At 44.1% G+C, this 56878-nt stretch carries 58 protein-coding genes, 1 tRNA gene and 3 pseudogenes (1 of these 62 cut by a window edge); 14 read left to right on the top strand and 48 right to left on the bottom strand.

Annotated features, from left to right (window positions below; all coding sequences use genetic code 11):
• Window positions 1-1342, top strand: the 3' portion of a protein-coding gene (gdhA, locus tag Xvie_RS11355; protein ID WP_086109435.1) for an NADP-specific glutamate dehydrogenase. Its footprint begins 2 nt before the window's first position; only the last 1342 of its 1344 coding nucleotides appear in the window; only part of the start codon is in view: it crosses the left edge, with 1 base visible at window position 1; it ends in the stop codon at window positions 1340-1342.
• A gap of 164 nt (window positions 1343-1506) precedes the next feature.
• On the opposite strand, the gene rsmJ is transcribed toward gdhA, so the two are convergent.
• On the bottom strand, window positions 1507-2250 hold the full coding sequence (rsmJ, locus tag Xvie_RS11350) for a 16S rRNA (guanine(1516)-N(2))-methyltransferase RsmJ (protein ID WP_086109434.1): 744 nt from the start codon (window positions 2248-2250) through the stop codon (window positions 1507-1509).
• Between the two features lie 6 nt (window positions 2251-2256).
• Entirely contained in the window at window positions 2257-4299 is a 2043-nt protein-coding gene (prlC, locus tag Xvie_RS11345) for an oligopeptidase A (protein ID WP_086109433.1), read from the bottom strand.
• Between the two features lie 224 nt (window positions 4300-4523).
• On the opposite strand from prlC, the gene Xvie_RS11340 reads away from it, so the two are divergent.
• Window positions 4524-4618 (top strand) — tRNA-Sec (locus Xvie_RS11340).
• A gap of 119 nt (window positions 4619-4737) precedes the next feature.
• On the opposite strand, the gene Xvie_RS11335 is transcribed toward Xvie_RS11340, so the two are convergent.
• Complete coding sequence (locus Xvie_RS11335) at window positions 4738-5304, bottom strand: TetR/AcrR family transcriptional regulator (RefSeq protein WP_086109432.1); 567 nt, start codon at window positions 5302-5304, stop codon at window positions 4738-4740.
• Window positions 5305-5412: 108 nt separating this feature from the next.
• Between Xvie_RS11335 and Xvie_RS11330 the strand changes: the two genes are divergently transcribed.
• Both Xvie_RS11330 and Xvie_RS11325 read left to right on the top strand, forming a co-directional pair.
• Window positions 5413-5880, top strand: coding sequence for a nuclear transport factor 2 family protein (locus Xvie_RS11330; protein WP_086109431.1), 468 nt, complete (start codon window positions 5413-5415; stop codon window positions 5878-5880).
• Window positions 5881-6041: 161 nt separating this feature from the next.
• The gene (locus Xvie_RS11325; RefSeq protein ID WP_086109496.1) at window positions 6042-6491 is read left to right on the top strand and encodes a GNAT family N-acetyltransferase; all 450 of its coding nucleotides are present in this window, start codon (window positions 6042-6044) and stop codon (window positions 6489-6491) included.
• A gap of 261 nt (window positions 6492-6752) precedes the next feature.
• On the opposite strand, the gene Xvie_RS11320 is transcribed toward Xvie_RS11325, so the two are convergent.
• From Xvie_RS11320 to Xvie_RS11250, 15 genes and pseudogenes are all read right to left on the bottom strand, one after another.
• Complete coding sequence (locus Xvie_RS11320; protein WP_086109430.1) at window positions 6753-7079, bottom strand: lysozyme inhibitor LprI family protein; 327 nt, start codon at window positions 7077-7079, stop codon at window positions 6753-6755.
• Window positions 7080-7559 (bottom strand): hypothetical protein, encoded by a 480-nt coding sequence (locus tag Xvie_RS11315; protein ID WP_086109429.1) that lies wholly within the window; start codon window positions 7557-7559, stop codon window positions 7080-7082.
• Between the two features lie 119 nt (window positions 7560-7678).
• Complete coding sequence (locus Xvie_RS11310) at window positions 7679-9013, bottom strand: PI-PLC domain-containing protein (protein ID WP_086109428.1); 1335 nt, start codon at window positions 9011-9013, stop codon at window positions 7679-7681.
• 266 nt (window positions 9014-9279) lie between these two features.
• Window positions 9280-10944, bottom strand: a complete 1665-nt coding sequence (treC, locus tag Xvie_RS11305) for an alpha,alpha-phosphotrehalase (protein WP_086109427.1) — start codon at window positions 10942-10944, stop codon at window positions 9280-9282.
• Window positions 10945-10962: 18 nt separating this feature from the next.
• Window positions 10963-12396, bottom strand: coding sequence for a PTS trehalose transporter subunit IIBC (gene treB / locus Xvie_RS11300; protein ID WP_086109426.1), 1434 nt, complete (start codon window positions 12394-12396; stop codon window positions 10963-10965).
• 277 nt (window positions 12397-12673) lie between these two features.
• Window positions 12674-12991 (bottom strand): hypothetical protein, encoded by a 318-nt coding sequence (locus Xvie_RS11295; RefSeq protein WP_139838851.1) that lies wholly within the window; start codon window positions 12989-12991, stop codon window positions 12674-12676.
• A gap of 296 nt (window positions 12992-13287) precedes the next feature.
• A complete protein-coding gene (locus Xvie_RS11290; RefSeq protein WP_086109424.1) occupies window positions 13288-14403 on the bottom strand; it encodes a DgaE family pyridoxal phosphate-dependent ammonia lyase in 1116 nt (371 codons plus the stop codon).
• On the bottom strand, window positions 14387-15571 hold the full coding sequence (locus Xvie_RS11285; RefSeq protein WP_086109423.1) for an amidohydrolase/deacetylase family metallohydrolase: 1185 nt from the start codon (window positions 15569-15571) through the stop codon (window positions 14387-14389). The genes Xvie_RS11290 and Xvie_RS11285 overlap by 17 nt, the downstream gene beginning before the upstream one ends.
• Window positions 15572-15590: 19 nt before the next feature.
• A complete protein-coding gene (locus Xvie_RS11280) occupies window positions 15591-16241 on the bottom strand; it encodes a DUF4310 family protein (protein ID WP_086109422.1) in 651 nt (216 codons plus the stop codon).
• A gap of 2 nt (window positions 16242-16243) precedes the next feature.
• Entirely contained in the window at window positions 16244-17035 is a 792-nt protein-coding gene (locus Xvie_RS11275) for a DUF4311 domain-containing protein (protein WP_086109421.1), read from the bottom strand.
• Between the two features lie 108 nt (window positions 17036-17143).
• Window positions 17144-17428: pseudogene (locus Xvie_RS11270) on the bottom strand (DUF4312 family protein); the annotation flags it as partial.
• Window positions 17425-17799 (bottom strand): glycine-rich SFCGS family protein, encoded by a 375-nt coding sequence (locus Xvie_RS11265; RefSeq protein WP_086109419.1) that lies wholly within the window; start codon window positions 17797-17799, stop codon window positions 17425-17427. The pseudogene Xvie_RS11270 and the gene Xvie_RS11265, both read right to left, overlap by 4 nt.
• 19 nt (window positions 17800-17818) lie before the next feature.
• Entirely contained in the window at window positions 17819-18157 is a 339-nt protein-coding gene (locus Xvie_RS11260) for a PRD domain-containing protein (RefSeq protein WP_086109495.1), read from the bottom strand.
• A gap of 297 nt (window positions 18158-18454) precedes the next feature.
• Entirely contained in the window at window positions 18455-20506 is a 2052-nt protein-coding gene (locus Xvie_RS11255; protein ID WP_086109418.1) for a BglG family transcription antiterminator, read from the bottom strand.
• Window positions 20507-20527: 21 nt separating this feature from the next.
• A complete protein-coding gene (locus Xvie_RS11250; RefSeq protein ID WP_086109417.1) occupies window positions 20528-21070 on the bottom strand; it encodes a dihydrofolate reductase family protein in 543 nt (180 codons plus the stop codon).
• Window positions 21071-21529: 459 nt separating this feature from the next.
• Here Xvie_RS11250 and Xvie_RS11245 point away from each other — a divergent pair, with 459 nt between their 5' ends.
• Window positions 21530-22372 carry a hypothetical protein gene (locus Xvie_RS11245; RefSeq protein WP_086109416.1) on the top strand — a complete coding sequence of 281 codons (843 nt, stop codon included), beginning with the start codon at window positions 21530-21532 and terminating at the stop codon, window positions 22370-22372.
• Between the two features lie 34 nt (window positions 22373-22406).
• The gene (locus tag Xvie_RS11240; protein ID WP_086109415.1) at window positions 22407-22922 is read left to right on the top strand and encodes a hypothetical protein; all 516 of its coding nucleotides are present in this window, start codon (window positions 22407-22409) and stop codon (window positions 22920-22922) included.
• A gap of 116 nt (window positions 22923-23038) precedes the next feature.
• On the opposite strand, the gene paaX is transcribed toward Xvie_RS11240, so the two are convergent.
• The 12 genes from paaX to paaA all read right to left on the bottom strand — a co-directional run bounded on the left by paaX (window position 23039) and on the right by paaA (window position 34437).
• Complete coding sequence (paaX, locus tag Xvie_RS11235; RefSeq protein ID WP_086109414.1) at window positions 23039-23977, bottom strand: phenylacetic acid degradation operon negative regulatory protein PaaX; 939 nt, start codon at window positions 23975-23977, stop codon at window positions 23039-23041.
• 183 nt (window positions 23978-24160) lie between these two features.
• Window positions 24161-25492: a phenylacetate--CoA ligase PaaK gene (paaK, locus tag Xvie_RS11230; protein WP_086109413.1), complete on the bottom strand. Its 1332-nt coding sequence runs from the start codon at window positions 25490-25492 to the stop codon at window positions 24161-24163.
• Between the two features lie 156 nt (window positions 25493-25648).
• A complete protein-coding gene (gene pcaF, locus Xvie_RS11225; protein ID WP_086109412.1) occupies window positions 25649-26863 on the bottom strand; it encodes a 3-oxoadipyl-CoA thiolase in 1215 nt (404 codons plus the stop codon).
• 11 nt (window positions 26864-26874) lie between these two features.
• Window positions 26875-27306, bottom strand: a complete 432-nt coding sequence (gene paaI / locus Xvie_RS11220; protein ID WP_086109411.1) for a hydroxyphenylacetyl-CoA thioesterase PaaI — start codon at window positions 27304-27306, stop codon at window positions 26875-26877.
• Window positions 27296-28897 (bottom strand): 3-hydroxyacyl-CoA dehydrogenase, encoded by a 1602-nt coding sequence (locus tag Xvie_RS11215; protein ID WP_086109410.1) that lies wholly within the window; start codon window positions 28895-28897, stop codon window positions 27296-27298. The genes paaI and Xvie_RS11215 overlap by 11 nt, the downstream gene beginning before the upstream one ends.
• Before the next feature lie 2 nt (window positions 28898-28899).
• The gene (gene paaG, locus Xvie_RS11210) at window positions 28900-29697 is read right to left on the bottom strand and encodes a 2-(1,2-epoxy-1,2-dihydrophenyl)acetyl-CoA isomerase PaaG (RefSeq protein ID WP_086109409.1); all 798 of its coding nucleotides are present in this window, start codon (window positions 29695-29697) and stop codon (window positions 28900-28902) included.
• Between the two features lie 3 nt (window positions 29698-29700).
• Window positions 29701-30474 carry a 2,3-dehydroadipyl-CoA hydratase PaaF gene (gene paaF / locus Xvie_RS11205; protein ID WP_086109408.1) on the bottom strand — a complete coding sequence of 258 codons (774 nt, stop codon included), beginning with the start codon at window positions 30472-30474 and terminating at the stop codon, window positions 29701-29703.
• A gap of 60 nt (window positions 30475-30534) precedes the next feature.
• Window positions 30535-31629, bottom strand: a complete 1095-nt coding sequence (gene paaE / locus Xvie_RS11200; RefSeq protein WP_086109407.1) for a 1,2-phenylacetyl-CoA epoxidase subunit PaaE — start codon at window positions 31627-31629, stop codon at window positions 30535-30537.
• 26 nt (window positions 31630-31655) lie between these two features.
• Window positions 31656-32174: a 1,2-phenylacetyl-CoA epoxidase subunit PaaD gene (gene paaD, locus Xvie_RS11195; protein ID WP_086109406.1), complete on the bottom strand. Its 519-nt coding sequence runs from the start codon at window positions 32172-32174 to the stop codon at window positions 31656-31658.
• Between the two features lie 66 nt (window positions 32175-32240).
• The gene (paaC, locus tag Xvie_RS11190) at window positions 32241-33017 is read right to left on the bottom strand and encodes a 1,2-phenylacetyl-CoA epoxidase subunit PaaC (protein WP_086109405.1); all 777 of its coding nucleotides are present in this window, start codon (window positions 33015-33017) and stop codon (window positions 32241-32243) included.
• An 11-nt stretch (window positions 33018-33028) separates the two neighbouring features.
• Entirely contained in the window at window positions 33029-33316 is a 288-nt protein-coding gene (gene paaB, locus Xvie_RS11185) for a 1,2-phenylacetyl-CoA epoxidase subunit PaaB (RefSeq protein ID WP_086109404.1), read from the bottom strand.
• 197 nt (window positions 33317-33513) lie between these two features.
• Complete coding sequence (gene paaA / locus Xvie_RS11180) at window positions 33514-34437, bottom strand: 1,2-phenylacetyl-CoA epoxidase subunit PaaA (protein ID WP_086109403.1); 924 nt, start codon at window positions 34435-34437, stop codon at window positions 33514-33516.
• Between the two features lie 327 nt (window positions 34438-34764).
• Between paaA and paaZ the strand changes: the two genes are divergently transcribed.
• Window positions 34765-36837, top strand: a complete 2073-nt coding sequence (gene paaZ, locus Xvie_RS11175) for a phenylacetic acid degradation bifunctional protein PaaZ (RefSeq protein ID WP_086109402.1) — start codon at window positions 34765-34767, stop codon at window positions 36835-36837.
• A 24-nt stretch (window positions 36838-36861) separates the two neighbouring features.
• Here the strand turns inward: paaZ and Xvie_RS11170 are convergent.
• The 8 genes and pseudogenes from Xvie_RS11170 to yhfZ form a co-directional block, all read right to left on the bottom strand.
• Window positions 36862-37026: pseudogene (locus Xvie_RS11170) on the bottom strand (IS5/IS1182 family transposase); the annotation flags it as partial.
• A gap of 655 nt (window positions 37027-37681) precedes the next feature.
• Window positions 37682-38776 (bottom strand): aminotransferase class V-fold PLP-dependent enzyme, encoded by a 1095-nt coding sequence (locus Xvie_RS11165; RefSeq protein ID WP_086109401.1) that lies wholly within the window; start codon window positions 38774-38776, stop codon window positions 37682-37684.
• 3 nt (window positions 38777-38779) lie between these two features.
• Window positions 38780-40129, bottom strand: a complete 1350-nt coding sequence (locus Xvie_RS11160) for a YhfT family protein (protein WP_086109400.1) — start codon at window positions 40127-40129, stop codon at window positions 38780-38782.
• Between the two features lie 10 nt (window positions 40130-40139).
• Complete coding sequence (locus Xvie_RS11155) at window positions 40140-40502, bottom strand: DUF2620 domain-containing protein (protein ID WP_086109399.1); 363 nt, start codon at window positions 40500-40502, stop codon at window positions 40140-40142.
• A gap of 101 nt (window positions 40503-40603) precedes the next feature.
• Complete coding sequence (locus tag Xvie_RS11150; RefSeq protein WP_422645928.1) at window positions 40604-41512, bottom strand: phosphotriesterase-related protein; 909 nt, start codon at window positions 41510-41512, stop codon at window positions 40604-40606.
• Window positions 41513-41919: 407 nt separating this feature from the next.
• Entirely contained in the window at window positions 41920-43095 is a 1176-nt protein-coding gene (locus Xvie_RS11145; protein WP_086109398.1) for a YhfX family PLP-dependent enzyme, read from the bottom strand.
• A 103-nt stretch (window positions 43096-43198) separates the two neighbouring features.
• A complete protein-coding gene (locus tag Xvie_RS11140) occupies window positions 43199-43561 on the bottom strand; it encodes a PRD domain-containing protein (RefSeq protein WP_086109397.1) in 363 nt (120 codons plus the stop codon).
• A 54-nt stretch (window positions 43562-43615) separates the two neighbouring features.
• Window positions 43616-44524 (bottom strand): GntR family transcriptional regulator YhfZ, encoded by a 909-nt coding sequence (gene yhfZ / locus Xvie_RS11135; RefSeq protein WP_086109396.1) that lies wholly within the window; start codon window positions 44522-44524, stop codon window positions 43616-43618.
• A 971-nt stretch (window positions 44525-45495) separates the two neighbouring features.
• Between yhfZ and Xvie_RS11130 the strand changes: the two genes are divergently transcribed.
• The 4 genes from Xvie_RS11130 (at window position 45496) to Xvie_RS11115 (ending at window position 47499) form a co-directional block, all read left to right on the top strand.
• Window positions 45496-45894, top strand: coding sequence for a hypothetical protein (locus tag Xvie_RS11130; protein ID WP_086109395.1), 399 nt, complete (start codon window positions 45496-45498; stop codon window positions 45892-45894).
• A gap of 170 nt (window positions 45895-46064) precedes the next feature.
• Entirely contained in the window at window positions 46065-46376 is a 312-nt protein-coding gene (locus tag Xvie_RS23145) for a DUF769 domain-containing protein (protein WP_244175590.1), read from the top strand.
• 5 nt (window positions 46377-46381) lie between these two features.
• On the top strand, window positions 46382-46747 hold the full coding sequence (locus tag Xvie_RS11120; protein ID WP_086109393.1) for a DUF596 domain-containing protein: 366 nt from the start codon (window positions 46382-46384) through the stop codon (window positions 46745-46747).
• Window positions 46748-47169: 422 nt separating this feature from the next.
• Window positions 47170-47499, top strand: a complete 330-nt coding sequence (locus tag Xvie_RS11115; RefSeq protein WP_086109392.1) for a low molecular weight protein tyrosine phosphatase family protein — start codon at window positions 47170-47172, stop codon at window positions 47497-47499.
• An 87-nt stretch (window positions 47500-47586) separates the two neighbouring features.
• Here Xvie_RS11115 and Xvie_RS25745 read toward each other — a convergent pair.
• Window positions 47587-47658, bottom strand: a pseudogene (locus tag Xvie_RS25745) (hypothetical protein); the annotation flags it as partial.
• Between the two features lie 82 nt (window positions 47659-47740).
• On the opposite strand from Xvie_RS25745, the gene Xvie_RS11110 reads away from it, so the two are divergent.
• Window positions 47741-47935, top strand: coding sequence for a hypothetical protein (locus Xvie_RS11110; protein ID WP_086109391.1), 195 nt, complete (start codon window positions 47741-47743; stop codon window positions 47933-47935).
• A gap of 75 nt (window positions 47936-48010) precedes the next feature.
• Here the strand turns inward: Xvie_RS11110 and Xvie_RS11105 are convergent, their stop codons facing one another.
• The 7 genes from Xvie_RS11105 to gntX form a co-directional block, all read right to left on the bottom strand.
• Entirely contained in the window at window positions 48011-48556 is a 546-nt protein-coding gene (locus tag Xvie_RS11105; RefSeq protein ID WP_086109390.1) for a GNAT family N-acetyltransferase, read from the bottom strand.
• A 307-nt stretch (window positions 48557-48863) separates the two neighbouring features.
• Complete coding sequence (gene glpD, locus Xvie_RS11100) at window positions 48864-50357, bottom strand: glycerol-3-phosphate dehydrogenase (protein ID WP_086109389.1); 1494 nt, start codon at window positions 50355-50357, stop codon at window positions 48864-48866.
• Window positions 50358-50630: 273 nt separating this feature from the next.
• Complete coding sequence (locus Xvie_RS11095) at window positions 50631-51389, bottom strand: DeoR/GlpR family transcriptional regulator (RefSeq protein WP_086109388.1); 759 nt, start codon at window positions 51387-51389, stop codon at window positions 50631-50633.
• A 103-nt stretch (window positions 51390-51492) separates the two neighbouring features.
• The gene (gene glpG, locus Xvie_RS11090; protein WP_086109387.1) at window positions 51493-52338 is read right to left on the bottom strand and encodes a rhomboid family intramembrane serine protease GlpG; all 846 of its coding nucleotides are present in this window, start codon (window positions 52336-52338) and stop codon (window positions 51493-51495) included.
• Between the two features lie 77 nt (window positions 52339-52415).
• A complete protein-coding gene (gene glpE, locus Xvie_RS11085) occupies window positions 52416-52739 on the bottom strand; it encodes a thiosulfate sulfurtransferase GlpE (protein WP_086109386.1) in 324 nt (107 codons plus the stop codon).
• Between the two features lie 326 nt (window positions 52740-53065).
• Window positions 53066-53641 (bottom strand): Fe-S biogenesis protein NfuA, encoded by a 576-nt coding sequence (gene nfuA / locus Xvie_RS11080; RefSeq protein ID WP_086109385.1) that lies wholly within the window; start codon window positions 53639-53641, stop codon window positions 53066-53068.
• Between the two features lie 59 nt (window positions 53642-53700).
• Window positions 53701-54384 (bottom strand): DNA utilization protein GntX, encoded by a 684-nt coding sequence (gene gntX / locus Xvie_RS11075; RefSeq protein WP_086109384.1) that lies wholly within the window; start codon window positions 54382-54384, stop codon window positions 53701-53703.
• Between the two features lie 38 nt (window positions 54385-54422).
• On the opposite strand from gntX, the gene bioH reads away from it, so the two are divergent.
• On the top strand, window positions 54423-55199 hold the full coding sequence (gene bioH / locus Xvie_RS11070) for a pimeloyl-ACP methyl ester esterase BioH (protein WP_086109383.1): 777 nt from the start codon (window positions 54423-54425) through the stop codon (window positions 55197-55199).
• Window positions 55200-55255: 56 nt separating this feature from the next.
• Here bioH and Xvie_RS11065 read toward each other — a convergent pair whose 3' ends face one another.
• Window positions 55256-55699, bottom strand: coding sequence for an OsmC family protein (locus tag Xvie_RS11065; protein ID WP_086109382.1), 444 nt, complete (start codon window positions 55697-55699; stop codon window positions 55256-55258).
• A 477-nt stretch (window positions 55700-56176) separates the two neighbouring features.
• Here Xvie_RS11065 and Xvie_RS21575 point away from each other — a divergent pair, with 477 nt between their 5' ends.
• Window positions 56177-56347 (top strand): hypothetical protein, encoded by a 171-nt coding sequence (locus tag Xvie_RS21575; protein ID WP_167376266.1) that lies wholly within the window; start codon window positions 56177-56179, stop codon window positions 56345-56347.
• On the opposite strand, the gene Xvie_RS11060 is transcribed toward Xvie_RS21575, so the two are convergent.
• A partial coding sequence (locus Xvie_RS11060; RefSeq protein WP_139838850.1) for a Fic/DOC family protein occupies window positions 56344-56878 on the bottom strand: 535 nt, incomplete at its 5' end. The two genes, Xvie_RS21575 and Xvie_RS11060, sit on opposite strands and share 4 nt — an antisense overlap.

Genomic DNA, 56878 nt, shown 5'->3' with positions numbered 1-56878 from the left:
GAATGTTTCATCATCTTTAGTCTCATTTCTTGATTCGATTCAGTACCATAATCCACATCAACCAGAATACTTACAGGCAGTACGAGAAGTGTTGACCTCTCTTTGGCCTTTTCTTGAACAAAATCCGAAATATCGTGAGCAAGGATTATTGGAGCGTCTGGTAGAGCCGGAAAGAGTCATTCAATTCCGTGTCTGCTGGGTTGATGATCAAGGCAAAGTGCAGGTAAACCGTGCGTGGCGAGTGCAGTTCAGTTCTGCCATTGGGCCATTTAAAGGAGGGATGCGTTTCCACCCTTCTGTTAACCTTTCTATCCTGAAATTTTTGGGTTTTGAGCAGACATTGAAGAACGCGTTGACAACACTGCCAATGGGAGGTGGAAAAGGAGGCTCTGATTTCGATCCCAAAGGGAAAAGCCACGGAGAAATCATGCGATTCTGTCAGGCATTGATGACAGAACTTTACCGTCATTTGGGGCCTGATACTGATGTGCCTGCCGGGGATATTGGCGTGGGTGGACGTGAAGTCGGTTTTATGGCGGGCATGATGAAAAAATTGTCCAACAATACGGCGTGCGTTTTTACGGGCAAAGGTCTTTCTTTTGGTGGCAGCCTGATCCGCCCCGAAGCTACCGGCTATGGGCTGGTTTATTTCACCCATGAAATGCTTAAACGTCATGGCATGGGGATTGAAGGTATGCGGGTGTCTGTGTCTGGGGCAGGGAATGTCGCTCAATATTCCATTGAAAAATGTATGGAACTGGGGGCAAAAGTTGTTACTGCATCGGATTCTGGCGGTACAGTTTTGGATGAAGAAGGTTTTACGCCGGAGAAACTGGCTCACCTTGAAGAGATTAAAAATCAGCGTTACGGTCGTGTGGAAGAGTATGCCAAAGAGCGCAGGCTGACTTTCCTTAAGGGGCAAGATCCGTGGGCCATTCCTGTGGATATAGCCCTGCCTTGTGCGACTCAGAACGAGCTGGATTTGGAAGCGGCGAAGACGTTGATTAAAAATGGTGTGAAAGCGGTTGCGGAAGGAGCCAACATGCCAGCAACGATTGCGGCTACTGATGCTTTCCGTGAAGCAGGCGTTTTGTTTGCACCGGGTAAAGCTGCCAATGCGGGCGGAGTGGCAACTTCAGGGCTGGAGATGGCACAGAACGCAGCGCGCCTGAGTTGGAAGGCAGAGAAAGTGGATATTCGCTTACACCACATCATGCTCGATATCCATCACGCTTGCGTAGAATATGGTGGAGAAGGGAAACAGATCAATTATGTACAGGGCGCTAATATCGCTGGTTTTGTCAAAGTGGCAGATGCGATGTTGTCACAGGGCATTGTGTAGATTGGTTACGTAAAGGTAATTTCCTCGACAATAGAATATTATGATGAAAAATTAAGTTAAACGACCTGAGCCCGGTACAATATCGGGTTCAGACCGTATAACCGCCATATAAAGTGTCCAATATAAGGAGTTCACTTCATAAGGCAGGCTTTCCTGATATGTGATCAGCAAGGATAAATATCAAACCGATGGTTTTTGGTGGTAATTGCAGCGGATGCTTTAACCCCTGCCAACGGCTCTGCATAATCAGGCCGTTTCACGACAACCCGACGTTTCGCCAGCGCCAGAGCAGGTTCAAGCAAATTGTCTGCATCCTCATCAGCCCCGACCAGAGATTGGAAAACCCGCATCTCTTTTTTGACCAGTGCGCTTTTTTGCTTGTGTGGATACATTGGATCGAGATAAACCACATCCGGCGGTGGTGTGATATCTGTCAATGCCGTAATGCTTGAGGCGTGGATCAGCGTCATACGCTCTTTCAGCCAGTCGCCAATCTCTTCATCCTTATAACCACGTTGTAGGCCATCATCCAACAATGCAGCTACCACGGGGTGGCGCTCCAACATGCTGACGTGACAGCCGATAGAAGCCAGTACAAAAGCATCACGCCCCAATCCGGCGGTGGCATCCACGACATTCGGTAAATAATCTTTCTTGATGCCGATGGCCTTAGCGACAGCTTCGCCACGACCACCACCAAAGCGGCGACGGTGTGCCATTGTTCCGCCAACAAAATCGACATAAATCCCGCCCAGCTTTGGCTCATCACGCTTGCGCAGTTCCAGCCGTTCGGGAGTTAATACCAGAGCCATGACTGATTCTTCATCGTGGATCAGATCCCAGCGTTCAGCCAACAGCGATAAGGCGCTGCGATCAGCGCCTTCTTCACAAATCAAACAAATCTTCACAGGTTATTATCCACCGATGCCGTAGCTTTTCAGCATTGCATCCAGTTTTGGTTCACGGCCACGGAAACGGACAAACAGTGTCATTGGATCTTCTGAACCGCCACGGGCCAGGATATTGTCGAGGAATGACTGGCCGGTCGTGCGATTGAAAATTCCCTCTTCCGAGAAGCGAGAATAAGCATCTGCTGCCAGAACATCCGCCCATAGATAACTGTAATAACCCGCTGCATAACCACCATTAAAGATATGGCTGAAGGAGTGCGGGAAGCGTCCCCAATCAGGTGATGGTACAACAGAAACTTGTTTCTTCACTGATCGCAGCGTTTCCAGAATTTGTGCCCCTTTAGCTGGGTCATATTCCACATGCAGACGGAAGTCGAACAGACCAAACTCAAGCTGGCGCAGGATTTTCATCGCAGCCTGATAATTTTTGGCTGCCAGCATATTATCCAGCATCTCTTGCGGCAGTGGTTCATTCGTTTGATAGTGGCCGGAGATAAATGCTAGTGCTTCCGGTTCCCAGCACCAGTTTTCCATAAACTGGCTTGGGCACTCGACTGCATCCCATGGCACACCATCAATGCCGGCAACATCCAGGGCTTCAATCTGAGTCAGCATATGGTGCAGGCCATGTCCAAACTCATGGAACAGCGTTGTGACTTCACTGTGCGTGAACAGCGCTGGCTGATCACCGATTGGCTTATTGAAGTTACAAGTCAGATAAGCGACAGGATTTTGCAATTCTCCAGACGAACGACGCATTCTGCCGACATAACTGTTCATCCACGCACCACCGCGTTTATGCTCACGTGCATAGAGATCTAAATAAAAACTGCCGCGCAATACTTGCTTGTCATCGTACAGATCAAAGAAACGTACATCAGGATGCCATGTATCTACATCGTGTCGTTCTTTGGCGGTGATACCATAAATGCGACGAATGACTTCAAACAGCCCTTCCAGTACGCGTTGTTCAGGGAAATAAGGGCGGAGCTGCTCATCATCAATGGAGAAGTCATGCTGTTTTTGCTTCTCGCTATAATATGGCAGATCCCATGCTTCCAGCTCATCAACCCAATAGTGAGACTCGGCGAAATCGGCAAGAGCTTCCAACTCTTCCTTACCTTGTTGGCGGGCACGTTTAGCGAGATCGTTCAGGAAATCGAGCACTTGCTGAGGAGTTTTGGCCATTTTGGTGGCGAGAGAATCTTCAGCATAGTTCTTGAATCCTAACAATTGGGCGAGTTCATGACGCAACGAAAGTATTTCCGCCATGACTTTACTGTTATCCCATTTTCCGGCATCAGGTCCTTGGTCAGAAGCCCGGGTTGTATAGGCGTAATACATTTCTTCGCGCAGTTCACTATCATCGGCATAGGTCATGACCGGCAGATAACTGGGCATATTCAGCGTCAGCAACCATCCTTCCTGCCCCTTGGCTTCAGCAGCGGCTTTGGCGGCGGCCTTGGCACTTTCAGGCATACCGTCCAGATCGCACTCATCGGTAATCAGCTTGGTCCATCCCATGGTGGCATCCAGCACATTATTACCGAACTTTGCACCCAGCTCAGATAAACGGGCAGTAATTTCACCGTAACGTTTCTGCTTTTCTTCTGGCAAGCCGACACCAGTTAATTCAAAATCACGCAAAGTATCTTCAACAACCTTGCGCTGTGGCTGGGAAAGAGCCTTGAAAGCGTCACTCTCTTTCAGAGACTTATATGCTTGATATAACCCTTTGTGTTGCCCCAGCCAAGTATAGAACTCAGAACGCTGGGTCAGGCTTTGCTCATAGGCCTCACGAAGCTCTGGACTATTTTTGACAGCATTCAGATGGTCAACAGGAGACCACACGCGGGAAAGTTTATCTTTCTCTTCTGAAATGGGTTGGCACAGATTATCCCAAGTAAAGGCGGAGTTTCCGGATAAAATTTTCTCAATTACTTGACGGTAGTTGGCTAACGTCTCTTTCACAGCAGGCACGACATGTTTTGGTTCAATTGCAGAGAACTTAGGCAATGCAGAAGGTGTCAGTAACGGATTAGTCATAATGAGCGCCTTATATGTGTAGTTGAGTATATAGGCCGAAACCTGCCCTATATCCCAATGGGTTGTTGACGATAGATGGGGATAAGATACCGTGAGTTCAATGCTAATGCCGCACTTTTCTGCGAGTAAATAGGCTCTATTTCTATCAGAGATCTGAGAAGTCATAGAGAAGTTTAGATATGACTAGAGACGCGCTATAATCCCCGCTCATCAATTTATTTAATGGAAAATCATCGTCCCCGGTGGGGCGGCTGGACTTCAAATCCAGATGGGGTTGCCAGCGACCCTTGGCAGGTTCGACTCCTGTGATTTTCCGCCACGCATTGTCCGAATATATCCACATTAAGCCTAAAAATTCCTTATTTTCAAATGAATTAATCAATCAAATGAATGAGCTGTAAGCGATGAATTCGGTACGATTTTTACTGACAGTGTTCACTAATTCTGAAGCTCCGAATTCGATGACAACCATTTCTCCACTAGAGATGTAACTTGATTACCCTCTTCACCATATTGCGCCATGACAATGGCTCCATCGATGAGCAATGTAATTTGTTTAGCTAGTGCCAATTTTTCAGATGTGGCGGGCAGGAATTCAGCGAGAATTTCTGTCATTTCCTGCTTATGAGATTGCACGACAGGCTGTATTTCAGGTAATGCCTGAGAAAATTCAACCACAGAATTGATAAAAGCACAGCCGCGGAATTCTGTGCTTATAAACCATTTCTTCAGTACTGCCGGAAGCGCTTTTATGAGGGTTCCATAGACAGACATTTCAGCAGATAACGTCGTACTGAACCAATTAATCCAGCGCTGATGTCTGTATTCGAGAAAAGCCATAATCAAATCATTTTTAGAGGGGAAATGCCGATAGAAGGTGACTTTGGTGACACAGGCTTCTTTGATGATACGGTCTATCCCTGTTGCTCTAATCCCTTCCTGATAAAAGAGATCATGGGAAACTTGGAGAATACGTTCACGTGCAGTTGAGATTTTTTTTGGCATGGTGGCTCCTTTAATAAAATTATCGGACAAGTAGACAGAGTTGTCTACTTGTATTACGATAAAAATGAGTAGACAACTCTGTCTACTTAACTAACAAGGAGTAACATTATGCAAATCCGTCCTCCATTACCTCCTTTCAACAAGGAAACAGCGACTGAAAAAGTACGTCTGGCTGAAGATGCATGGAACAGTTGTGACCCTGAGAGAGTTTCAGGTGTATATGCTCCGGATACTCATTGGCGCAATCGTGCAGAGTTTGTTGATGGGCGTGAAGCTGTAGTGGAATTTTTACGCCGAAAATGGTCAAGAGAGCTAGAATATCGATTGATTAAAGAGTTGTGGGCCTATGATGCGAACCGCATTGCTGTCAGGTTCGCCTATGAATGGCATGATGATTTAGGAAACTGGTATCGTAGTTATGGCAATGAAAACTGGGAGTTTAACGAACAAGGACTTATGATCAACAGATATGCCTGTATTAATGATATGCCGATCAGGGAAGAAGAACGCTTCTTCTTGTGGCCGCTGGGACGCAGGCCTGATGATCACCCCGGACTTTCCGAATACGGGCTTTAATGGTCTTTTTTGTAGACAAATACAATTATCTATAAGAAAGGATATTTCTGGGTTCTGGTGGTCAGCTAAGACTGGCCACAGTTAAACACATTTTAATAACCATTTCTCCGGTTCATATGAATTTCAATATACTGAATGGTGCTATATTGGAGAATAAAAATATGGAACAACACTTCCATTGGCAAAAAGAAAGCTATCAAGTTTCAACAGACAAATCGCTATTAGATATCACTGCTGTTCACCAATTTCTTACACGCTCCCGTTGGGCAGAAGGAATTGATTTCGAAACAGTACAGCACTCTATTGAAAACAGTCTGACGTTTGGGTTGTATAAAAGTAAAGTCCAAATAGGATTTGCCAGACTCGTGACAGATTTTGCAACTTTTGGCTATTTATGTGATGTTTACGTATTAGAAGAATACCAGAAACAACAACTAGGTCGATGGTTGATGATGTGTTGCCAATCTCATCCTGTTATACAACGGTTACGGAGAATTATGCTCGTGACGTCAACGGCACCTTGGTTATATGAAAAATTCGGCTATTCTCCCGTTAATCGTGAAAATGGTGTTTGGCAAATAGTTCGCCCTGACATTTATAAGAAAGAGTAGTTGCGTTTATTGCTTGGCAATAATTCTGGTTGATGTTGAAAAAGATGTTGTTTCAAGTCTATTTCCGGTATTGGCGGGCAAATATACGATAAACTTGGTTTAGATGCACAATCTGTCTGGTTTTTTCGATAATAGTAATATGTCTTTAAGAGCGTTTTGCTTCGTTAAGAGGTAAACCTTCATGCTTCAGTACTGTTACATCATTTCTTATAAAAAACTCAGGGAAAGATAATCTTTCCCTGAGTTCCTGAATATTGACTATCAAAGTGGTTTCTCTATTAAATCATACAGTTTATCAAGTTGATTAATGCGTTGATGGTAACTTTGCAATAAACAGGCAGTATTACCCTTACATTTTTGGCGCTGTTTCAGCCATGCAGTTTGGCTATCATACATCTCGCCTGATACTCCCATGGCGAACAACCCCCGCAGAAAATGATATTTCACGCTCATTTCCACATCCAGATCATTCAGTTTTAAATTTGAACAAATTACTTTTTCATCCGGCGTTTTGGCATTTGTACAGTCAAAACTGGCAGCAAAATTCAGGGGAGTGAAGGTAAGTAACATAAACCAGAGATATTTCATTTACTTCTCCTTGTGGGGAGGAACGACAGGCCCCGGTCCAGTCTGCAATTTTGGTGTCACAATTTTTTCAAACTTGAATGACTGGGCTTTGCCGGCTGCATTTAATTTGCAGGAGAATCGAATATCGTGCCAGCCATCATCTGTCCTATACATACCTATACCGTTCAACTCAGAAGAGTGTTCTAGTCTCATGCTATCCGGTGACACGTCACCAAGGAAAACTTTATCAGCATCTTTGTAATGTTGCTTAATGATGGGCAAAGCAAAAGGGCGACAAATAAACTCGGCCACTTTTTTGGCATCTGACCAATCCTTTACCATTGGCAGAGCAGATTTATCTGTCGTTTGTTCATTAATTTGTTGTTGCAGGTATTGCTTCTGACTTGGGGATAATTGTTGAGATGGTGCTTGCGCTTGTGCAAAGGCTGATAATAGTAAACAGCTTGCCCCCAAATAAGTTAAGTATTTTGAGTAAAGCATAATGGCATACTCCTTGTTTGAGACTAAAAAAGTATGGCACAGATTTTGTATAGGTGCCATTGCATGAAAATATAGCTACATATCAACAAGAGCAATGTTAAAGGACATATTTTCTATTCTTATTTAGAAGAAGATATTCTCCAATTGATAGCTAGAGAAAAAGTTGCGGCTACAGTATCTCTCACATTATCAATAAGAATGATATTAGGATACACCGTGTCTGTAATATGCTGGTGAAGATATGTAACTAATTTATCATTTGCTTCATTTGCCAAATGCTTAATATCAGAGGTGAGTGTTGTAGCACACGTCGTTGCTTGCGCAGGACTTTGAGTTAGTATCCATGATAATTCAAAATATTGTTTTGGAGAATAGTCATTCATCTTTTTAATTTGGTCTGAACCCATTTGAAATACGCTATTTGTATTAGAGTAAAGATGATACATGCCTAACTCACTAAGATAAAAAAAACCTGCGTTTTTATACTTACCAAGATCAACAACGGCTTTTTTATTTTCTATAAAGAATAAAACGGCAGGACGAGTTCCATCATTGGTCAAGGTATTTAAAGTTGATTCAGAAATATCTTTCTTACCATTATGATAGTATAAGTGTTTAATGTTAGCTAATTGATCGAATAAAACAAACCAATCCTTTTGGTTAAAAGGACGATATTTTTTAAGTAAACCTACATCTAAATTGAGGGAATGATCAAGCCTTATTATTATCAGCTCATTATGAGACTCCGTAAACAAATTAATTCCATCAATAATAGATTTAATTGATTCACCATTTGCACCTTCCCATATGGCTATATTTCTATAGTGACCAGTAAAGAATTCTCCATCACTAAGGACAGGCCTAATATCAAAGTATCTTATACCGAGTTTCAATTGCCCTAAGACATTATTAGATTGAGTGAGAGTATTGCATTTAGCAGCCAAAAAGGTTTTCCATGTCACTGCACTCATTCCTGCATCATGGGAACCCGGAATACAAAGTTTATTTATAGGAAGTTCTCCCAGTATATTGCGATGGTCTTGCATCCAAGATTCGGTATTTATATCAGGACCTATATAATTACCAGCATCACCAATAAGAAAGAAATGAACCAATTCATTTGGTTTCCACGCAAGGCTGACTATAGAGTCTTTCTTATGGTTTCTTGTTTCTAAATTATCTAGGTAAATTTCTAAATCGAATCTTCCAATTTCTATTTTATACCTTCCTCGTATTATAAAACTATTATTTTGAGAATCCATTATTTGATATTTTATTTCAAAATTACAATCAGTTATATTGTTATCATCATATGAAATAGAGAAGTAACGATCTTTTTTAGATTTGATGGATTCTGGGAAGTTTGAAACATCCACATTCTGATAGTTTTTTAACGTTTTTTTCCAAACGGAATTTGTGCTGTTAACTAGAATTAGATTTATGATTTTATTCATGATTAGCTCTCCTTGTTAAAAGGAAATTGCATCTTTCTGCTTATATATCACTTTTAAAGTGTGGCGTAAATTATAAAATATCATATATGATCTAATGTGTATTTTTTATTTGTTATTAATTTCAATAAAACATGATGTTTACTTATGTTTTATTTGACCTGCGATTAGCACTATTAATGTTTTCTATAGATTATACTCTACCTCGCTTTATTCTTAGCGAGGTAGAGTATCTAAAATATCTTATGACAAATTATATGACATAAAAATTATTGTGTAGAAAGTAAGTATATTGACTCATAAGGTTTAATTTTTATTTCATGATCTATCTTTGCAGAAGATGAATAATTACTTATTAGTACCTGCCATTCTTTGTTTGAAAGAGACGGTTCTGGAGACCAAAGTTGCGTTTCATCACTTAGATTTGCAATGACCAGCAGGGTTTGATCCTGCCAACGACGCAGATAACACCACAGAGAGGGGTGCTCTGGCAACAGATCCAAGTAATCACCATATGTCAGAATGGGTTGCTGCTTTCTCAATTTAATCAAATTGTGGTAGCAATAGAAGATGGAATCTTCATCCTGTAATGCGGTTTCGGCGTTGATCTCTGAATAATTATGGCAAGGCGCAATCCACGGCGTTCCTGTGGTGAATCCTGCATTTACAGAATCATTCCACTGCATGGGGGTTCGGCTGTTGTCACGGGATTTCTGCGCTAGAATTGCCAGTATATCTTCTGGTTGCATGCCTTTCTCAATACGCTCCTGATACATATTCAGGCTTTCAATATCCCGATAGTCCTCAATGTGCGTAAAGTGAGGATTTGTCATGCCCAACTCTTCACCCTGATAGATATAAGGCGTACCTTGCATACCATGCAGTACCATTGCCAGCATTTTTGCGGATATTTTGTGGTACTGCTGCTCATCCCCAAATCGAGAAACAATGCGAGGTTGATCATGATTACACCAGAAGAGTGCATTCCACGCTTTTTGGTGCATGCCTTGCTGCCAAGTTGAGAAAATCTTTTTCAGCTCAACATAATCTGGTTTTGCGAGAGTCCATTTTTCCCCATTTGGATAATCAACTTTTAGATGGTGAAAATTAAACGTCATGGACAGCGCGGTTCCGTCGAGAGCCCCATAGCGTTGACAGTGCTCCAGGCCCGTGGAGGACATTTCACCGACGGTCATCAATCCCTTGGGTTGGAGGACATCACGGCTCATTTCCTGCAAAAATTCATGTATCCGTGGGCCATCTGTGTAGAATCGACGGCCATCGCCGTGATTATCATCAGGATAGTCCTGCTGTTTTGAGACAAGATTAATGACATCCAACCGTAAGCCATCAACACCACGATCAGCCCAGAACTCACAGATTTTTTTCAGCTCGGCGCGAACTGGTTCATGTTCCCAATTTAAATCAGCTTGTTCTACTGCAAACAGGTGAAGGTAATATTGTTGACTTTCCGCGTGCCATTGCCACGCGTTACCGCCGAATTTAGATTTCCAGTTATTGGGCAAAGAGTTTTCAGAGCCATCCTGCCAGATATAAAACTGACGGTAAGGGCTATCAACGTCCTGCGCGGCTTGGAACCACGGATGTTGGGTTGAAGTATGATTGAAAACCATATCCAAAATGATGCGCATGCCCCGGTCGTGGGCATTTTTCACCAAATTATCAAAGTCCTCCATGGAGCCATAATCAGGATTGATGGCACAATAATCGGCGACATCATAGCCATTATCAACTTGTGGAGATGGATAAATTGGAGTGATCCAAATGGCATCAACACCGAGCCGCTGTAGATAATCCAGCCGTTGGGTGATCCCGTTGATATCTCCTGTGCCGCAACCGGTACTATCCTGAAAACTTTTTGGATAAATTTGGTAGATAACGCTATCCATCCACCATGGTTTTTGTTCCGTCATAAATAGATACCTGCAAAATTAATTGGCTATTTCATTGGGTAAGGTCGCTTTGCGTTCATTTCTACGATAACTTATAACGGTCAGCAGGAATGGCACAATAATTGTGACGAGCATAGCAATAAGATAAATCATCCAAAACTGAGGCTTGATAGAAAGAATTCCCGGAATCCCTCCAACACCGATGCCATTAGCAGTCACATGATTAAGCCCACAAATCAGCCCGGCCAGAGCCGAGCCAATCATCGCGCAGAACATTGGGTAACGGTATTTGAGGTTGATACCATACATGGCTGGTTCAGTTACACCCAGATAGGCTGAAATTGCCGCGGGAATAGAAACCTCGCGTTCCTTTTGTTTCTTACTGGCCCAGATAATTCCGGCAACCGCAGAACCTTGAGCAATATTAGACAACGCAATAATAGGCCAGATTGGGGTTCCCCCGGTGCTTTGGATCATTTGCAGGTCGATTGCCAGCGTTGTTTGGTGTACCCCTGTAATCACCAGAGGAGCATAAAAGAAACCAAACAAGGCGGCTCCGATGGGAGCGAAGCTGCCGGTCATTAATCCTTTGACTGCCCAGGCAACGCCATCCCCGATAGCACGTCCGGCAGGGCCAATCAGAGCATGAGCAAGGAAAACTGCCAGTAGTAGAGAAGTTACAGGAACAATAACAAGGTAAAGGTAGTCTGGTACCCATTTTTTCAGCCGCGTTTCAATCCATCCCAATGTTAGACCTGCCAATAAAGAAGGAATAACCTGTGCCTGATAACCGACTTTAGAAATTGTAAACCAGCCGAAATTCCAGACTTCGGGCGCTTGCTGCCCCAGCAGATAAGCATTCATCAATTGCGGAGAAACCAGCGTAATTCCGAGAATAATCCCCAGAATTGGCGTTCCGCCCATCTTTTTAACGGCAGACCAACAGATACCTACAGGGAGGTAGAAAAATATCGCTTCACCGATGAGCCAGAGAAAATCATAGATACTGTGCCAAACAGGATAGAGTTGAGCGAGCGATTTATCTTCACTAAATGGGATATCCCCGATCAGGTTACGAAAACCAAGAATTAAACCGCCACTGATCAGGGCGGGCAGTAATGGAAAAAAGATCTCAGCAAAATGTGAAATTGCATTTTCATACCATTTCATATTTTGACGAGCAGCTTGTTTAACATCTTCTTTATTAACAGATTGTTTCCCTGTGGTTTCAAGCAGGGCTTTATAATAGACATCCACATTCGTCCCAATCACCACCTGAAATTGCCCGGCATTGGTGAAACACCCCTTAACCATAGGCAATTCCTCGATGGCTTTGGCGTCGGCATTTTCTGGTGTATTAAGAACGAATCTGAGGCGAGTAATACAATGACTGACGGAAGCAATATTCTCTCTTCCACCAATCAAGGTGATAAGATTATCAACATCCTTTTGATTTATTTGTTTTTTTTTCATGCCTTTTCTCCTTTGTATGGCAGGAGTTATAGATAACGGGATCTTTTGATTAACAGTGCGATTAACAGAATGATTACTCTTGTGATGAGATCATGAATAGACTGAAATAATAGCAGATTAATCCTAGACAGATCTTAGTATTTTGAATACGAAAAGATGCTTTGTTTGAGTTTTAGATCACATTTTATGTTATTGATTTGAAGTTAAAGGTTTTTTATATTTGTAACATTTATTATTGTAGTAACTTTTAATTACTTTGGCAATTAATAGATATGGATTATGGATTTATTCCATCGTATGACAATATAAAGAAAGGTTCGCATTCTATTGAGTCGCAGCCACGGTAAATAGTCTCAGTATTATTTGTAAGCGTAATCATTCCGCCGCCATTAATATAAAAATCCCATACTTTACCATTTAATTTGGCTTTTCCTATTATATCACATGGGGTTTGAGAGAAAGCATGGTATGGAGTGTATTCATACGCACTGCTGATTTTAAAAATCTTATCTATGTTTTGTTTGTTTAAATTCCATTTCTTACATTCATCTATAATAATTTTGTCGTTACTTTCAGTTAATTTTAAACCTGACAAATAAGTTATTTCTATTTGTTTATCGTTTGCATAAATGTAAGGATTAAATATCACGAGGGTAAATAATAGTATTTTAAAATTTTGTTTTATCATGTTTATATATTGTTGTTAATAATCCAAGGTGAAAGTATTTACCTCAATCTTGACTATAATCTGCAAGCGGTTATCGAGCAATAACTATTTTGCCATGATTAAATCAGCAATAAATATCGGCAGTAATTTTCCAATTTACTGAATAAATAGAGGGATATAAGGCAAAAAACCTTGTAAGGCTTTTAGGCTAATGAAATAGAGGTTTATTTTCCTCCCGTCACCACCTGCTTAAGCTCCGTTACAATCGTATCAAGTTGCATTGATGCCACACTGCGGATATCGGCTTCGATTTTGCCTTCATTGGCTTTGTATTCCCGAAAATAGATCGCAGTATTACCTTGTCGGAGCTGTGCCAGAATGTCGAATGTATTTTTGCCAATTTTATGTTCATCGAAAGTAATCTCAGCACGAGCGATATCGCGTCCCGCACTGTCCCAAACAATTTTGGCAGAAATACCAGTAATGCGGTTCAGATTCTCAATAAACGGCAACATTCTTAACACCATTTCTGCACCGGTTTCTTTTGTCCCATTCAGATATTTTTCGATGGCCAGTGTCAGGCCGAGAATACCTTCTTTGCCGATTTTCATGGCGCGACCGATACCGTGGCGCTGCTTTTTGACCCATTCCACATAAAGCTGTTTACCGATCACTAATCCACTGGTAGGCCCTTCAATTGCTTTGGCACCGCTATAAATCACTAAATCGGCTCCTTGGTGATAATAGAGTGTTAAATCTTCCTCCGCCGCTGCATCCACAATCAGAGGCAAATTGTGTGCTTGTGCAACCCGCGCGGCATCTGCCACGGTCAGCATACTTTTCTGCACGGCATGATGTGACTTGATATAGAGAATGGCGGCGGTGTATGGGGTGATTTTATCGGCTATTTGTGCTGCACTGCATTCGTTGGCAAAACCTGCTTCAATGATTTTGCCACCTCCCAGTGTAATCATGGTTTCAATCGGAGCGCCAAAATTTACGTTATGGCCTTTGGGCAGTACGATTTCACGGGGAACCGGCTTATGCGAACTGTGCAAGTTAAGCAGTAGATCATTATCATCCCTGACAATGACTGCCGCGACGGATTGGGAGATTCCGGCCGAGGCGCAGGAAACGATGACTGCACTTTCCACATCGAGTAATTTGGCGATGTAATCGCCGGTTTTGTCCACCAAATCATCCATCTCAAAATAGTGTTTCAGTCCTGCTGTAATCTGCTCAATAACTTGATCGGAAGGCGTGGAAACGCCTAATGCCGTCATACGTCCGGCTGCGTTGATCACTTGGCGTAACTGGTATTTTTCATAGAGGAATACCATTGATTGTGCTCCTTTTTGCCGAGGAATTCTTTATAGATATATTTTCCGCCGTTGTATTCTCTGCTACGACAATATGAACGCCTGCAATGATGGCTGCGATGGGAATAAATTGTTGCGTGCCAATCCTGATGTGGCCGTCTGCATCAACAAGTTCAGTGCGTTGTTTTTTCAGTTCAAAAATCGTGATATCGCCATCACGACCGCGCTCCAGTCGTCCTTTGTGCGGCAAATGGAGTAAATTGGCTGGATGGCTTGTCACGCAGTTAAGAATGTATTCGGCAGACAATCCCATATTGAGGAATTTTGTCATTACGCTCGCAAGGCTGTGAACAGGCCCGTCAATGCGGTTTCTTTGGTAGATATCAGAACTGATCATATGAGGATAGGCACCGAATTTGATGGCTTGTTCAGCTACGGTGAAACTGAGGCTTTCTGTACCATGTCCGACATCCAGAATAACCCCTCGCGCCAGAGCCCGTTCAATAGCAAGTTTCAGATTGCCGGCATCATCAAGGATACGATTTGGTTTGCCGTTAAAGCAGTGGGTGATGATATCGCCTTTAGTCAGCAGATCAGCTATTTCCTCCAGCTTGGGGGGAGGATTGCCAATATGCACCATCAGCGGCAATCCATTCTCTTCTTGCATGGTTTTGGCTTGAATGAGTGGTTGGAGACCGTTTTCACCAATCACACTTTTACTTATGCGGGCTTTCAGTCCGATAACAAAGCCCTTGTGACGTCTGACGGCATTTTGCAGTTGCTTATTATCAATCTGAGCCATATCAGCCAATTCGTTTTGGCAACAAATACCGGTACGGGAGATATTCAGGAAAGCATAGACATTCGTTTTGGCTTTACGCGACACAGCATAAAAGTCATCAATATCTTCAGCTCCTGTACTGCCGGCATCCACAACAGTTGTGACACCGCAGGCTGCGCCAATTAAATCGGGTTCATCAAAATAGAGAGGAGAGTGTGGGTAACAATGAGTATGGGCATCAATCCAGCCTGCGCTGATATAATAATGACCGTGTAAATCAATTTCCTTGATAGATGGCAACCCGGTTGCGGCAGAAGGGCCAATGGCGGTGATCCTGCCATCATTAATCACAATATCAATGAAATCCCCGTTAATGAGCTTTCCTTGTTTAATAATTAAGTCGTTCATAAGATATTTGTCCCTATTATTATGTAATGACAGGAAAAAAATAGCCGAGTAACATCGCTCCCAGAATTGCACCTCCTGCCACGGGTTTCTTCCACAGATAAAACAGCAGTGCGCCAATCAGCGAACCCAGGCCGATAGGAATGGAAGCTGTCATTGCAGCCAAAATAATGAGAGGCCCTAGGAAGCGTCCTGATGCGTTACCTGCACCCATCATGACATCCGCGCCAAAAGTAGAATTTCCCTGTGCAACGGTGAATTTGCGGGCAAGAATGATCACCAGACCAACAACAATCCCCAGCAACATGCCGGTGATCAATGATGCCCAGAAGTTGGTTACTAAAAAATCAAAACCTCCCGCCAGCAATAGTGCGGGAACACCTAAGCCAATGCCGGTTTGCAGGGCACCGCCGATATCCAGAATTCCAACCAATGATCCTTCGACAATGCGGGCAAACAGAAAGCTGGCACCAAATGCCGCAACAGCGCCATAAACACCGGTATCAATACCGGAACGCAGCATTGCGACGAATGCCACTTCATTAAATGCACCAAATCCGTACACCACATACATATGAGTACCGGCAAAAATTCCCGCTGACAGCAGGCCAACAAACAGGGGAAATGTCCATTCGGCATACCAGAAATCATGCTTGTTCAGTTCAGTATTCATGATTATTTCCCACCCAGAAGTTGATGGACATGATGCAGCCAGTTTGGTACATCCAACATGAAAGATTGCAGGACCTTCATATCGAAGCCGCGGAAAAATCCGCTGAGAATAAACAGCAAAACGACGGTGATTAGCATGGTGCGGGTGATTTTGTTCCAGCCGTTGTCATCGACACCTTTGCCGATCAAAATACCCAGCACCAAGCCAGGAATAGCATTGCCCATGATAAGTTGGGCACATCCGCCGAAGAGCGTAGCCCATAAACCGGAACGGCGACCGGCATCCATCGCGGCGAGCCAGAACAGCACCGGCATCACGGTATTGACCAGCAAATTGGCCGCAGGGACGAGTACATTAGTGGCGGTGGTCTGCAAAGCTGAGGGAACAGCGGAAGCCGTGGTATTCAGGAATGCCACTAACAGCGCCCCGACAATTCCGCAGGCAATCGCCATTTTTTTCGGATTGTGCAGGGTTTCCGCTACATTGCGGTTTTTGATCATTAAGGCCGCCGCCCCCCAATTGGGAATGATGCGATGATCCACATCCTGGGTGAATGCGCCTGCGGCGACAGATGACGCCCAAGCGTTAAAAAAGAAACCGAGGCCAAAAGAGAAATGAGACGCCGGATCACCTTCACAGGCATTCAGTTCACCTAATGTACGAAATGCACCCATGCCCTGAACAGTCGGCGCATGGAACATTCGTGCTGCTCCGGCGCCAAGGCCGAAACCGCACAGGCCACCAATAATCAGTGACATGCCCAGTATTTCGATAAAAGAAGCCGTAGTATCCATCGTTTATTCCCCCTATCATGCTTTGCCTGCATTATGTTTTTCTGTGGTTTTGCTTTCCTCTGGTATGCCCGTTTTTGGTATATCCGGATTGGCTGACAGGGTTTGCTTGAAATGGATAGCCTCAACATCCAGCAAGGTGACACTGGCGGTAACATCCAACACCACTGAATAGTGTTTGCGCTGACGGGGAAGAAAAAAGAACAGGAATTTTTCAGTCGTGATTTTGCTGGTGGCGCTGACGACAGCAATGTCTTTAGGTTCGATGCGCAGGATAATGTGAGTCGTCCCTTGCAATATTGTGCGTTGTACTGCATTCAGGGCATCGGCGATGGCTTTTTGTCGGGAATCCCCAGAGCCACTGACGCGAACAGAGGTTTCAAGTCGCTCTTTCATGATTCTTTCCCCTGTTTTCTGATAAAGGCATGCACAAGACGTTCACCTAATTCGGCTTTGTCCATAAAGCCAAAACCAAGCACCGTACAGCCTTCGCGGATTGCCGTTTCTCCCTCTTCAATGGAACGCATACCGTAGCGAATTGGGTAGCCGTATTTGTTTTGCGCCGTGATTGCTCCCGCGCCGCCACTGCCACAAAACGAGATGCCAATATCAGCCTGTTCTCGCTGCATAACATCCCCCAGTTTCATGTCTGCTGCCATGCCGGGAATCACGATGGCTTTTCCGCCAGCGGCTTCAATGCCTATGGCAACGTTTTGCCCTTTACCCAAACGATCACCGATAACGATGATGATTTGTTTTTCGCTCATGGGTTCTGCCTCCAAATATTCAAGGATTGGAACGTGCAATTTCAAAATGCACAGATAGCAGATAAACCTCTTCGACAGCTAGATTGGGCAGGGTTTCGACGATTTGTGCGGCCAGTTTTATGGACTCCGGGGAAATCTCATCAAACAGTGAAATATCCACTTCTGGCAAGGATTCTCCTGTCTTGGCTCTCTCTGCCATTGCCTTAATATGGGAGACCAGCATTTGTTGCTGAACGGGTGTGGTATAGGCGCCTTCTACTACCAGCCATTTCTCGATGAGAGCCAATATTGTTCGGCTGGCCGTTTCAGGATCAAGATTTCCTTCTGCCATATTGAAATGTATCGAGGGGTTATTCATAAACGTTTCCCAATCAAATCGACCACGATAAATCGCTGCCCTATCACAAACGAATAAAGTTTTGTTTGCTGAAATGACCTTATCGATTTTATTTCTGGCTTTGGAGTGGGTTAATTTCCGTTTCAAAGTGGAAATTCATTAAAAACAGGGTGGTGCGACGCAGAATTGTGGGATTTTTGAATGAGAAAACGAGTAAGAAGCGGAGAAAATGATTTTCTTAACCTTTGAGTGCGGTCACATTATAGCCAATTATTTTCTATGATATTTTGGCAATTGATATTTTAAAAATGTAGAAAACTAAATTGCCCTGCCAAGGCTGTCTTTTGCGATCATTTGAAAATCATCAAAATTCCGGCTGCGCAGCAGTCTTTTCGTCGCCTTTTCCCTGACGAATGTGACAAACAGATCGTAAATTGACATCGCTTCTTCATAATCCTCTTTGCTGATGGCGAGCAAGAAAATCACATTGGCTCGCTCTTTGGTTTCTTTGTTCCATTCAATCCCGTTGGGGGCGAGGATAGTGGCAACCACTGTTTTCAGTGCCAGTAATCCCAACGCATGAGGCAAGGCGATATTTTCTCCTGACATATTTTTTCCTAACATATTTTGTTCTAGCAATGTGGAGAGAATAGATTCCCGTTCAATTAACGAGGGAAGGAAGTCATCGTTGACATAACCATCTGCCTGTAGTTTTCGGCAGACTTTTTTGAACAGTGTTTCTTGGGTCATTTCTTCCTTGATGACGATGAAATAACGCCGATCAAAGAAACGTTCAAGAATGGAAGAACGGGTTTGATCCACCATTGTGAGCCGTCCAATCAGCTCTAGCTGGTAAGGGGTAGGAAAAGGGGAAATTCTGACGACAGGTTTATTTTTCTCAGCCAGACGCAGAGTTGTAATGACGAAACTCTCTTCCACATAGGCTGACTTGTTGTATTCATGGCATGGCAGTGTGCGCTGGAGTTTGAGTTGGGGGAATTCGCGGGCAATTTGTGCCTCAATCATGCGTTGGGTTGCGTTGCCTGCATCAGTGACAAGCAAAACCGGAATGGGGCGGTTATTGCCTGTACCATAATGACGTTCTAACCCGACACCGATATGTACGGCCAGATATCCCAGTTCATCTTCATTGATGACACAAGGAAGCTGATCTTCGATGCGCGTCAGTGCGCTGACCGTGACATCATAGGCAAAAGGGTAATGTTGTTTGATATCTGTCAGCAGGGGGTTCTTGGTGCTGATTTGGTTATGTAACCGACTGATTAACAAGTTTAAATGCATCGCCAGATCGTTCCTCAGCCGGTTGTCATGGCGTAAATCATAGTTATAGGATTCATTGATATCGTTGAGGATATCATCGGTCCAGCGCTGGCTTTCAAGAATGCTGAAAATGGAATCGCCACGTTGGGGAATACGCTGTGCGGCAATTTGTCTGCCGAGGTAGTGGATTTCTGCGAGAGGTATTTCATTCTCTACAAATCTGGCAAATGAAGCTGAAATTTCCTCAGCCACTTTCTGGATGGTTTTATCCAGTTGAAGTTTATCCAATTGAAGTTTTTTGCTGTGTGTTATCGACTCTTGTGCTACCGACCCCTGTGTTATCGGATTCTGCCTTATCATATGATGGCGACGAATTCTCAGCAGGGAAGCCGCACAGTTGAAAATCAGGTATTGGCGGCCTTCATTGGTTAGTTGGATATCAAACCGGTTGAGGTTGTTTTGCAGGATTTCTTCAATATGGATCAGGTCTAAATGGGGTTGGTCTATATGAGTCAATTCTATATGCGCTAAGGTATCGAGCCTGACTTGATCAAGTGACAGTTCCATTTCCCGCAAAAAGCGATGTAGCAATGTGTCGGTCAGGCAGGCACGAATTAAGCGCTCGTCACCATTCAATTTAGTGCCGAAACGGGGGACGCTTTCTAGTTGCAAGGAGTATTTGCCAAGCCTTTCGCGCACTGTGCTCATATCATGTTGCAACGTACCACGGCTGATGCACCATGTTTCGGCAATATTATCCAGTTTGATGGGATCTGGTTCTAATAATAGTTTCAGCAGTAATGCGTCGGTGCGATCGCGGGCGGTTCTGGGGATCGTCTGGATCGCTTTCTGTTGTTTTGGCAAGGTGGCAAATAAGACTTGATCATCAACACGGAGAATATAGCCGTTCCCTCGTTTATAAAAGATCTGTGCCCCGTAACGATGCAGAATGTCATTTAATTCGCTGATATCCGTGCGAATGGTACGGCTGGAAACATTAAAGCGTTTTGCCAGCTCGTCTTGTGGCAATTGTTCTGCCTGAATAATCTCAAAGAGACGGGCAAGGCGTGGATAGGAAAACAGAGCCATATGGATACCCTGAATTCATGGTTATTTCGTTAAGTTAATATCTATGACGGTTTCAATTGCACCACTGCGTAAGCAAAGCTGTTTATGAGGCATCACATTGATCGCATGACTCACAGGCAAAACAGGAATTCCTGAGCCTAGAAATACCGGAACGGTGGTAATAAACAGTTGTTGTAACTCCTCCGCATCGGCAAAACTGGCGGCGGTTTTTCCTCCTCCAATCACCCAAACATCTTTACCTTTGGCTGCGATTTTTGCGTTTTTAGCAATATCCTTAGGGCTTTCTTGAGTGACAATGGCATTAATATCAGCAGAAATCGTTAGATTTTTTGAGGAGAGGATAAAGGCAGGAATATCTTGATACGGCCATTCACCTTTTGTGTTTTTCATAATCCATTCATAGGTTCCAGCCCCCATAATCGCGGCACCGATATTCTGATAAAATTCTTCATAAGGTGTGGCGTCATCACTCAGCGGGCAATCATATAACCAGCCTAATTCATGGTTTTCTGTGGCAATGTAACCATCCATTGTGGCAGCGACATAATAAATGAGCTTTGACATGGTTTTTCCTTATTTTTACACGTGATTCTTACATGTATGCCTGATCAGAAAATAACGATAATAAATAACCCCACTACCCTAGCAGGCTGACTAAATAATGATTAGTCATTTTGAGTGATTGTGGTCTAAAAAACAGCAAAAAATTATCTAATCAATAGGGCAGTATAATAAAATCATATTATAGACTTATTATATGATTTTTAGAATTCTGAGTATTGATGTTAGATTAATATTAATTTATTTCATAATGTAACTTTTACATGATTTACTTATTATTTTATTAAGGTGTTTAACTAATACTTATGACCGAACTCATAATATAAAACGAAATTCATGTAACAATCAAAAATAGGATGTATCTTACTCGACAATAATCTTATTTGCTCATAAAATTTTTTCTATTATAGCGTTGTTACCTTTCAAGAACGGATATCAAATAAATAAAAGGAATAGCCAATCATGTCTAAATTTATCGTCAGACGGAATAATCAAGCCTTACTTAATGAAACTGTATTTTATCTTACCAAAGGAAATACGCTGATATTAAAGATTGATGGTTTAAATCTCAATACGAGAAAACACCTTAAATTTCTGCCAAATAATACGCTTGTGTCCATTTTTCAACGTAATAATCCGCAGCTTAGAGAACAAACCTTGCAAATAACAGCATTGAATATGGGCATAAGTATTGTTAGGGCGGTAGATACTAATTTAGATTACTGTCCCTATTTCGCCGCAGGAGTCGCTGAGGATTGCTTTCCACCATTAACGATTAATATTTTGTCTAAGATAGAAATTCCGAAGGATTTAACTGAGGAGCAGAAAGCGATGTTGATGGTGTTGTTGGCGGAAACTAAGAATCCTACGACAATTGGGGCAAACTATGATGAACAAAAAGCGAAAGAAGCCATGCAATACATGCATGATGCCTTATTAAACAGAGTTAGGTCTCCTAAAGCACATGAACTTGATGTGCCTAAACACGGAAATAAATTAATTGGACTCATTTCAGGGCCGCGGACAATCGATGGTTTTAGTCAATATCCTAATATTAAAGATGATATACGAAAAAGAATTAACGGTATGATAGTGATTGCGAATGATGGTACTCATGCCGATTTTCTGGTTTATCGGCGATTACTTAAAAATGCTATCGATATAGCAAAAAGCAATAAAATTCTGAATAAAGAAGTCATTGCATGGAGAACGGATAATCGTAGTTCTCCGGGGCCAAATTTCACTAGGCTTTTTTCACTACAAGGACAAGAATTTTATAAATTATCAGATAGATATCTTAAATGAGAAATTTTATATGAAATGTTTAATAGGTTTTTTTATGATTTTGGTCTCCATGGACTCTTTTTCAAAACAAAATGAGCTGGATTTCAAAGCTTGGGGGGATACGGGGCAATGGGGAATCTATTATAAAAAACCGGACGGTTATTTTAACCCATTAGAAATAAAAAAGTATAAAGAAAATTATTTTTCTGCATTTAGCTATGTCATTAATTTTTTAAATACACAAAATGTGAATAATGATTTTTGTCTAATTGGTTATGAATTTAATAAAGGAATTGATCGTGATGGATTTGAAAGTGTTATCATTTATTGGAAAACCGCTAACCGTTTAATTGACTGGGAAGTTCCAGATGGTGACTACGATGAATTGTATAGGTCAATTATATTCAGTAAGCCTTTTATTGATATAAATGAATATGTTTTTCCTTATAAGGAAGCCATGAATCATCAGGCTTTATGGGCCAAAGAAGGTATAATGCAAATTATTGACGATTGTGAATTGCATGGACAGAAAATCACGATAAAGCCTTCTGAGGTGCTTGATATCAAATAATAATGAAACTGCCCGCAGACTGCGGGCAGTTTGGTAACGGCAATTTTCCATAGGGTGTTTGTTATTGTTCAGAATCTATTAAGAATAGACGCTCATTCCACTGCGCAATCATTTTTCTATGTAAACATTTCACTATGTGAACTACCAAAACGTCGGTAATACGCTGCGGTGGGTTGAGGCAGTTGACCAATAGTTGTTTCGCAACGTTCACTGATGTAGCGCGTCGCTGCAAGATCAATGTGTTGATAAATATTTATACACAAGTTACGGGCAATCAGCCCTTCCCATTGTGTGGGCAGCAGCGCGTCCGGCAGCATTGGGTCACGCAATACTATGCGGCGGTAAAAGTGAATCAGTAGCAGGCGTAATTGGAAACAGCGTTCTGGTGTCAGATCGGCTTCATGGCAATCCCGCAGCAGGGTCATTAATGGGCGGAAGGAAACGATAAATTCATGATAATGCTGCGATATCTGTTCCAGTGACCAATTGATAGAGACAAGTTCTTTCAGGCTCTGCTCCGAACGCGGGTAAGGATAATCAGCACGGAAGTAGATGACGGAATCGCTGGCGTTCAGTTCCCCCAGTAGGGCGGGGATATCTCTTTGGGCACTGCTTGGTGCGGCCATCAGGGTCGTGTTGAGTTGTGCAAACCCAAGCCAGTCCAGCTCTTTTTTCAGGCGATTACGCTCGTTTTTGGCGACGCTTTCGAGTAGCAGCAGATCCCATTTACCATCCCATTCCGGTTGCTCACTGAGATAAATTTTGCTCTCTGCATGACGAAACTGATTCATGCCTCGTTCAGCAATGCGGTAATAACTGCGTCGTCCCAGCTTTTCTACCGCAAGCCACCCCTCTTTTTGCAGCCTGAATACGGATGTTCTCACGAAACGGTCACTGAACCCTATCGGTTCCAGCAAGAGACTCAAACTGCCAAGCCAGACTTCACCTCCACGGTGACTGAGCGCATCCCCATATAAAGAGATGATCAGCGATGTTCCGCTGATAGGCTGTGCATTGAGGGCGTGCTGGATAAAATCGTCGAGTTTGTGTGCCATATTTTCTGTGATCTGCTCAAAAGTGTGTCGTGACATTAGCATAACTGTATCAATAGGCTTAATCGATATGCTCAGGGAAAACCCTTTGAAGACAATTCACATTATTGATACCCGTCGTTTTTCAAGTTGCAGCTTGTGAGCTGCATCTTGAGATCCATGGGGTATAACTTGAGTGGCAAAAGGTTATTCATGTGGTCGATTATCGATAACCCGCACTGCCTTGCCTTCTGAGCGAGGAATGACACCACAGTTGACGATGCTGACATCTGTGCTGAGTCCTACCATCGATTTTATGTGATGGCGCAACTGATGACAGAGATTACAACTTTGTTCATGATTCAGCAGACTTGGCTCTTTCAGTTCAACTTTGACTGACAGACAGTCATGGTTGCCTTTGCGGTGTACTTCCAACTGGTAGTGGGGAGAGAGTTCTTTAAAGCGGATAATCTGTTCTTCTATCTGTGATGGGAACACGTTGATGCCACGGATAATCAGCATGTCATCGGAACGCCCGGTGATTCTGTCCATGCGACGCATATTGCGTGCCGTACCGGGTAATAAACGTGTCAGGTCGCGGGTGCGGTAACGGATCACGGGCATGGCTTCTTTGGTCAGAGTAGTGAGGATCAGTTCGCCGGTTTCGCCATCGGCCAGATTATTCAGATTGTCAGGATCAATCACTTCAGGATAAAAATGATCTTCCCAAATGGTGGAGCCGTCAGCGTATTCCAATGATTCCATCGCAACGCCCGGCCCCATCACTTCGGACAGGCCGTAGATATCCAATGCTTTGATGCCCATGCGTGTTTTAATCTCCGCACGCAAAGCGGCCGTCCAAGGTTCTGCACCAAAGATGCCAATACGCAAGGAGCATGTGCTGGCATCCCCGCCCATTTGATGTTCCAGTTCATCCAGTAAAGTCAGGCAGTAAGAAGGTGTCATCATGATAATGTCAGGCTTGAAATCCATAATCAGTTGCGCTTGTTTTTCGGTGTTGCCGCCAGACATGGGAATGACCGCTGCTCCCAGTCGTTCGGCACCATAGTGCGCTCCCAGTCCGCCTGTGAACAGGCCATAACCGTAGGCGATGTGGACTTTGTCTTTGGCACTCGCTCCCGCAAATCTCAGGCTACGGGCGACCAGCTCCGACCAAATGTCGATGTCCCGTCGGGTATAACCCACCACGGTTGGGCGTCCCGTTGTGCCGGATGAAGCATGAATGCGCACAACCTGCTCCATTGGTACGGCGAAGGTGCCAAAAGGATAATGTTCCCGCAGATCGTGTTTGGTGGTGTAAGGAAATTTGGTGATGTCAGCCAGTTGCTTGAAATCACTCGGATGGACACCTGCCGCATCAAATTTGTGGCGGTACATGGGAACGTTATTGTAGGCGTGATTGAGAGTCCATTTTATCTGTTTGAGTTGCCACGCCTGAATCTCATCACGTGAAGCAAACTCAATGGAATCCAGAGGTTGTTCAGGGGATTTTTTTAGGTTTTGTACGCTGTTGCTCATAGTTGCCTGTCCTTATTGTTGACTTGTTTGTAACAGGTTGTGTTTATCGTTATGTGCAGGTGCTGGTTAAATCAGGTAATCGCGTATCAATTGCTGCTAAGAAAATCGGTACTGAAAAAAGCGTCACTATATCAGTCGCTACGATATAAATCGTTGCTATGAAATACGTTCAATAATCATGGCGATGCCTTGTCCCACACCAATGCACATGGTGCACAAGGCATAACGGCCAGAGCGTCGTTCCAGCTCAAGGGTGGCTGTCAGTGCAAGGCGGGTTCCGCTCATGCCAAGAGGATGCCCCAGTGCAATTGCTCCCCCATTCGGGTTTACGTGCTCTGCATTATCCGGTAACCCCAGTTGGCGCATCACCGCCAATGACTGTGCGGCGAAAGCCTCGTTCAGTTCAATAACATCCATTTGACTTAAGTTTAAGCCTGTCAGTGCCAGTACTTTGCGGGTTGCAGGCAATGGCCCGATCCCCATGATACGAGGTTCAACACCACATGTTGCTGTTGCGACGATACGTGCCCGTGGTGTCAGCCCTTGGTGTAATGCTGCTGTTTCTGAGGCGATGATCAGCGCCGCTGCGCCATCGTTGACGCCGGATGCGTTACCTGCGGTAATCGTGCCGCCAGTACGAAATGGGGTTTTGAGTCGTTGTAACTGTTCGAACGTCGTTTCTGGCCGGGGATGTTCATCCTGTGAGACGTTGGTTGCTACGCCTTTTTTGTTGATTGGGGGCAGAGTGACAGGGATGATTTCTTCGGCCAGTACACCGCGCTGTTGCGCACTGGCGGCACGTTGTTGGCTGCGCAGGGCGAAGGCATCCTGATCATCACGGCTGATTTGAAACTGAGCTGCGACATTTTCTGCCGTTTCTGGCATGGAATCAGTGCCGAATTGCTGCTGCATTAAGGGATTAATGAAACGCCAACCAAGGGTGGTATCAAAGATCTCAGCCTGTCTGTTGAATGCACTGTCTGCTTTGCCCATAACGAAAGGAGCACGGGTCATGGATTCAACGCCCCCCGCCAAAATTAGTTGGGCATCATCGGATTTAATGCTGCGGGCAGCGAAAGCCAGCGCATCCAGACCGGAGCCACACAATCGATTGACTGTTGTGCCGGAGACTGAGTCTGGCAGTCCCGCCAGCAATACGGCCATGCGTGCGACGTTACGGTTATCTTCCCCTGCCTGATTGGCACAGCCGAGGATAACATCATCAATTTGCCCCCAATCCAGTGCCGGATAACGATCCATCAATGCCCGTAGCGGCAGGGCCGCCAGATCGTCAGCCCGCAGGCTGGACAGCGCTCCGCCATAACGTCCTATGGGGGTTCGGATTCCATCACAGATAAATGCGTGGGTCATGATTGTTCTCTCTAATCCAAAATAGGGTGGCTGATACGATGTGAATAACCACGGAAAAGAGCGACGACTTTACCGTTTTGGTTAATGATTTCCACATCGTACAGGCCGGTTTTTTGGCCCTGATGCCGAACAGAAGCGGTGGCAGTCAGTTGATCACCAATCAAAGCCGGACGGATGAAATCAATGTTGCCGCCGGAAGCAACTGCGGCCAATCCTTCACTGTTGCAGGCGTAGGCGAAAGCGGTATCCGCCAGACTGAACAGAATGCCACCGTGACAACTTTGATGGCCGTTGAGCATGTTGGGCACGATCTTCATGTTGAGTCGGGCGAATCCGACATCGATATGCTCAATATGCATTCCCATTGTTTGGGCGCAGGCATCCTGAGCGTACATGGCTTCAACGTGATGGCGGGCCAATAGACTTGCAGCATTATTTTGCATGGATATCCCCTTTTTTGTGGCTTTTAGCCAGCGGGAGGGGGAGTTGGGTATGTCCCGCCGCTAGCTGGCGCAGCAAAGGGGCAGGGCGGTAACGGGGCTCCCCATAGAATTTCTGCAAATTTTCCAGCGTGCTGAGAATGTGTTTCCAACCCAGCCGTTCACCCCATGCCAGCGGGCCGATGGGATAATTCACACCGTGGCACATCGCCAGATCGATATCTTCAGCGCTGGCGATACTTTTGTTGATGACATCCAGTGCTTCGTTGCACAGCATGGCTACGGTACGCATCGTTAATAAGGCTGGATAATCCGGCAGGTGGATCACTTGCTTGCCGAGAGATTGCAGAAAGCCGATCACTTTTGTTGTTTGTTGCGGCGTATTCTGGCAGGCGGCGCTGAGTGTAATAATGGAAGCTGTTTGGTGGTTGGCGGAAAGATCAAACTGCATCACGGGTGCCCTGACTTCGTCAGCAATCTGGGCACAAGTTCTTCCTTTGGTCAGTGCCAAGAGTACGTCATCAATCTGTAAGGTCGGGGAGTGGAATCGATCATTTTTGTTTTCTTCGAAGATGATTCCGTATTGCTGCAATTCTGGTTTTTGTAGCAGGGCAACGAAATGAGGCAATGCTGTCCAATTTCCCGTTGCCTTGATCCGGACAGGCTGTTTTTGTGTTTTACTCTGTTTCGGTTCTATTTTGGGTTGTGGCTGAGTATCTTTTTTCTTTATGTCATGGACGTAGAAACCGCGACCACGTTTGCGTCCGAGATGATCGGCATCCACCAGCTCTTTCTGCTGCAATGAAGGCTGAAAGCGAGGATCGCCGTGGAAAGCATGGAACAGGGATTCAGTTACTGCGTAGTTAACGTCATGGCCGATCAAATCCATCAGTTGTAATGGTCCCATCGCAAAGCCGCCAGATTCTTTAAGGATCGCATCCAGCGTAGCGGGGGTGGCAATCTGCTCTTCCAGTGCACGTAAGGCTTCTGCATAGAATGGACGGGCAATGCGATTGACGATAAATCCCGGCGTAGAACGGCAAACCACAGGCTGTTTTTTCCAATTGGTCACGAGGGTTTTTAGCGTTGCCACGGTTTGAAGGGAAGTATCCAGACCCTGTACAATTTCTACCAGCTTCATCAGGGGGGCGGGATTGAAAAAATGCAGCCCTGCCATGCGCTGTGGTACAGACAGGACACGGGCAATGGCAGTAATCGACAATGATGAGGTGTTGCTGGCAAACAAGGTTTGGTTTGAACAAATGGATTCCAGCTGTTGGAAGAGATTTTGTTTAGCTTCCAATTGCTCGACAATCGCTTCAATTACCAGCCCGCACGGTGCCAGTGCATGTAACGAATTCACCTGAGTGATGCGTTGCAACATGGCTTCTGTTGTACTGGCTTCTGCTTTGCCGGCTTCCACGCGTTGATGCTGGCGGGTACGCAGGTTTTCCAGTGCTTGACCTACCGCTTCGCCATTGACATCAAACAGCAAGACAGAATGCCCTGACTGAGCTGCGACCTGAGCAATGCCGATACCCATTGTTCCCGCCCCAATGACGGCTATGGGGCCGTGGAATAGAGGCGTGATCATGACTATTTCCCCTTGAATGTTGGCTGGCGTTTTTCTATGAACGCATTGATGCCTTCACGGAAATCTTCACTATGTCCGCACCGGAGCTGCAAATCGCGTTCGAGATCAAGCTGTTGATCCAGCGTATTGGATGCTGCGGCATAAGTCGTTTGCTTGATGCAGCCAAGTGCCACGGTGGGTTGGGTGGCAAGATGTCGGGCGAGTTCCTGCGTTTTATCTGCCAGTTCTTCGGGTTCAACGACTTGCCAGATCATGCCCCAAGCCAATGCTTGTTCAGCACTGATTTTTTCTCCCAGCAATGCCATTCCCATTGCTCGTGCTTGTCCAATTTTATGGGGCAGGAACCAGCTACCACCGGAATCTGATGTCAGTCCAATGCGACAGAAAGCCTGAATGAAGCTGGCCGTGCGGGATGCAATGACAATGTCACAGGCCAGAGCGAGCGAGACACCAGCACCTGCGGCTACACCGTTGACCGCACAGATAATGGGTTTGGGTAGGGAAGTCATACGCCGGATCAGCGGATTATAGTAGCGCTCAACGGATTGACCGAGATCAGGGATACCACCATTAGATATAATCGAGTTGCGATCATTTAAATCCTGCCCGGAACAGAAGCCACGTCCGGCGCCTGTTAGCAGGACACAGCGCACGGATTCATCCTGTTCCGCAATGTCCATTGCCTTGCTTAATTGTTGATGCAGTTCTTCGTTAAAGCTGTTGAGGCGTTCTGGACGGTTGAGAGTAATACTCAGGACACCTGCATTTATATCAGTGAGTACTATTGGCATGTTTTCCATCTATCAATACCCTTTGAAAATTGGTTTACGTTTTTCCAGAAAGGCAGTGATACCTTCCTGACGATCGGCTGTACCCGCCAACGCAACAAAGTGTTGTCGTTCGGCGAGTAGCCCTTGTGACAGGCTTGTTTCTTGTGCGATTTTGAGGGCGGCTTTGGCTGCCCGCAGTGCCAGAGGGGAAAACTCACTAATGCGCTGTGCAATCTGCTCTGCACGTTCTAATGTCATGGCATCAGTGCATATTTCACTGACCAGCCCCGCCTCTCTGGCTTGATGGGAATCGATAGCCTCGCCGGTTAGTACCATCTGGTAAGCAAGTGCTTTGCCGACACTGCGGATGAGCCGTTGTGTTCCCCCCGCCCCCGGTATCAGCCCCAAGGTGATTTCTGGCAGACCAAAACGGGCGTTTTCTCCACAAATCACTAAATCACAAGCCAATGCCAGTTCGCAGCCAGCCCCAAGCGCGTAGCCATTGACAGCAGCGATCAGGGGCTTGCTGATATTGTGTACACGTTGCCAGAGTTGTGGCCGGAGATCAGTGATGGCTGTAGCAACGCTTTGTTTTTGTAATTCTTTCAAATCTGCACCTGCTGCAAAACAATGAGTTGATCCCGTAATAACAATCGCTCCTGTCCCGTTATCTGCATCTGCCAGTTCCAATTGCTGCACAAGTTGTTCGAGGCAGTCATTGCTGAGGGCATTGCGTACTTCTGGTCGATTTAGGGTTAATGTGCGCACTCTTTGCTGCTGGTGGCATAAAATCCACGCCTGATTCATGGTGGCTCCTTACTATTTTCTTTTCTAGGCATCTTTCTTTTCTAGGCATCGAAATATCTTCTAGACATCAAAATCTACAATCACGCCATCACCTTTCGGCCATGACTGGCAACTTAAGATATAACCGACAGCCAATTGATCGGGTTCGAGGCTGTAGTTCACTCTCATGTCCACGTCGCCGGATTTAAGTTGGCATTTGCAGGTAGCACATACCCCTCCTTTGCAGGCGTAGGGCAAATCTGCGCCCTGACGCAGTGCGGCATCAAGGATGCTGTCATCTTCGGCATTCATAGCAATGTTGAGTGTGCGACCATCCAGGTGGATCTCAACGCGGGTTTCGCTGCGCTCTGTGAGATTGGCAGGACGGGAACCTGTCGCAGCTTTTTGGGTACGCCCGATATTGAAACGTTCACTATGGATATGTTCAGCAGGTATTCCTGCCTGCACCAGCGCAGTATGGGCATTGTCCAACAGGGTTTCAGGCCCACAGAGAAAAGCATGGTCAAACTGAGAAAAATTAAGCAGAGTTTTGCCGATGCGGTGCAGGTGTTCAGTATCAATGCGTCCATTAAACAGAGGGCTATCGGTGGTTTCCTGACTGAACAGGTACAGCACCTGAAAACGGGTTAGGTAGCGATTTTTGAGATCGGCCAACGCCTCTTTGAACATGACGGAGCGGCTGGTGCGATTGCCATAGATCAGGGTGAAGGTGCTATTCGGTTCCAGTGCCAGCGTACTTTTGATGATAGATAGAATGGGGGTGATACCCGAGCCGGCGGCAATGGCTAAATAATGCCCCTGTTGGTTCGTATTGGGGCGATGGCCAAAACTGCCTTGTGGCTGCATGACTTCCAGTTCGTCCCCGACTTTTAATTGCTGGTTGATGAAGGTTGAAAAACGGCCCTGATAGATAGCCTTGACGCCAATTTGTAATACACCATCCAATGGTGAGCTACAGATCGAGTAACAGCGGCGTAGTTCTTCGTTACCCACTCGTGCCTTGAGTGTCAGATGTTGGCCGGGGTGATAGCAGAAATGTTTTTTCAGCTCATCGGGAATATGCAGGGTGACGGTGACGGCATCCGGTGTTTCCCGTTCGATGGCGGCAATGCTTAAGCGGTGAAAGCTATGACGAGTCTGATGAACAGTAGACATCTTCTACTCCCTCGTTAAATCCCTCATTAAATGCATTTGAAATAATCAAACGGTTCCAAACAATCTCGACAGCGGTAAAGGGCTTTGCAGGCAGTGGAACCGAATTCGCTGATTTTTTCTGTTTCATGACTGCCACAGCACGGGCAGGTAATGGGTTCTATGTCCGCTGTTTTTTCACACACCAATCCCTGAGGTGGAGCAATGCCGGATTCTCGCAGACGTTGTCTGGCATCGGCCTTTATCCAGTCGGTTGTCCACGCAGGAGCCAGACTTACTTCGATATACACCGGAGAAAAGCCTGCTTGTGTCAGTGTTTCCTGAATGGTTCCGATCAGGTATTCCGTTGCGGGACAGCCGGAATAGGTTGGGGTAAATGCCACACGCCAGCCGCTTTGTAACGGAGTGACAGCCCGTATCATGCCAAGATCGGTAATGGAGAGCGCAGGCAGTTCTGGATCGGCAATTTGGTGCAGGCATTGCCAGATTTGGTGAATTTCCGGCGGCTGAATCTCTGAATAAAAGTGTGTATTGCATTGCTGTTCCATGATTTCCTCCCGTTGCTATCCGTTTTGCCATCCGTTTTTGCTATTTATTTTTACTATTTATTTTTACTACCAGTTACAGTCGGGATAGGTGTGTTGCAGGTACTGCATTTCTGCCAATATGTATCCCAAATGTTCTGTATGCAGTCCTTGCTTTCCGCCTTGTCGATAAGGCGTCTCCTGTGGCATTGCTAACGTGGCTTCGGCGAACGTTTCCTTGATGATTTGCTGCCACGGTTCGTGCAAGGTAGTGGGATCAACGGCAATGCCTTCTTCTGCCAGTTGCTGCTCTATTTCGTCGCAATGGAATAGTTCGCCGGTAAAGCGCCACAGTTGGTCGATGGACTGCTGGATTTTTTCATGGCTCAGGTCTGTTCCATCCCCTAATCTAACCATCCAGCCCCGGCTGAATCTCAGGTGATATTCCACTTCTTTCAATGACTTGGCACTGATGGCTGCCAATTGGGGATCACGGCTTTGTCCCAGAGCCTGATGCAGCAGGACATGATAGGCATCGATAAAAAACTGGCGTACTAATGTGTCGTTAAAGCCGCCATTGGGTTGTTCCACCAACAGAAGATTGAAGAATTCACGCTCACCGCGCCCAAATGCCAAATGATCTTCATTCAGCCCGGTTTGTGAAAGGGTAGCTGCATAACTGAGGAAATGACGTGCTTGTCCCAGTAAATCGAGGCCAATATTGGACAGGGCGAGGTCGATCTCCAGTTCTGGCGCATGTCCACACCACTCGCACAGGCGTTGTGCCAGAATCAATGGGGTATCTCCCTGACGAAGTACGTATTTGAATAGAGCATGATTGAGTGATGAAACGCTGTGTATATTCATATTTCCGTCTCCTACATATTCTTGATGCCATCAGGAATGTTGTAGAAAGTCGGATGACGGTAAATCTTGTCCTCCGAAGGTTCAAAAAATGCGCCGCGATCTTCCGGCTGTGAAGCCACCAGATGGATGGATTTAACTACCCAGATCGAGCAGCCTTCATTGCGCCGGGTGTAGGCATCGCGTGCATTTTCCAGTGCCATTTGATCGTCTGCTGCATGGAGGCTGCCGACATGACGGTGTGCCAATCCCTGTTTACTGCGGACAAAGACTTCATACAGTGGCCAATCGGTATCGTTCATTAGATTCACTCCCTTCAATACTGTTTATACCCTTCGTCTTTCAAGTTGCCTCTTTGTTGGCTATGCTCACTCATCCCGGTCACCGTTGTTATGAGCATAGAGTTATCTATGCTCCCGAGGATTCGTTCCCTTGCCGCCGCGGCGCACCTTGAAATCCATTGGGTATAGATAAAGCAAGCAATTAAGCGGCACGATTTTTAGCGGCTATTTTTTGCGTGAACAGAAGCCGCTTCACGTACCCAACTTCCGTTCTCCCAAGCCCGGCGTTTGGCTTCCAGACGTTCGTGGCTGCATATCCCCTGTCCTTTCAGGACTTGATAGAATTCATCCCAGTTGATTTCACCAAAATGGTAATGACCTGTCGCTTCATCCCAAGTCAGTTCAGGATCGGGGGCTGTCATGCCAAGGGCTTCCAATTGAGGCACGGTGCTGTCGATAAATTTTTGCCGCAGTTCATCATTGCTGAATCGCTTGATTTTCCATGCCATGCTCTGGACGCTATTGGGGGAATCACTGTCATTGGGGCCAAACATCATTAATGTCGGCCACCAGAAACGGTTGATGGCATCTTGTAACATGGCGCGTTGGGCTTCGCTGCCTTTCGCTAGTACCATGACCGCCTCATAACCTTGTCGTTGGTGGAAACTTTCTTCCTTGCAGATTTTCACCATCGCGCGGGCATAGGGGCCGTAGGAAGCGCGGCACAAGGCCACCTGATTGACAATTGCTGCCCCATCCACCAGCCAGCCAATCACACCAACATCTGCCCAACTTAGGGTGGGATAGTTAAAGATCGAAGAATATTTCATCTTGCCATCCAACAGCTTTTGGTAGATGTCCTGACGGGAACAGCCCAGTGTTTCAGCGGCGCTATAGAGATACAGCCCGTGCCCTGCCTCATCTTGTACTTTCGCCAGCAATACGGCTTTGCGACGTAATGTCGGGGCACGGGTGATCCAATTGGCTTCCGGTAACATGCCGATCACTTCTGAGTGTGCATGTTGACCGATCTGGCGTATCAGATTTTGGCGATAGGATTCAGGCATCCAGTCTTTGGCTTCAATCGAAAGGTCTGCTGCTATCTTGGCATCAAAGCTTGCCTGAAGTGGATCAGTTGTCATATGCGACTCCATTATGATTCTTATTTTTTAATATAAGATATAAAAACGAATCACTTTAATAACCATAAATCTACAAACCAGTAACAAAAATATCAAATACTAAATTTGTGTATTTGTCGTTCATATCACAATATGAATTTTTATTCATTATAAAACAGATAATTAATTATTTTTATTAGAGGGTGACAAGAATATTAACTGGTGATTAGGTGCAAATGTTTGTGATTTGTTAATTTTATGGGTGGTTTTGTTAATCATGAATATGATACATAAATAGCATTCTGTTACTTGATAATTGTTTCATTGTTTAAATCGGTGGAGAAAAAAATGCAACAGGTAATGAGTTACATTTGTGGCGCTTGGGTTTATGGGCAAGGCAATACCAGAACCATCCATCATGCAGTAAGTGGCGAAGCTTTGTATCAGGTATCTTCTGAAGGCTTGCCATTGGCAGAAAGTTTAGAGTACGCCCGTGAAAAAGGTGGAAAGGCACTGGCTGCGATGACGTTCCAGCAACGCGCTCAAATGATGAAAGCGGTAGCAAAACATCTGCTCGCCAACAAAGAAACACTGTATGCCATTTCCACAGAAACAGGCGCAACCCGTGCAGATGGTTGGGTGGATATTGAGGGGGGAGTGGCAACACTTTTCTCCTATGCTGGATTAGCAGGACGCGAGCTACCGGATGATACCCTGTGGCCGGAAGATGAGATGATCCCACTGTCTAAACAGTCTCAGTTTGTGGCTCGCCATGTACTGACATCTCGCCCCGGTGTTGCTCTGCACATCAATGCGTTTAACTTTCCTTGTTGGGGAATGCTGGAAAAATTGGCACCAACGTGGATGGCAGGTATGCCGGCGATTATCAAACCTGCTACGGCATCCGCCCAATTGACGCAGGCGATGGTAAAAATGATCATCGATAGCGGTCTGGTGCCGGAAGGATCACTGCAATTGATCTGCGGTGGTATTGGTGATCTGTTTGATCATCTTGATTATCAGGATGCCGTGACTTTTACCGGTTCGGCACAGACGGGGCAGAAGTTACGTGCACATCCCCGACTGATAGAAAAATCCATTCCCTTCACGATGGAAGCGGATTCCCTCAACTGCTGCATTTTAGGTGAGGATGTTACGCCTGACATGCCGGAATTTGGGGTATTCATCAAGGAAGTTACCCGTGAGATGACGGTGAAGGCCGGCCAGAAATGCACGGCTATCCGGCGCGTTATTGTACCAGACAGCCAAATGGAAGCAGTCAAACAAGCACTAATCAAACGGTTGTCTGGTGTGACTGTCGGTGATCCCACTTTGCCGGAAGTGCGCATGGGAGCGTTGATTAATCTGGAACAGCGTGATGAGGTGCAGGCAAGAGTCAATGAATTGTGTAATAGCGGCTGCGAGATTTTGTGTGGTGGTTCACTGGATCAGTTGGTGCTGACAGGCAATAGCAACAGTAATGGGGCATTTTACCCGCCAACATTGCTCTATTGTGCTGATCCAATGACAAATCAGGTAGCACACAGTACGGAAGCTTTTGGGCCAGTTTCTACGTTAATGGCGTATCAGGATACTGAGCAGGCGATTGCGTTGGCGATAATGGGACAAGGTAGTTTGGTGGGATCGCTGGTGACGGCAGATGAGCAGATTGCTGTACAGGTGATCCGTGCGACAGCGTGTGTTCATGGACGTATGTTGGTATTGGATGAAGCGGCTTCTGTGGAATCCACAGGACATGGTTCCCCGCTGCCCATGTTGGTACATGGTGGGCCGGGACGTGCGGGTGGAGGAGAAGAGTTGGGTGGTTTGCGTGCCGTGAAACACTATATGCAGCGTACAGCGATTCAAGGCAGCCCAAGTATGTTGGCAGCAATTGGTCGTGAGTGGGTTCGTGGCGCGAAAGTGAAGGAAGAGCCGATACATCCATTCCGTAAGTATTTTGAACAGCTCGAAATTGGTGAAAGTTTGTTGACCGCTCGCCGGACGGTGACGGAAGCAGATATCGTGAATTTCGCCTGTCTGAGTGGGGATCATTTTTACGCCCACATGGATAAAATTGGGGCGGCTGAATCCCTGTTTGGTGAACGTGTGGCACATGGTTATTTTGTTGTATCGGCTGCCGCGGGTTTGTTTGTTGATGGTGCAGTGGGGCCGGTGCTTGCCAACTACGGTATGGAAAATCTGCGTTTCATTGAGCCGGTCAAGATTGGCGACACCATTCAGGTTCGTTTGACCTGCAAGAAGAAGATCAAGAAAGTCCAGAAAACCCCGGAAGATAAACCACATGGTGTCGTGATGTGGGATGTGCAGGTATTGAATCAGGAGCAACAGCCTGTGGCACTTTACAGCATCCTGACACTGGTTGAGCGGCAATTGGGAGATTTTTCGGCATCGGTATAGCTTCGATTGAATGAACCGTCGTATTCAATCAACCCACATGGGTAGCCAGATAATGATAAACGCCAGTGCCAGCATACTGGCGTAATTTCGTGCAATTTTGTCGTATCTTGTTGCTATGGCACGAAAATTTTTCATTCTGGCAAACGCATTTTCCACTAAATGTCGGTAAAGGTATAAACATTGATCAAGCTTTTTATCGGGTTTTTAGATTTAATTGCGATGATGTTTCTCAATTCTTTTTCTGGGATGTTATTTCCGACCCAGAGATAGTGGATTTTTTAGGGATATCTATAAGTTATCTTCCTCTGTAAAATAAACCAGAAAAACATTCATAAAACTTAATATTAACTTAAAATTATTATATTTTTGTGATGTATACCACAATGGAAGTCATTCGTAATATTATAATAAATAATTTTTATTATTTTAAGGATTGCCTAATTGGCGTTTTTTAAGTAATTTATTTATAATAAATGATTTATATTAAAAACCATAAATTAATCATATTTATTTTGATAAAATAAATTGACCTAATTCGGGTTGAGTGCTAGTACTTAATGTAAACTAAATAAAGTTCATTAACGCCTGATTCTGTTTGGTTATTGTTAAGTAAAATCTATGGGTAGATAATAAAAACAAGTGAAATACCTTATGTAATGTAGTTCGTAACAAAAAGTTGTAGGTTGATTTTGAAATGATAATCAGGCGTTATATTTTTTTAATATTAATGTACAGAGGTTTTAAGCTTACAGCCCTTTCATTGTGTTATCTGTATTCAAGATTTTGATTATTAATAATATATTAATTAATGGATATATAAGTAAGAAAGTTTTTGTCAATTCTCTTACTTATCATTTTTCAACCGGCAGCTTTCCCGTAAAATGCGTACAACGGTATCAGCTCCACTGCGATTGGGATTGATGCGTATCATACGTTGTTCCAGTGTAGGGGCTGTTTGGCGAAAGGTGCCTGAGATACGGTAAAACAGGGGCGGGATTTCAAACTTTGACTCTGCGCCTACCGGATAAGGCAAGGCACCGAATGTATGGGCTACGGCGAGTACTTTTTCTGCGATAGGATCGTGAAATTCGACTAATAGTACTTTTGATTGAGCGTTAGCAAGAAAGGCTTGTTTTACTTGTGGCACCTCCCCCTGATTTAAACGAGTGACAAGTTCGTCATTCACCTCTGCCTGTATGGCGTGCATGACCGGCGCGAATACCATACCACGCAAGGCTTCCATTGCCTGATAACCTTGTATCTGGCAGCCACCGGAATACATACTGTGGCGTAGGTTATCGATGATTGCTTGTTTTCCTGCCACTATTCCGACGCCTTGTGGCCCCAATAATTTGAAGCAAGAGAATGTGGAAAGTGATGCCCCGTACTGGCAGCCAATTTGTTCCACTTTCATGGCGGCGTAGTTGTCATCTACCAACGAAGGAATGTTATGTTGATTCAATGTGTCAATAACTTCTTGCAAGGCATAACAGTCAGATATCTTCTGGCGCGTATGCTGGACAAGGCTGGCAGCTGGTTGGTATTGCTGAATGGCAGCCACAATTTGTTCTGTGTGATTGAAATCCGCCTGAACGACACGAAGCCCCATTTGTTCAATTGACGCTTTGGTCGTGGGGTAAATTGGGGCATTATGCACAAGTAATGTTGAATTGGGACTGACCAAGGCGGCCAGCCCCGCACGCAATGCACCTGTTCCCGCTCCATTGACAAAGGCAGCGCTTTCAGCACCAAAAAACTCCGCAATCACCGCTTCAATACGTCGGGTCATCCGTGGTTGATGGAGATCTGGGACTAAGCCCAGATCGCCTTGCGAAAGAAAATCAGCACCAGGAAAGTGACGACAGATAATATCCACCAGCTTGAACTGTTGTTGTTGTGCTTGTGCCATCGTCATGCTTTGCAATGGATAGGTTTTCATTTCTTATTTTATTCCCAGCAGAAAGAGCAAGTTTGCAAGAATGCCCACGGTGATTGTTGCGATTGGACCGATCGCCATTTCTACTAAAGGGCGTTTGGAAGTTCGGTTGAGCAGGTAGATACCCGCTACGATCATAAAGCCCATGCCTGGCAGAATGGCGTTGGAGGCAATCATAGCACCAACCAGCAAGGCAACTTCGAGCATTTTGGTGATCGCAGTACGAATATGTCCGCTACATGCTTTCACACCAGGGTATTTATCCAACCAGATAGCGATTTTTGCCAGTAGCTGGATTTCGACGAACATGGTGATACCACCCGCGACAAAGGCAAGCCATGGGTTGTTGGTTGCCAGCCCCGCCACAAATACAAATTTCATGCCATTAGGGCTATAAACACCTGTGGCTATCGCCGTCGTGCCCACCAATGGAATAAAACTAATGGCACGTGCCAGTGCTACTAGTAATGCATTGGTTTGCTCACCTTGCGCCATTAATTGGAGGGAAACAGGGCCTTCCGCCAGCAGGCTAAAGGACATAGTGGCGGCACTAGCAGTCAGGCCACCACACAGGATCAACAGCCATTTGTTTTTCTGGATACGTTCTATGCGGGTTGAGAACAGACCGACCAAAACTTCATTAGCACCTTTTTGTTCTGCTGATTGTGTGGGACGTTCACGCATTGCAAAGTAGAACATGGCAATCATTGACAGCAATAGTGCAGCACCGTTAGGGTCAATGCTGACAGGTTTTTCAAGCATTCCGCCAAAGCTCAGCGGGCCAATAGCCTTGGTTGCCAGATAGCCGGCCAATGCAGTGAACATGACCAAAAGCCCTTTGCGATAGCCATATTGGTAGCCGACGACCATGGCAGGGAACAAGGCAAAACAGGCCACAATCGGATCGCCCACTTTCTTGAGATCATCGGTGAAATTGACGGGCAGCATGGAAAACAGTTCCACCACCGAACGCAGACCAGCCAGTAAGGCGATGGCATACAGGACTCCGATGATGCCAGAAGTGATAAAACCCCTTCGGCTGTTGGTACACCAAATTCCGATCATATCTGTACCGAGTAACAGGCTGTGAACCAACACAATTGGGGCGGTGAGTGAAAAGGGAATGCCGAAGCCGACAACTAAGCCAATACTCAGGGCGAAGCTGGTTGCGGCAAGCGCTTTGCGGCTCATGCGGCCTTCAAGGTATTCCGGCAAAAGTGGGCGCAGGCCATCATGGAAAACGGCGATACCTCGGTTTGCCATCATGGCGGCAATGGCTCCAATCGTTGCCAATAATCCCGCTTTAAAAGGGTCGACTTCCATCAATTTCATCAGGAATTCATGGAAATATTGCATGATGGCCTCCTTACAGTGAGATGATGGTGTTGATGATCACCGGCAGGACGATATCAATATCCTGACCAGTAAAACCAAAAGCCCTCTTGCCTGTTTTCACATGGGAAATGATTTCGTCATTAGACAGGATTTTTCCCGGCATTCCGATAGTGGCGCATTGATCCAATCCGATAAGGGCAATTGCAATTGCCAGGGCACCGCCTCCGCCCGTATTACATGCACCAAGATAGTAATCTGCTTCGCCATCTTTGATTGCCATTGCCGCTTCAATGTCATTCATGATGGTTATGGAAGTGGCTTTGTTTCCCGCCAATTGACGAATACCTTCGGCTATTGCCTCTTTCTCTATTTGCCCACCAACGACAAATCTCATGCTGTTATCCCTCCCTTTGTATCTTCTATCGGATTGTTTTTTGAAAAAGCTATGTTTTTAGAACTAATTTTATTTAGATTATGTTTTTATGAGTTTGTTTTTTATTCAATTCTGCCGTGGAAAAATCGCGCAGGATTATCGCGCAGCATTTGATCTATCTGTTTTTGGGAAAAGCCAGTTTCGAGCAACATGGGAACGAATACAGTTAACAGGTAATCAAAACCATTTCCCCCATTGTTTTTCAAATGAGATCGACGCGTAATATCTTGAGACAGCATTACCCGCTCAAGTAACCCACGTCTGGCGACCTCCTGTAACATGGTAATGCGTCGACTGTCGGGATAATAATTATTCTTGCCGATCGTATCGAATTGCACCCATGCCCCGGCTTCCAGCAAAGGAATGATGGTGTCCAGATTATCTCTCAGATCACAATGGCCGATGGCCACATGTTCGGGGGAGACGCCAAATCCCTTCAGCAAAGCCAACTGTTCACGTCCCATTGTGCTTAATGTGGTATGGGTGGAAATGGGACATCCTGTTGTCTGGTGTGCCAATGCCGCAGCAGCAAAAACCTTTTGCTCATCTTCTGTGATTTGATTGAGGCTGGAGCCGATCTCTGCAATCACTCCTGCTTTTAACTTGGTGCCATCGATCCCAGTCTCAATCTCGGTGATCATATCATTGGCGATTGCTGGTACACTCAACTCACTGAAATGAGCAGGAAAGAAGGGTTGCTTATAGTAGCCGGTCGAAGCAATGATATTGATGTGGGTATCACGCATCAGATCCAGCAGAAAAGCCGCATTACGTCCCATATAACGATTGGTCATTTCTACGATGTTTCTTACCCCAAGAGTATAGAGGTAACGAAGTTCTTCTACGATCAGATCGTATTGATCCAATCGACAATCGAGGCTTCCTTTCACATCAGAGAGATCAATGTGCAAATGCTCATGCACATAGGTGTAGCCTGAAATATCAATGAAGTGATTTGTCTTTATTGCCAAATGATGATTAATGGCTTGATTTTTTGATGAAGATTGCAGTGTGTCCCCCGATGTTCGACTTGATATCTCTGATATCCCGCAGCTCGAGTGCGCCTTCAATTGCATCAGGGCTGGATGAGGGATACGAAGCGGAATGTGTGGGCGTATCCTAGTTTGTTTTTAGTATCCCATATTTATTTTTATAAATAACTGTTTTCATAAATAACATGATGCTAAATAAGCCTCATTTATAAGTAATTAATTTATAATGTAATTATTTTATAATTAGCTATTTTATAAGGTGATGATTATATAAAATAGCCATTCCATAAAATATGGTGTGCAGAATCATGCGGTAAATCCACTATGGCGAAAATAACATTATTTAGTGATGGAATAATATTACCTATGATACCTCTTCTGAGGAACTATTTAGGATAGCCACTATTTTTCCAATTTCCTTGACTGTCATAAATACCTTCAAGTTTTGGTGAGCCAGACTGAATACCTGAAACGAGGGCAACATCACTACGTGTTATGAAAATCTGTGGCCGGAAACACATCAGCACAGGGCTACCAATAGGATGAGTGCCTGACAGCGGGAGATGGTAGTCAATGCAGGGTTCCCCCAAACGCAGTATGCGCACTTTTTTAGGAGAGATGGCTTGTTCAGGAAAAACCAGCGCATGTTTCATATGCCCGCGTTTATAGTATCCGCCGCCATAGCAGTAGCTATTTCCATCATGATGATGAGAAATTTCGGTGAGATAGACCATCGCAATATTTTCCGGCTCTCGGCCACTGACGTTGGCGGGAATAGTTCCGGTCAGGGCATGACCCGGTTCTAAGTGGGTGGCACCATATTTGGCCAGTAATGGTATGGTGTTACAGCTTGAGGCTGCCGGGGCATTGATTTGTGAGAGTTTAATTCCGAGTTGTTCAAGCCGGTTTCGCGCACGGATGAGAGTCAGCAAATTGGTCGTTGGTAAGGTTGTCTGATATCGGGAATCCCATGATAGGCAAGGAAAATGAGTCAGCCCGCTCAATTTGATACCCGACATGTGCTTTAAGGCATTCACGACAGTATCGAGTTCATTAAAGGTGATTCCAGCTTCTTGGCCGGGAAAAGCAATATCTCGTTTATCAAATACTTTCAGCATAATGGGCTGAATTCGTCCCAATTTCTCCGCTACATCCGAAATGGCTTGAGCCTTTTCAAGGGAAAATACGGTAATGATATTCGGATTATGTTTGAGCATGGTTTCTATTAAATGGGTTGGTGTCTGCACTAAGTGACCTATGTGGCACAGCGGTATATCGTGCTGGCTCAGGCTATAGGCTTCCCTGAAATCGACAGCTACAACGCCGCGGTAACCGAGCTCAATCAATTTCTTGGTCAGCCATGGATTACGCCCAATTTGTTTGGTCATCAAATAGAGTTCAATACCATATTGTTCCGCAACTTGCAGCAAGCGGCGGCCATTACCCAAAACCTGATCGACATCAATGATGTAAGTATCTGGCAGGATTGCACCTTGATTCCAAAGGTTTTTTGCAACTTCAATCAATTTGGGGTTCTGTTTTTTTAATGCCTCAATAAACATGGGGTTCCCTTTATGTCTGCAAAGCAGCAAGGCTGTGTGAAAATCTAAATTTTGTGTGTGCTTAAACCTTCATTTTTTTGAATATTTATATAGGAATCAAAAATTAATCTCTTTCGAGTGAAAGCATTAAACCATATAAATTCGCTAACAGATAGCCTTCCTCATTGGGATGTAATGCTACTGTAAATTTTTCAGTTAAGGAGCAATGGATTGTGAGCAACTGATTGTAATATTCAGATTGTTCGAGTTTTGCCAATATTTCTTTATCCAGTGGGGAAACTTTTTCGCCACGGCGTGAACGCATAAAAGCACTTGCCATGTGGGTAAGTACCATTTCGCCTTGCGGATGACGGATAGGGATAAGCCAGATATCTTCCAGAGCATGCACAACATCCAGCATGGCATTGTAGATATCTTGATCGATAACGCCACCTTGCAGCAGGATAGTTAGCCGTTGTTCTATCATTGCTTTTTGATATACGTAGGTGTTAGTCAATAATTTATTTTGGCTGATCGAGTTTCAATAAACGGGTTCTATGATGCCTGCTACTACATTTTGTTGATGGGTCAGCAATAGCTCCCGGTCAACCATAGTATGCAGGAGTCGCTGGATGGGGATATTATCCTTGCGGGCAAGAATAACGGCTTCAGAAGCTTTGGTAAAACACTCACTATCGTCGGGGAGTTGCGTCATCAGGCCTTGTACTATCAGTTCATGGCCTTGTCCAACGTTCCAGATGGCCGCATCAATGTGACCTTTTATGATTTGATTTAGGCACTCATGATAGGAAACCTCGACCAATTCAATCTCTTTTCCAGCAAAGTATTGCTTTGTCATTATTTTTTGGTCTGCTGAGGTGCTATCTAATCCAACACGGCGAATGGATTCCATTTCGCCATGACGAAAGATTAACCTATGCCTGTCTGTATAACTTTGTGTCCCTAGTGAAAGCGCAATATGTAGATCTTTATTTTCTGGGTGTTGCTCTGCGGCAAGTCTTGATGTTACTGCTAAATCGTAAACACCATTCAGCAAACACTCAATGCGGATATCCGAGCCACGCATATGTGCAAAGTAAAAAGGAACACCTGCACATAATGCTTTTAAACCACTGGCTAGCCCTTCATAAGCACGGGTATAGGGGAGCGGCATTGCACAAACCACATTGCCAATATCGGCGTACTCCAAGAGTAATTTGTGGTTTATCTGTGCAAGAAAGCTACCATTACGCCCACGACGCTTAATCCCAACCGCCTGTGCCTGCTCGAGAGATTTTAATGCTGCTTGCATCAAACCCACGGACAAGCCACACTCTTTAGAAAGTAATTCTATGGTTTTCAGGCGGTTGCCACATTGCTCAGAGAGAAGATAGCGAGCCAGAAATGACTGTGCAATCCCCTCTTTTTTAATGAATGTTTGACTTATCATTACAAGTTTTTGTCCATTGTCATTTATCTTCATAAATTTGAACATAAATCGCAACAAGCGAATTAAAGAAAGGGGATTAATATCACAATTGCAAAAAAAATGAAAATTTAAAAAATGATAAAGTCTAATATTATCAATATTTTGAAGATATATTTTAATTTGATATTGAAGATATAAAAATTGCTGTTATGGGAGAATATAGGGGATATGAGAGGATTATTTATGCCTGTTCACTGTATTTTTCTGTATAGATAGTGATTTTTGCTGTACTATTTATCACTCAACAGAATAATTTAGTTTATATTCTGTATCTTATTTTGTATGAATCAATAAAATATTCTATTGAGTATATCTTATTTAAAAATATAAAAAATTGATCATAATCAATATGACTTATTTATATCTTAATTTTGTCGTGTATTGAATAGTTAGTTATTGTGATATGCTCTAACTTTTTAATAGTGGATCATGGCTAAAGTTGACGTTTATTGTCACACATCAGAACATGTCAAAGGACATAGAAAAGGAAATAGTGGTCATCGCTGGTATGCCTGAGAACCCCGGATGAAACGGATAGTGGCGCCTGTTTTTGGAACTAGTTAATACACAACCGGGTTTTAAGCCGGAATCATCGGAAATCTTATTAACTCAGCTTAATTTCCTTCTTTTAACCATTATCTCCAGTTAATGTGAAAATACTCTCTCACTAATCGGCTGTAACTCCGTACCAATATACAATTTTTAGCTATTATATGACTTTCAAATCCGGACTATGAGGAAATTTCAATGAATCCCATTAATGATGTTTTTGTAAATAATTCATAAATAGATAATAAATACTTTCCTGTAAAACACGGTATTTATTGTTATATATTTTTAATTTTTGTATGTTCAAATTTTCCGCATTAGGGAAAATACATTATGTAAAGTTGATATAAGAACCCCCTTATTTTAAATAGAGGGAAAAACCCATGAAAAAACTATTTGTTATTATTCTGACAATCTTTTACGCTATATTTTTCCCGTTATCTCAGGCGAATGAGGTTGTTAAATACCCACAACAGGATCAGCAGAATAAAACCACAGAGAGGAAAAAGCGGTCTGTTTTAACTTTACCCCTAAAAGTCTGTAAGAGAATCGCATATTGCCGGACTAAGGTGGCAAAAAAACTTCTGGAAATAGCCACTAAAGTGGGGGTAGTTGGAATTTCTGCAAAGGGAATCGCAGATAATATTTCCCAAGAAGATTTCGATCATCTGATTACACTTTTGATGATAGGGAATGATGAAATTACCCAGCGTTACCTGAATGAGTTACAGGAGAAATACGGTTCGGGTAAATCAGTTAAGCCAAATATTGGGAAGGGATAACGGCGGATCAAAAAGCTAAATTAGGTGGTGCTAGTTCTGGTACGCCGGGAGGATGGGAACCACAAGGTAATAAGCACGAATGGAATAACAAAGCGGTTAGACAACAACAGAAAAATCGATTTGAGGAGTTGAGAAGGATTTTTGATAAAAATGACCCGTCACGAGATTTGATGATTGATGGAAAAATTATTAGGCAAGGAAGCGGTGGAAATCGTTATACAACAAAGGTTTTTGAAAGCCAAAAATTAACAGATAGGCAAATATATCGTTATGCAAAACAGTTAGCCGGACAGCCTTTCACAAAGATTAAAGATGGCATCTATACAGCAAAATTAAATGATGGCACTCTCATCACTCTTAGAAATGTTTCAAGTTCATTTAAACAAACGGAGGCACGCTGGACAATACAAATTAGAAATAGCCCTGTATTACGTCAAGTAGAAAATGGTCTTGGTAGAAATGCTGAGATAAAATTTAGGTAATGAAAATGGTAACTGATGCTGAGTATAAGATGGTTGTTGAACATGCTAAAACCCAAGCACTAGATGGGTTATGGGCTTATATAGCTCCAGAAATGCTTCCATCTAAGCGTGTAATTTCTGAAGATTTTTCCTTCAAAGAAAGGAAAAGACTCTTCTTTTGGTTTTTAGAAAAGCTTTTAACAGAAGGAAAGCTAAGATTGGCTAAGCACGGTAAGTTTTTAGAAGGCACAATTAACGAGCAATTACAGTCTTTTTATTCTGTTTTTCCCAAAACTGAAGAAGAGTTAATTGAACAATTTTGGTTCTTTGATGAAGCTTGTCCGGGAGGGGCTGTCTGGGTACTTGAAGATGGCTCTCTAGAGTGGACTTAAGCCTGCCCCTCCCTCGCTACTAGCATCGGAGGAACTGCCTAACTAACTATTTTAATGACTATAATCAATTTACACAAAAAACTACCACTGTATAAATGAAAAGATTGGTAAATAATCCGTCCTCATGTTTCCGCCTGTTTTGCTCTCGTCTTTTGAGGGATTTCTTATTATTTTTGCGGAAGACTGGCTTCCAAAGGTATCAACGCACTATGAATATGAAAAGTTTTAGCTAAAAGTGTTCATAGGTATAAAAAATATATAAATATCAAATAAATAAACTATAATATCAAAAAACACTAACTCTCATTATGGCTATCCTCGTGAAAAAACTGGTCAGAGCCGCATAATTAGATATGACATATCTTCAGGTTAGTAATGCGGTGTTAACGCGAAATGCCCTTAAGGATTGATTACAAGGATTCATGAATATTCTATTTATCTGTAGCCGCAATCAATGGCGCAGCCCGACCGCAGAGCAAATATGGCGTAACGATGTAAATTGGTCTGTTCGTTCTGCGGGTACAAGCCGTAATGCCAAAAGACAGGTGACCCCTGATCTTATTCGCTGGGCTGATGTTATTTGTGTTATGGAACAGAAACATAAGAACCGATTACAGGCGGAGTTTTCCCGTTTGCTTGAATATAAACCGATTCATGTTCTCGATATTCCTGATGATTACCTCTATATGGATCCACAACTGATAGAAATTCTTGAAGATGTAGTTCCGGCTTATATAGCAAAAAATCAATAAATCACTCTTAGTTTTTTAGGTTGTGTATTAACTAGTTAGATCTCTTATTAAAAATAGTTCTCACGCTCAATGAAAGTGCCAATCACTTTATTGTGCATTTCCTCCGTTATTCATTACCATATCGATAATCTGCTCTTTAACATCGGGTTTGCAGGCTTGATAGGTGTTGTAGAGGTCAAGAAATTAGATGGCCGAAAAAAGAAGACAAAAATACGTATAATGATTTTATTTAGAAAGGAATATGGATGAAAGTCCATGTCTTCATATAATTGTTGAACAGGTGAGTGATTATGCTATACAGAAAAATAATTCGAATGAATTTGTTGCAGAAATTCTTACTGGTTTAGTATATGGAATAAAATACAGTAAAAAGGTATTAGAATATTACCAATATTATTTGGGGCCTGAACTCATTGGCGTAGAACTACCCAAATAATCTCTTGGTTTTTATATCCTGTCAGTAAAAAAGTATTTCATTGGATTGAGAATTAAAATTTATTGAGAATAGGGCTTAATCGGATAGGTTCTTAGCCATTATATATACTGTACTTTGTTGTTTTGGGCTGGTATAGAGGATGCTCTTCTGCCACTTCATTCCCTTTCTGATATAAAATTTAATGGCAGATGTGTTCTGTTCCAATACTTCTAACCAAAGCCATTTTTGTCCCTGTTCATGAGTAAGTTTCATTATATGGTCAAATAGTTGATCACCATATTTTTGTCCGGTCAGGTTTGGCATTAAGTAGAGCTTATGTAAATAGATGCCAGAGAAATCTTTATCAGGGACAGGCTGATTGTAGATGATTTTACTAAAGCCAACGATATTGGAATCATTTGTCTTTGAATCGATAGCATGAGGGGATTCGGCAATAAACCATTTGTGATCGGGGGATTGTAGTGAATTCGATATTTGCTCTACTGAACACTCGCCCGCAATATACTCTTCAAGTTCATTCTGATCATGCCATAAATAAGAAAAATGAAATCGGTAGCTTGTTTCAAGTAGCTGGGACAGTAGCATAGCATCTTCTATAGTTGCATTCCGAATCGTTAACATAGATATTTCCAAAGCTGTTGTGTTAGATAACTGTGTTAGATATATGTCAGTTTGATTTCTAACATACTATCACGATGACAAAAATATGTGCGTTAAACAACCAGTTGAATTAAATGAAAATTAATGAGGTTTCAATAGGAAATAGGGATGGTTGGTTTCGAAAATTTACGGTTGTTTGAGGTGGTTGATGAGCGGGAAACAACTTATGTGATAGAAATAAATTATGATGGAATGAGATGGGTATGAGTTGCAATAAAAAATGGCGATAATTTCTATCACCATTTTTCACGCTGAATCAAACTTGCAATTAAGCAGCTTTGACGTTTTGTGCCAGCCAATCAGCTACACGTTGCTTCTGTTCATCGGTGAGCCACATACCCAGTTTAGTACGGCGCCAGATAGCATCATCTAACTGTGTTACCCATTCGTGTTCAACTAAATAGCGCAGTTCAGCTTCATACAAACCATGGCCGAAGAATTCGCCGAGATCAGTCAGCGCTTCAGCGTCTTTCAAGATGATTTGGCTGTTGCTGCCGTAAGTACGGGCATAACGCTGTGCCACACCTTCTGGTAACCAGTTGTGACGCTGACGCAGCAGACGTGTATAACCATCGCGGTCGCAGCCTTCCAGCTCACCACCCGGTAATTTGCCATTTTTAGTCCATGCTTTGCCGGCGTTGGGATAGTACTGTGCCAGTTTATCCACGGCATGTTCAGCCAGTTTACGGTAAGTAGTCAGCTTGCCACCGAATACGGACAGTAATGGCATCTGACCTTGCTCATCCCGTACATCCAGTGTGTAATCGCGGGTAATCGCTTGTGGTGAATCAGACTCATCATCACACAGAGGGCGAACGCCAGAATAAGTCCAGGCAATATCATCACGGGCAAGCTGTTTCTTGAAGTGGTCGTTATAGACTTTCAGCAAATAGTCGATCTCTTTGTCGTCAATTTTGACTTCTTTTGGATCGCCTTTATATTCAACATCCGTCGTGCCGATGATAGAAAATTCTTCATTCCATGGAATAACAAACACGATGCGATTATCTTCATTTTGCAGAATATAAGCCTGTGATTCATCGTGAACGCGGGGAACAACAATATGGCTGCCTTTGATCAAGCGGATGCCATAAGGCGATTTCAATTGCAGGCCGTTATCGAAGAAATTTTTCACCCAAGGGCCAGTCGCGTTGACCAAACCTTTTGCGCGCCATGTGTTGGTTTCGCCAGTCTTGAGATCGTTGGCTTCAACCATCCAGTAACCGTCCTCGCGCCATGCGCGGGTCACTTGAGTGCGGGTACGTACTTCGCCACCGTGTTTTTGAACTTCCTGTGCGTTCAGAACAACCAGACGCGCATCATCAACCCAACAGTCGGAGTATTCAAAACCACGGGTAATCGATGGTTTCAGTACTGAGCTTGCACCAAATTTCAGTCCCTTACTGCCTGATAAGCTAACGCGTTTGCCTAAGTTATCGTACAGGAACAGGCCAATGCGGATCATCCAGGCCGGACGCAAGTGTGGTTGATGTGGCAGACGAAAACGCATCGGGAATGCAATATGGGGAGCCAGTTTTAAAAGCACTTCACGTTCTGCAAGTGCTTCACTGACCAAACGGAATTCATAATGTTCCAGATAGCGTAAGCCACCGTGGATCAGTTTTGAGCTGGCAGATGAAGTCGCGCTGGCCAAGTCTTGACCTTCCAACAGCAGGACAGAAAGTCCCCGGCCAGTAGCGTCTGCCGCGATACCAGCGCCGTTAATTCCGCCGCCGATTACAATCAAGTCTTTGGTTTCCATTGCATACCCTCTGAAATGTTCGAAACAGTTCTTTAATGTTCGTTTTCGCTCAATGATTGTAATCAAAAATTCATCAGTCGCCAACCACTAACTCAGAAAAAACATACTCACGTGATACAGGTAACAAATCTTCATCATATCCATAGGGTTAATAAGGATTTTATGGAATACCAATTTGAGAGGAAATATTTATGGAAAGAAGTTCAACTTGAAAAGAAGCCCCACCAGAATCTCAGGTGGGGATATTATGACGAGATTATTGCGCAAAAATGGTTAGCACAATTCCAGCTTAACACTGTGTTGTTCAATGATTTTCTGAAGACTGGGAGGCGGTGCTTTATCTGTGAACAAGAAATCAATCAGGTTCATGTTACCGAGATTAACCATGGCATTGCGGCCAAATTTTGAATGGTCGGCAACCAGCATAACACAGCGGGAGTTTTCGATAATAGCGCGCTTGATACGGACTTCGTGGTAATCGAATTCCAGCAGTGAGCCGTCACTATCAATGCCACTGATACCAAGAATGCCGAAATCAAGACGGAACTGGGAAATGAAATCCAGCGTCGCCTCACCAATGATGCCACCATCACGGGAACGGACTTCACCACCCGCCAAAATTAACCGGAAATCTTCTTTGCCCATAAACAGTGTTGCCACGTTGAGGTTGTTGGTGACAATTCGTAAATCGCGGTGGTTGAGCAGGGCATGCGCTACGGCTTCAGGGGTTGTCCCAATATCGATGAACAGGGTTGAGCCGTTTGGAATTTGGGCGGCAACTTGTTGTGCAATACGGGCTTTTTCATCTGACCACATTATCTTGCGATCATGATAAGCGGTGTTGACGGAGCTGGATGGCAGTGCGGCACCACCGTGATGACGGTGGATTTTATTTTTATCTGCCAGATCATTTAAATCACGCCGGATAGTTTGTGGGCTGACCTCAAAATGTTCAACCAGCTCTTCAGTGCTGACATAACCTTGAAGGCGCACCAGCTCGATTATTGCATCATGTCGCTGAGTTTGCTTCACAACATTCCCCTAATGTTTGCTTAGATAGATTATAGTTGACCAAAGTTATCTCCTTTATTTCAATTCACTGTTGCAACATGAAATTTATTGGTTTTTTGGAATATTATTGATTTTTTTGTTTACGCAAATTATCCCATAACCCCATCAATAGCCCGATAATTAATCCTGAAATATGGGCGGCATTGGCGATGTTGCTCGAAAATTGATTGAGATTGAGAGAGGCAACCAATAACCAAATGATAGAGACAGCAATTAACCCCCTGGGAGCGCTGATTCCGCGTTGGGGGGACATTTCACCCGTTAGACAGACATATCCGATCAGTGCGTAAACTACACCAGATAGTCCTCCGAAATTAGATCCGCTGAACAATGATTGTGCCCAACTACTGAAAAATACTGATACTATCGTGACTTCAAAAAGTTTGCTGCTGCCAATTTTTTGTTCTACCTGACTGCCTAAATACCACCATAGTGCAAGATTAAAAAGGATATGTGTCAGAGAGAAATGCAGCAGGGCAGGACTGATCCAGCGCCATAATTCCAGATATTGATCACTATTATTCGGCCATGCCAGCCAGTTCATGACATGGGAAGTGCTCGTCATTACCATCCAAAGGTAAACAAGGACACAGAGTACTGTTATGGCAATTGTCAGCGGCCCGGACTGATTTTTTAGCATATTCAAGTTCAGGCTGTTTTGGTACTTGAAGGAACTGGTAGGTTTACCTGTTTGCCAACTGGAGGCTTGATAGCGTTCATGGAATGGATCGCGGGTAAAGTGATGAAGTTCCTGCTGAACCCGACTTAGTTGGCTATCATCTTCTAACCAAAGTTCAACGAGTGATGACTCATTGTTGGGCCGCATGGTCAAATGAATGCTCTGCATCGCCATATAATCAATAAAGGCCTGAGCCAGTCGAGGGTTGGATATTGAGGTTACATGGATCATTGCTCGTCTTTATCTCTGCCTTAAGTTGAAGTTAATTACACAGGGATGAATTTTATTGAGATTTGTGTGTTAAAGATTTATTGAGTATGGACAGCGTGAGGATACTCTCTTTTCCAGACTTCAAAGCCACCATTGACACTATAAACGGTCTCAAACCCTATATTGATCAAGTATTGCGCAGCACCCTGACTGCTATGGCCGTGGTAGCACATTACCATGACCGGTTGGTCAAAATCGGCCTCCTGTAAAAAGCGATTAATTGTTTCATTTGTCAGGTGAAATGCACCTGTTGCATGCCCGGTACGGAAGCTTTGTGGATCGCGGATATCAACCATGACTGCAGTTTTGTCGAGCCAATGTTGGTAAGCTTGTTCAGGGTTTATTGTTTGAAAATGGTCCATAAATACTCAATGTAGTTTCTAAAATTTTCCTTTTCAATATATTAATTTCTTAATAATCGTCTGGTATGACCTTTCCGCCTTCCCAATGTTGACAATATCTACATTGGAAAGGCGTGGAAATTCAGGTGTATTTGTCGCTTTTCAAGTTGCAGCTTTGTTGGTTGAGTTTACCCACTCTTGTCACACAGTTAGCTATGTTCCCGTTGATTTATGCCCTTGCCGCCGTGTTGCATCTTGAAATCCATTGGATATAGAAAATATTAGAAACAGAAAAATGATCAAAAAACCGTAATGTTTAAAAAAACAATCAAAGCAAGAATGAAAAATCAGTAATATGAATGTTCACCGCGCTGGTGTTCAGTCAGATCTTTCACGCCTTTCAATTCAGGGAACATCTGTAGTAACTGTTTTTCAATCCCTTCTTTCAGGGTGACATCGACCATTGAACAGCCGTTACATCCACCACCGAATTGCAGAATGGCATAACCCCCATCAGTGATTTCCATCAGGCTGACACGACCACCATGCCCAGCCAGCTGTGGATTAATCTGTGATTGCAGGACATATTCAACACGCTCAATGAGTGGAGCATCATCAGCCACTTTACGCATTTTGGCGTTCGGTGCTTTCAGAGTCAGTTGAGAACCCAGTTGATCAGTGACGAAATCAATGACAGCTTCTTCCAGAAAAGGTGCACTAATTTCATCAACATAGGCAGATAGCTGGTCGAACTTCAGTTCGGTGTCAGTGGCTTCAACAGCATCTGGTGGGCAATAGGAAACACCACATTCAGCGGTCGGAGTTCCTGGATTAATGACAAAAACGCGGATTTGTGTACCCGGTTCTTGATTTGCCAGTAGTTTGGCAAAATGCGCTTGCGCTGCTTCAGTAATATTAATCATGTCATTTGCTCAATAGTTGACTGTTCTAGTTGGTTATAATACGCCCATTTATAAAGGAACTACAAGGTTCGGCATATTGCCCAAGCCTGTACAGAGCGAGCTCCCGCACGAATTAACAACTGTGATGCTTCATGCAGCGTTGTGCCCGTAGTAATCACATCATCGAAAATCGCGATATGTTGATCGGCAAAATCGCCCTGTAATTGAAAGGCCTGCTTAAGATTTATTCTCCTTTGGGCGGCAGATAGGCCCCGCTGCGTGAGTGTAGCACGTGAGCGTTGCAAAAAATCGGGTTGATATGGGCATTGCAGCCAATGTGAGAGGGGGCGGGCAATGAGTTCAATGTGATCGAACCCACGTTGCCAGCGTTTTCTGCTGTGTGAAGGAATGCCCAGTATGCGATCCGGCTTATGCCAGCGGCCTTCACGATAGCCTTGTGACCAATGCAGCAAGAACAAGCGTGCCAGCACTGGCGCGAGTTGTGGTGTGCCGTGATACTTGTAACGTTGGATAAGCCGGCTTAATGGCGGAGTGTAATCTGTAATGGCGATCAAATGTTGCCACAGAGGGGGATTCCTCATGCATCGCCCACAGGGAAGATCGCGGGATTCAGAAGGCAATGCACAACGCGGGCAGACATGTTGTAGTCGCTTTAAATGATGGTGGCAGAGGCAGCAGATTCCATGATGGGCAAAATACAAATTTTGATGGCATAGCCAACAGTATCCAACCATTGTTAGCATAGTTTCCTTCCTTGGTGACAAATAAAGTGAGAATAACAATGGATCAGTTGTTTTGGCAGACAATCGGTGATGCACCACGTGATCTTGTGATGCTGCACGGATGGGGGTTAAACGCTGAGGTTTGGCGTTCAGTGGAAACGCGATTGGCTTCGCATTTTCGTTTGCATCTGGTGGATTTACCGGGATATGGCCGTAGCCAATCATATCCGGCTATGTCATTGGCGGATATGGCAGATACTGTCTGGCAGCAGGCGCCAGAAAATGCCTTGTGGCTCGGTTGGTCTTTGGGGGGATTGGTAGCCAGCCGGATTGCTTTGGATCATACGGCACAAGTTGCGGGTTTGGTCACTGTGGCTTCCTCTCCAAAATTTAGTGCTGATGGAAACTGGCCGGGGATTAAGCCAGAGGTTCTGAGTGCATTTGAACATCAATTGAGTGCGGATTTTCAGAAGACCGTTGAACGTTTTCTGGCTTTGCAGACACTAGGAACAGACAGCGCACGTCAGGATGCCCGTGTACTGAAATCAGTGGTATTGAATCAGCCGATGCCGACAGTTGATGTATTGAATGCTGGTTTGGAAATCCTGCGTACGGATGATTTAAGGGAGGAATTATCCCAGCTTCGGTTACCCTTCTTGCGCCTTTATGGTTATCTCGATGGTTTGGTGCCACGCAAGATTGCTTTGCAGCTTGATAGTGTATGGCCACATACGCATTCCGTTATTATACGTAATGCAGCCCATGCGCCTTTTATTTCTCATCCTGACGAATTTGTCGAAGTAATAACGAGCTTTGCTTCCAGTATGGAACAGTAATTAATGCAAGAAATTACCCATAACATGAAAAGTTATGGGTAATAAAATAAACCATATTATTTGACAGGATAAACTTCAGTCACAATTTCTGGTGTATTGACGATAGTGTCGAGAACAGGGCAATGATTTTCGACAAAAGTAATAAAATCTCGGATCTCTTGTTCGGTATTATCTGCTTTAACATAAAATTTGGAGGTGATTTTCGAAAATCCCAGTTTGGCGTTTTTATTTTTACCGGTGAATCCATCGGTATCCAGCTCTCCTTCCATTTTAACCTGAATATCGAGCAAATTAATTTTATGCTTTCGGGCAAAACTCTTTGCCACAATACATTGACATGCACCAAACGCAGAAAGTAACGCTTCCATTGGGTTCATCGCCTCGTCGGTTCCACCGAGGTTTTTTGGTTCGTCTATATGAAAAGTAAAATCTCGTGATGAACATTTCATTTTGAGATTACCAGCTGACTCAACTGTTGCAATGAATAACTCTTTAGGCATTTTATTATCCTCAGGTTATTAATATAGGGATACAGCATTTCAGATAATAAAGAGATAATTTTTATTTTTCAATTAATTCAATTTGGTTGTAATTTATTTATTACGAAGAGAATTTTTCTTATTTCAGGTGCATTTCGCATAATTTATTATTTTACTATTTAATTCCAATATAGAAGCGGTTCTTATTCTTTAGGAAGAATTTTAATTTGGGAATTCACGTAAAAAAGAATATATCATATTTATGCCTAATGGATTTCAGGATGCGTCGTGGCGGCAAGGGCGCGAATTCCCCGGGAACATAGATAACGATGTGACCGTGCGGTTTTATCATCAAGTGATGACGGCTATCATCGGCGTCAATTTAATTATCTAACCAGATCTGGCATGATTGAATAAAATAATCCATTTTATTAAGAAATTTAGTCTATGATATCTCCACATCCGCATTATAACGACATAAAGAGACCTGAAATTCTTATGAGCCACAACAAAAAACCAACTGTATCCTATACAAAGCCCACTCGTGAGCAGATAGCACGTGCTGTAGCGACATCAACAGCGATTGAGACAGGTCAGGCTTCTAAGCGCATTGAAGACGAATTGAAAACAAAACGTGAGAAGTTTTCCCATTTGCACTTGGCGGTTTAGTTGTTTTTTAACGCTTTGCTAACCCAATATTTCATGGGCTCATAATTCATATTCAAACCAGCGTGGATAGCGACGATATACTGAGCCTTGTTCTGCTCCCAAATTTTATAGTTCAGTGGTTGTAGCCCTCCCTGAACGGCCATTATGTCAGCCAGTAGGCGTGAAAGACGCCCATTACCTTCTCTGAACGGGTGAATTAGTATCAACTCTACGTGAACAATGGCTATTGCTTCTATGAGCTGTGTTCGAGTCATTCCAGAGCATGGTGTATACTTAGCGAGATATTGTGCATCAAACTGATTCAATAGCTTTGGTAACTGTGCTGCAGGTGCGAACATAAAGCCACCTTTGCTGATATTCACCGTCCTTTTTTGTCCTGCCCATTCATAGATATTACCCAGCCAGCGATGGTGCCAACGTTTTATCATTGAAAGTGTGCCGCAGGCATACAAACTGGCAGCATAGGGAGCGCAGCCAGTATGTAGCATAAGCTCAGGAGGAGATGGTGGCAGGCCCACCGAAGTCCGCTGT

The organism is Xenorhabdus vietnamensis (assembly GCF_002127535.1).
Taxonomy (GTDB): domain Bacteria; phylum Pseudomonadota; class Gammaproteobacteria; order Enterobacterales; family Enterobacteriaceae; genus Xenorhabdus; species Xenorhabdus vietnamensis.
This window is presented reverse-complemented; position numbering and strand designations above follow the sequence as displayed.

What these genes read in the sequence shown, in the direction of transcription:
- prlC (WP_086109433.1), bottom strand. Translation starts at nt 4,299, where the DNA reads ATGACTAATCCGTTACTGACACCTTCTGCATTGCCTAAGTTCTCTGCA.
- Xvie_RS11335 (WP_086109432.1), bottom strand. Translation starts at nt 5,304, where the DNA reads ATGCCAAAAAAAATCTCAACTGCACGTGAACGTATTCTCCAAGTTTCC.
- Xvie_RS11330 (WP_086109431.1), top strand. Translation starts at nt 5,413, where the DNA reads ATGCAAATCCGTCCTCCATTACCTCCTTTCAACAAGGAAACAGCGACT.
- Xvie_RS11325 (WP_086109496.1), top strand. Translation starts at nt 6,042, where the DNA reads ATGGAACAACACTTCCATTGGCAAAAAGAAAGCTATCAAGTTTCAACA.
- Xvie_RS11320 (WP_086109430.1), bottom strand. Translation starts at nt 7,079, where the DNA reads ATGAAATATCTCTGGTTTATGTTACTTACCTTCACTCCCCTGAATTTT.
- Xvie_RS11315 (WP_086109429.1), bottom strand. Translation starts at nt 7,559, where the DNA reads ATGCTTTACTCAAAATACTTAACTTATTTGGGGGCAAGCTGTTTACTA.
- Xvie_RS11310 (WP_086109428.1), bottom strand. Translation starts at nt 9,013, where the DNA reads ATGAATAAAATCATAAATCTAATTCTAGTTAACAGCACAAATTCCGTT.
- treC (WP_086109427.1), bottom strand. Translation starts at nt 10,944, where the DNA reads ATGACGGAACAAAAACCATGGTGGATGGATAGCGTTATCTACCAAATT.
- treB (WP_086109426.1), bottom strand. Translation starts at nt 12,396, where the DNA reads ATGAAAAAAAAACAAATAAATCAAAAGGATGTTGATAATCTTATCACC.
- Xvie_RS11290 (WP_086109424.1), bottom strand. Translation starts at nt 14,403, where the DNA reads ATGGTATTCCTCTATGAAAAATACCAGTTACGCCAAGTGATCAACGCA.
- Xvie_RS11285 (WP_086109423.1), bottom strand. Translation starts at nt 15,571, where the DNA reads ATGAACGACTTAATTATTAAACAAGGAAAGCTCATTAACGGGGATTTC.
- Xvie_RS11280 (WP_086109422.1), bottom strand. Translation starts at nt 16,241, where the DNA reads ATGAATACTGAACTGAACAAGCATGATTTCTGGTATGCCGAATGGACA.
- Xvie_RS11275 (WP_086109421.1), bottom strand. Translation starts at nt 17,035, where the DNA reads ATGGATACTACGGCTTCTTTTATCGAAATACTGGGCATGTCACTGATT.
- Xvie_RS11265 (WP_086109419.1), bottom strand. Translation starts at nt 17,799, where the DNA reads ATGAGCGAAAAACAAATCATCATCGTTATCGGTGATCGTTTGGGTAAA.
- Xvie_RS11260 (WP_086109495.1), bottom strand. Translation starts at nt 18,157, where the DNA reads ATGAATAACCCCTCGATACATTTCAATATGGCAGAAGGAAATCTTGAT.
- Xvie_RS11255 (WP_086109418.1), bottom strand. Translation starts at nt 20,506, where the DNA reads ATGGCTCTGTTTTCCTATCCACGCCTTGCCCGTCTCTTTGAGATTATT.
- Xvie_RS11250 (WP_086109417.1), bottom strand. Translation starts at nt 21,070, where the DNA reads ATGTCAAAGCTCATTTATTATGTCGCTGCCACAATGGATGGTTACATT.
- Xvie_RS11245 (WP_086109416.1), top strand. Translation starts at nt 21,530, where the DNA reads ATGTCTAAATTTATCGTCAGACGGAATAATCAAGCCTTACTTAATGAA.
- Xvie_RS11240 (WP_086109415.1), top strand. Translation starts at nt 22,407, where the DNA reads ATGATTTTGGTCTCCATGGACTCTTTTTCAAAACAAAATGAGCTGGAT.
- paaX (WP_086109414.1), bottom strand. Translation starts at nt 23,977, where the DNA reads ATGGCACACAAACTCGACGATTTTATCCAGCACGCCCTCAATGCACAG.
- paaK (WP_086109413.1), bottom strand. Translation starts at nt 25,492, where the DNA reads ATGAGCAACAGCGTACAAAACCTAAAAAAATCCCCTGAACAACCTCTG.
- pcaF (WP_086109412.1), bottom strand. Translation starts at nt 26,863, where the DNA reads ATGACCCACGCATTTATCTGTGATGGAATCCGAACCCCCATAGGACGT.
- paaI (WP_086109411.1), bottom strand. Translation starts at nt 27,306, where the DNA reads ATGCAAAATAATGCTGCAAGTCTATTGGCCCGCCATCACGTTGAAGCC.
- Xvie_RS11215 (WP_086109410.1), bottom strand. Translation starts at nt 28,897, where the DNA reads ATGATCACGCCTCTATTCCACGGCCCCATAGCCGTCATTGGGGCGGGA.
- paaG (WP_086109409.1), bottom strand. Translation starts at nt 29,697, where the DNA reads ATGGAAAACATGCCAATAGTACTCACTGATATAAATGCAGGTGTCCTG.
- paaF (WP_086109408.1), bottom strand. Translation starts at nt 30,474, where the DNA reads ATGAATCAGGCGTGGATTTTATGCCACCAGCAGCAAAGAGTGCGCACA.
- paaE (WP_086109407.1), bottom strand. Translation starts at nt 31,629, where the DNA reads ATGTCTACTGTTCATCAGACTCGTCATAGCTTTCACCGCTTAAGCATT.
- paaD (WP_086109406.1), bottom strand. Translation starts at nt 32,174, where the DNA reads ATGGAACAGCAATGCAATACACACTTTTATTCAGAGATTCAGCCGCCG.
- paaC (WP_086109405.1), bottom strand. Translation starts at nt 33,017, where the DNA reads ATGAATATACACAGCGTTTCATCACTCAATCATGCTCTATTCAAATAC.
- paaB (WP_086109404.1), bottom strand. Translation starts at nt 33,316, where the DNA reads ATGAACGATACCGATTGGCCACTGTATGAAGTCTTTGTCCGCAGTAAA.
- paaA (WP_086109403.1), bottom strand. Translation starts at nt 34,437, where the DNA reads ATGACAACTGATCCACTTCAGGCAAGCTTTGATGCCAAGATAGCAGCA.
- paaZ (WP_086109402.1), top strand. Translation starts at nt 34,765, where the DNA reads ATGCAACAGGTAATGAGTTACATTTGTGGCGCTTGGGTTTATGGGCAA.
- Xvie_RS11165 (WP_086109401.1), bottom strand. Translation starts at nt 38,776, where the DNA reads ATGAAAACCTATCCATTGCAAAGCATGACGATGGCACAAGCACAACAA.
- Xvie_RS11160 (WP_086109400.1), bottom strand. Translation starts at nt 40,129, where the DNA reads ATGCAATATTTCCATGAATTCCTGATGAAATTGATGGAAGTCGACCCT.
- Xvie_RS11155 (WP_086109399.1), bottom strand. Translation starts at nt 40,502, where the DNA reads ATGAGATTTGTCGTTGGTGGGCAAATAGAGAAAGAGGCAATAGCCGAA.
- Xvie_RS11145 (WP_086109398.1), bottom strand. Translation starts at nt 43,095, where the DNA reads ATGTTTATTGAGGCATTAAAAAAACAGAACCCCAAATTGATTGAAGTT.
- Xvie_RS11140 (WP_086109397.1), bottom strand. Translation starts at nt 43,561, where the DNA reads ATGATAGAACAACGGCTAACTATCCTGCTGCAAGGTGGCGTTATCGAT.
- yhfZ (WP_086109396.1), bottom strand. Translation starts at nt 44,524, where the DNA reads ATGATAAGTCAAACATTCATTAAAAAAGAGGGGATTGCACAGTCATTT.
- Xvie_RS11130 (WP_086109395.1), top strand. Translation starts at nt 45,496, where the DNA reads ATGAAAAAACTATTTGTTATTATTCTGACAATCTTTTACGCTATATTT.
- Xvie_RS23145 (WP_244175590.1), top strand. Translation starts at nt 46,065, where the DNA reads ATGATTGATGGAAAAATTATTAGGCAAGGAAGCGGTGGAAATCGTTAT.
- Xvie_RS11120 (WP_086109393.1), top strand. Translation starts at nt 46,382, where the DNA reads ATGGTAACTGATGCTGAGTATAAGATGGTTGTTGAACATGCTAAAACC.
- Xvie_RS11115 (WP_086109392.1), top strand. Translation starts at nt 47,170, where the DNA reads ATGAATATTCTATTTATCTGTAGCCGCAATCAATGGCGCAGCCCGACC.
- Xvie_RS11110 (WP_086109391.1), top strand. Translation starts at nt 47,741, where the DNA reads ATGGATGAAAGTCCATGTCTTCATATAATTGTTGAACAGGTGAGTGAT.
- Xvie_RS11105 (WP_086109390.1), bottom strand. Translation starts at nt 48,556, where the DNA reads ATGTTAACGATTCGGAATGCAACTATAGAAGATGCTATGCTACTGTCC.
- glpD (WP_086109389.1), bottom strand. Translation starts at nt 50,357, where the DNA reads ATGGAAACCAAAGACTTGATTGTAATCGGCGGCGGAATTAACGGCGCT.
- glpG (WP_086109387.1), bottom strand. Translation starts at nt 52,338, where the DNA reads ATGATCCATGTAACCTCAATATCCAACCCTCGACTGGCTCAGGCCTTT.
- glpE (WP_086109386.1), bottom strand. Translation starts at nt 52,739, where the DNA reads ATGGACCATTTTCAAACAATAAACCCTGAACAAGCTTACCAACATTGG.
- nfuA (WP_086109385.1), bottom strand. Translation starts at nt 53,641, where the DNA reads ATGATTAATATTACTGAAGCAGCGCAAGCGCATTTTGCCAAACTACTG.
- gntX (WP_086109384.1), bottom strand. Translation starts at nt 54,384, where the DNA reads ATGCTAACAATGGTTGGATACTGTTGGCTATGCCATCAAAATTTGTAT.
- bioH (WP_086109383.1), top strand. Translation starts at nt 54,423, where the DNA reads ATGGATCAGTTGTTTTGGCAGACAATCGGTGATGCACCACGTGATCTT.
- Xvie_RS11065 (WP_086109382.1), bottom strand. Translation starts at nt 55,699, where the DNA reads ATGCCTAAAGAGTTATTCATTGCAACAGTTGAGTCAGCTGGTAATCTC.
- Xvie_RS21575 (WP_167376266.1), top strand. Translation starts at nt 56,177, where the DNA reads ATGAGCCACAACAAAAAACCAACTGTATCCTATACAAAGCCCACTCGT.